62 protein-coding genes (2 of these 62 only partly in view) are annotated in these 57671 nt (G+C 30.1%); 23 read left to right on the forward strand and 39 right to left on the reverse strand.

Going from position 1 to position 57671, the window contains the following annotated elements; genetic code table 11:
* The 3 genes in view from CLCOS_RS08390 to CLCOS_RS08400 are tightly spaced (at most 16 nt apart) and all read right to left on the reverse strand, a layout consistent with a single transcriptional unit that may run on beyond the window.
* Positions 1 to 21, reverse strand: partial view of an ABC transporter ATP-binding protein gene (locus CLCOS_RS08390; protein ID WP_063601050.1) — the 5' portion only. The gene continues 1041 nt to the left of window position 1, outside the view; only the first 21 of its 1062 coding nucleotides appear in the window; the start codon lies at positions 19 to 21; its stop codon lies off the left edge, out of view.
* A gap of 16 nt (positions 22 to 37) precedes the next feature.
* Entirely contained in the window at positions 38 to 820 is a 783-nt protein-coding gene (locus CLCOS_RS08395; RefSeq protein ID WP_063601049.1) for an ABC transporter permease, read from the reverse strand.
* A gap of 1 nt (position 821) precedes the next feature.
* Positions 822 to 1649 (reverse strand): ABC transporter permease, encoded by an 828-nt coding sequence (locus CLCOS_RS08400; protein WP_063601048.1) that lies wholly within the window; start codon positions 1647 to 1649, stop codon positions 822 to 824.
* A gap of 290 nt (positions 1650 to 1939) precedes the next feature.
* Here CLCOS_RS08400 and CLCOS_RS08405 point away from each other — a divergent pair, with 290 nt between their 5' ends.
* A complete protein-coding gene (locus CLCOS_RS08405) occupies positions 1940 to 2974 on the forward strand; it encodes a threonine aldolase family protein (RefSeq protein ID WP_063601047.1) in 1035 nt (344 codons plus the stop codon).
* Positions 2975 to 3060: 86 nt separating this feature from the next.
* On the opposite strand, the gene CLCOS_RS08410 is transcribed toward CLCOS_RS08405, so the two are convergent.
* Both CLCOS_RS08410 and CLCOS_RS08415 read right to left on the reverse strand, forming a co-directional pair.
* Entirely contained in the window at positions 3061 to 3588 is a 528-nt protein-coding gene (locus CLCOS_RS08410) for a cysteine hydrolase family protein (protein WP_063601046.1), read from the reverse strand.
* Positions 3589 to 3689: 101 nt separating this feature from the next.
* Positions 3690 to 4445: an MBL fold metallo-hydrolase gene (locus CLCOS_RS08415; RefSeq protein WP_063601045.1), complete on the reverse strand. Its 756-nt coding sequence runs from the start codon at positions 4443 to 4445 to the stop codon at positions 3690 to 3692.
* Between the two features lie 106 nt (positions 4446 to 4551).
* Here CLCOS_RS08415 and CLCOS_RS08420 point away from each other — a divergent pair, with 106 nt between their 5' ends.
* Positions 4552 to 4965, forward strand: a complete 414-nt coding sequence (locus CLCOS_RS08420) for an Lrp/AsnC family transcriptional regulator (RefSeq protein ID WP_063601044.1) — start codon at positions 4552 to 4554, stop codon at positions 4963 to 4965.
* Here CLCOS_RS08420 and CLCOS_RS08425 read toward each other — a convergent pair.
* The gene (locus tag CLCOS_RS08425) at positions 4949 to 5797 is read right to left on the reverse strand and encodes a MerR family transcriptional regulator (RefSeq protein WP_063601043.1); all 849 of its coding nucleotides are present in this window, start codon (positions 5795 to 5797) and stop codon (positions 4949 to 4951) included. The two genes, CLCOS_RS08420 and CLCOS_RS08425, sit on opposite strands and share 17 nt — an antisense overlap.
* Positions 5798 to 5939: 142 nt before the next feature.
* On the opposite strand from CLCOS_RS08425, the gene CLCOS_RS08430 reads away from it, so the two are divergent.
* Both CLCOS_RS08430 and CLCOS_RS08435 read left to right on the forward strand, forming a co-directional pair.
* A complete protein-coding gene (locus CLCOS_RS08430; RefSeq protein ID WP_343217896.1) occupies positions 5940 to 7673 on the forward strand; it encodes an ABC transporter ATP-binding protein in 1734 nt (577 codons plus the stop codon).
* Complete coding sequence (locus CLCOS_RS08435; RefSeq protein ID WP_063601041.1) at positions 7667 to 9502, forward strand: ABC transporter ATP-binding protein; 1836 nt, start codon at positions 7667 to 7669, stop codon at positions 9500 to 9502. Before CLCOS_RS08430 ends, CLCOS_RS08435 begins: the two co-directional genes overlap by 7 nt.
* Positions 9503 to 9634: 132 nt before the next feature.
* Here the strand turns inward: CLCOS_RS08435 and CLCOS_RS08440 are convergent, their stop codons facing one another.
* Positions 9635 to 10636, reverse strand: a complete 1002-nt coding sequence (locus tag CLCOS_RS08440) for a DUF4003 domain-containing protein (RefSeq protein ID WP_063601040.1) — start codon at positions 10634 to 10636, stop codon at positions 9635 to 9637.
* 208 nt (positions 10637 to 10844) lie between these two features.
* Here CLCOS_RS08440 and CLCOS_RS22360 point away from each other — a divergent pair, with 208 nt between their 5' ends.
* The 3 genes from CLCOS_RS22360 to CLCOS_RS22370 all read left to right on the forward strand — a co-directional run bounded on the left by CLCOS_RS22360 (position 10845) and on the right by CLCOS_RS22370 (position 11364).
* On the forward strand, positions 10845 to 10982 hold the full coding sequence (locus CLCOS_RS22360; RefSeq protein ID WP_087943159.1) for a CPC_1213 family protein: 138 nt from the start codon (positions 10845 to 10847) through the stop codon (positions 10980 to 10982).
* Positions 10983 to 11043: 61 nt separating this feature from the next.
* The gene (locus tag CLCOS_RS22365) at positions 11044 to 11202 is read left to right on the forward strand and encodes a hypothetical protein (protein WP_023161945.1); all 159 of its coding nucleotides are present in this window, start codon (positions 11044 to 11046) and stop codon (positions 11200 to 11202) included.
* 15 nt (positions 11203 to 11217) lie between these two features.
* Positions 11218 to 11364, forward strand: coding sequence for a hypothetical protein (locus tag CLCOS_RS22370; protein WP_023161946.1), 147 nt, complete (start codon positions 11218 to 11220; stop codon positions 11362 to 11364).
* Positions 11365 to 11488: 124 nt separating this feature from the next.
* Here the strand turns inward: CLCOS_RS22370 and CLCOS_RS08445 are convergent, their stop codons facing one another.
* From CLCOS_RS08445 to CLCOS_RS08480, 8 genes are all read right to left on the reverse strand, one after another.
* Positions 11489 to 12259 carry a DeoR/GlpR family DNA-binding transcription regulator gene (locus CLCOS_RS08445; RefSeq protein ID WP_063601039.1) on the reverse strand — a complete coding sequence of 257 codons (771 nt, stop codon included), beginning with the start codon at positions 12257 to 12259 and terminating at the stop codon, positions 11489 to 11491.
* 18 nt (positions 12260 to 12277) lie between these two features.
* On the reverse strand, positions 12278 to 13276 hold the full coding sequence (locus CLCOS_RS08450) for an ABC transporter ATP-binding protein (RefSeq protein WP_063601038.1): 999 nt from the start codon (positions 13274 to 13276) through the stop codon (positions 12278 to 12280).
* Positions 13276 to 14073, reverse strand: a complete 798-nt coding sequence (locus tag CLCOS_RS08455) for an ABC transporter permease (RefSeq protein WP_065080049.1) — start codon at positions 14071 to 14073, stop codon at positions 13276 to 13278. The genes CLCOS_RS08450 and CLCOS_RS08455 overlap by 1 nt, the downstream gene beginning before the upstream one ends.
* A gap of 17 nt (positions 14074 to 14090) precedes the next feature.
* Positions 14091 to 14957: an ABC transporter permease gene (locus tag CLCOS_RS08460; RefSeq protein WP_063601036.1), complete on the reverse strand. Its 867-nt coding sequence runs from the start codon at positions 14955 to 14957 to the stop codon at positions 14091 to 14093.
* Positions 14930 to 16036: an extracellular solute-binding protein gene (locus CLCOS_RS08465; protein ID WP_063601035.1), complete on the reverse strand. Its 1107-nt coding sequence runs from the start codon at positions 16034 to 16036 to the stop codon at positions 14930 to 14932. Before CLCOS_RS08465 ends, CLCOS_RS08460 begins: the two co-directional genes overlap by 28 nt.
* A 28-nt stretch (positions 16037 to 16064) precedes the next feature.
* Positions 16065 to 16862, reverse strand: coding sequence for an alkaline phosphatase family protein (locus tag CLCOS_RS08470; protein WP_063601034.1), 798 nt, complete (start codon positions 16860 to 16862; stop codon positions 16065 to 16067).
* 205 nt (positions 16863 to 17067) lie between these two features.
* On the reverse strand, positions 17068 to 17781 hold the full coding sequence (locus tag CLCOS_RS08475; protein WP_063601033.1) for a histidine phosphatase family protein: 714 nt from the start codon (positions 17779 to 17781) through the stop codon (positions 17068 to 17070).
* A gap of 67 nt (positions 17782 to 17848) precedes the next feature.
* On the reverse strand, positions 17849 to 18790 hold the full coding sequence (locus CLCOS_RS08480) for a 4Fe-4S double cluster binding domain-containing protein (RefSeq protein ID WP_063601032.1): 942 nt from the start codon (positions 18788 to 18790) through the stop codon (positions 17849 to 17851).
* Between the two features lie 129 nt (positions 18791 to 18919).
* On the opposite strand from CLCOS_RS08480, the gene CLCOS_RS08485 reads away from it, so the two are divergent.
* The gene (locus tag CLCOS_RS08485) at positions 18920 to 19462 is read left to right on the forward strand and encodes a CGNR zinc finger domain-containing protein (protein ID WP_013239282.1); all 543 of its coding nucleotides are present in this window, start codon (positions 18920 to 18922) and stop codon (positions 19460 to 19462) included.
* A gap of 37 nt (positions 19463 to 19499) precedes the next feature.
* Here CLCOS_RS08485 and CLCOS_RS08490 read toward each other — a convergent pair whose 3' ends face one another.
* Positions 19500 to 20297, reverse strand: coding sequence for a nitroreductase family protein (locus tag CLCOS_RS08490; protein WP_063601031.1), 798 nt, complete (start codon positions 20295 to 20297; stop codon positions 19500 to 19502).
* A gap of 13 nt (positions 20298 to 20310) precedes the next feature.
* Positions 20311 to 20958, reverse strand: coding sequence for a flavodoxin family protein (locus CLCOS_RS08495; RefSeq protein WP_063601030.1), 648 nt, complete (start codon positions 20956 to 20958; stop codon positions 20311 to 20313).
* Between the two features lie 274 nt (positions 20959 to 21232).
* Between CLCOS_RS08495 and CLCOS_RS08500 the strand changes: the two genes are divergently transcribed.
* Positions 21233 to 21568 (forward strand): winged helix-turn-helix transcriptional regulator, encoded by a 336-nt coding sequence (locus tag CLCOS_RS08500; RefSeq protein ID WP_013239284.1) that lies wholly within the window; start codon positions 21233 to 21235, stop codon positions 21566 to 21568.
* A 63-nt stretch (positions 21569 to 21631) separates the two neighbouring features.
* Here the strand turns inward: CLCOS_RS08500 and CLCOS_RS08505 are convergent, their stop codons facing one another.
* Complete coding sequence (locus CLCOS_RS08505; protein ID WP_275507167.1) at positions 21632 to 21865, reverse strand: acyl-CoA thioester hydrolase/BAAT C-terminal domain-containing protein; 234 nt, start codon at positions 21863 to 21865, stop codon at positions 21632 to 21634.
* A 116-nt stretch (positions 21866 to 21981) separates the two neighbouring features.
* Positions 21982 to 22446 carry a GreA/GreB family elongation factor gene (locus CLCOS_RS08510; protein WP_013239287.1) on the reverse strand — a complete coding sequence of 155 codons (465 nt, stop codon included), beginning with the start codon at positions 22444 to 22446 and terminating at the stop codon, positions 21982 to 21984.
* A gap of 133 nt (positions 22447 to 22579) precedes the next feature.
* On the opposite strand from CLCOS_RS08510, the gene CLCOS_RS08515 reads away from it, so the two are divergent.
* The gene (locus CLCOS_RS08515; protein WP_063601028.1) at positions 22580 to 23215 is read left to right on the forward strand and encodes a phosphoribosyltransferase; all 636 of its coding nucleotides are present in this window, start codon (positions 22580 to 22582) and stop codon (positions 23213 to 23215) included.
* Between the two features lie 36 nt (positions 23216 to 23251).
* Here the strand turns inward: CLCOS_RS08515 and CLCOS_RS08520 are convergent, their stop codons facing one another.
* A complete protein-coding gene (locus tag CLCOS_RS08520) occupies positions 23252 to 23818 on the reverse strand; it encodes a hypothetical protein (RefSeq protein ID WP_063601027.1) in 567 nt (188 codons plus the stop codon).
* Positions 23819 to 24064: 246 nt separating this feature from the next.
* On the opposite strand from CLCOS_RS08520, the gene CLCOS_RS08525 reads away from it, so the two are divergent.
* From CLCOS_RS08525 to CLCOS_RS08535, 3 genes are read left to right on the forward strand one after another with little or no spacing between them, the layout of a single operon-like run.
* Positions 24065 to 24700, forward strand: a complete 636-nt coding sequence (locus tag CLCOS_RS08525; protein ID WP_013239290.1) for a sulfite exporter TauE/SafE family protein — start codon at positions 24065 to 24067, stop codon at positions 24698 to 24700.
* Positions 24697 to 25872: a 4Fe-4S binding protein gene (locus CLCOS_RS08530; protein ID WP_063601026.1), complete on the forward strand. Its 1176-nt coding sequence runs from the start codon at positions 24697 to 24699 to the stop codon at positions 25870 to 25872. The genes CLCOS_RS08525 and CLCOS_RS08530 overlap by 4 nt, the downstream gene beginning before the upstream one ends.
* 35 nt (positions 25873 to 25907) lie before the next feature.
* Positions 25908 to 26357 (forward strand): hypothetical protein, encoded by a 450-nt coding sequence (locus CLCOS_RS08535; protein ID WP_063601025.1) that lies wholly within the window; start codon positions 25908 to 25910, stop codon positions 26355 to 26357.
* A 75-nt stretch (positions 26358 to 26432) separates the two neighbouring features.
* On the opposite strand, the gene CLCOS_RS08540 is transcribed toward CLCOS_RS08535, so the two are convergent.
* Genes CLCOS_RS08540 through CLCOS_RS08550 form a run of 3 tightly spaced genes read right to left on the reverse strand, consistent with a single transcriptional unit; the run spans position 26433 to position 28576 of the window.
* The gene (locus tag CLCOS_RS08540; protein ID WP_063601024.1) at positions 26433 to 26867 is read right to left on the reverse strand and encodes a hypothetical protein; all 435 of its coding nucleotides are present in this window, start codon (positions 26865 to 26867) and stop codon (positions 26433 to 26435) included.
* Positions 26868 to 26898: 31 nt separating this feature from the next.
* Positions 26899 to 27447, reverse strand: coding sequence for a LytTR family DNA-binding domain-containing protein (locus CLCOS_RS08545; RefSeq protein WP_063601023.1), 549 nt, complete (start codon positions 27445 to 27447; stop codon positions 26899 to 26901).
* 16 nt (positions 27448 to 27463) lie between these two features.
* A complete protein-coding gene (locus CLCOS_RS08550) occupies positions 27464 to 28576 on the reverse strand; it encodes an SLC13 family permease (protein ID WP_242866914.1) in 1113 nt (370 codons plus the stop codon).
* A 528-nt stretch (positions 28577 to 29104) separates the two neighbouring features.
* On the opposite strand from CLCOS_RS08550, the gene CLCOS_RS08555 reads away from it, so the two are divergent.
* From CLCOS_RS08555 to CLCOS_RS08565, 3 genes are all read left to right on the forward strand, one after another.
* On the forward strand, positions 29105 to 30016 hold the full coding sequence (locus tag CLCOS_RS08555) for an AEC family transporter (protein ID WP_063601021.1): 912 nt from the start codon (positions 29105 to 29107) through the stop codon (positions 30014 to 30016).
* Between the two features lie 758 nt (positions 30017 to 30774).
* Positions 30775 to 31362 (forward strand): RNA polymerase sigma factor, encoded by a 588-nt coding sequence (locus CLCOS_RS08560; RefSeq protein WP_063601020.1) that lies wholly within the window; start codon positions 30775 to 30777, stop codon positions 31360 to 31362.
* Positions 31349 to 32206, forward strand: a complete 858-nt coding sequence (locus tag CLCOS_RS08565; RefSeq protein ID WP_082853535.1) for a hypothetical protein — start codon at positions 31349 to 31351, stop codon at positions 32204 to 32206. The genes CLCOS_RS08560 and CLCOS_RS08565 overlap by 14 nt, the downstream gene beginning before the upstream one ends.
* 65 nt (positions 32207 to 32271) lie before the next feature.
* Here CLCOS_RS08565 and CLCOS_RS08570 read toward each other — a convergent pair whose 3' ends face one another.
* From CLCOS_RS08570 to CLCOS_RS08580, 3 genes are all read right to left on the reverse strand, one after another.
* Entirely contained in the window at positions 32272 to 32886 is a 615-nt protein-coding gene (locus CLCOS_RS08570; RefSeq protein WP_063601019.1) for an ABC transporter ATP-binding protein, read from the reverse strand.
* A gap of 61 nt (positions 32887 to 32947) precedes the next feature.
* Positions 32948 to 33700: an ABC transporter permease gene (locus CLCOS_RS08575; RefSeq protein ID WP_063601018.1), complete on the reverse strand. Its 753-nt coding sequence runs from the start codon at positions 33698 to 33700 to the stop codon at positions 32948 to 32950.
* Complete coding sequence (locus tag CLCOS_RS08580) at positions 33663 to 34655, reverse strand: ABC transporter substrate-binding protein (protein WP_063601017.1); 993 nt, start codon at positions 34653 to 34655, stop codon at positions 33663 to 33665. Before CLCOS_RS08580 ends, CLCOS_RS08575 begins: the two co-directional genes overlap by 38 nt.
* A gap of 561 nt (positions 34656 to 35216) precedes the next feature.
* Between CLCOS_RS08580 and CLCOS_RS08585 the strand changes: the two genes are divergently transcribed.
* From CLCOS_RS08585 to CLCOS_RS08595, 3 genes are read left to right on the forward strand one after another with little or no spacing between them, the layout of a single operon-like run.
* Entirely contained in the window at positions 35217 to 36278 is a 1062-nt protein-coding gene (locus CLCOS_RS08585; protein ID WP_063601016.1) for a sugar phosphate nucleotidyltransferase, read from the forward strand.
* A gap of 20 nt (positions 36279 to 36298) precedes the next feature.
* Positions 36299 to 37459, forward strand: a complete 1161-nt coding sequence (locus CLCOS_RS08590) for a glycosyltransferase family 4 protein (RefSeq protein WP_063601015.1) — start codon at positions 36299 to 36301, stop codon at positions 37457 to 37459.
* Positions 37460 to 37462: 3 nt separating this feature from the next.
* On the forward strand, positions 37463 to 38530 hold the full coding sequence (locus CLCOS_RS08595; RefSeq protein ID WP_063601014.1) for a hypothetical protein: 1068 nt from the start codon (positions 37463 to 37465) through the stop codon (positions 38528 to 38530).
* 49 nt (positions 38531 to 38579) lie between these two features.
* On the opposite strand, the gene CLCOS_RS08600 is transcribed toward CLCOS_RS08595, so the two are convergent.
* From CLCOS_RS08600 to CLCOS_RS08640, 9 genes are all read right to left on the reverse strand, one after another.
* A complete protein-coding gene (locus CLCOS_RS08600; protein ID WP_063601013.1) occupies positions 38580 to 39671 on the reverse strand; it encodes a glycerol dehydrogenase in 1092 nt (363 codons plus the stop codon).
* 119 nt (positions 39672 to 39790) lie between these two features.
* On the reverse strand, positions 39791 to 40486 hold the full coding sequence (locus tag CLCOS_RS08605) for an SDR family oxidoreductase (protein WP_063601012.1): 696 nt from the start codon (positions 40484 to 40486) through the stop codon (positions 39791 to 39793).
* Between the two features lie 32 nt (positions 40487 to 40518).
* Positions 40519 to 41532, reverse strand: coding sequence for an SPL family radical SAM protein (locus CLCOS_RS08610; RefSeq protein ID WP_063601011.1), 1014 nt, complete (start codon positions 41530 to 41532; stop codon positions 40519 to 40521).
* On the reverse strand, positions 41498 to 42331 hold the full coding sequence (locus tag CLCOS_RS08615) for a hypothetical protein (protein WP_063601010.1): 834 nt from the start codon (positions 42329 to 42331) through the stop codon (positions 41498 to 41500). The genes CLCOS_RS08610 and CLCOS_RS08615 overlap by 35 nt, the downstream gene beginning before the upstream one ends.
* A gap of 74 nt (positions 42332 to 42405) precedes the next feature.
* Positions 42406 to 42996: a hypothetical protein gene (locus tag CLCOS_RS08620; protein ID WP_063601009.1), complete on the reverse strand. Its 591-nt coding sequence runs from the start codon at positions 42994 to 42996 to the stop codon at positions 42406 to 42408.
* Positions 42997 to 43097: 101 nt separating this feature from the next.
* Complete coding sequence (locus tag CLCOS_RS08625) at positions 43098 to 44546, reverse strand: MDR family MFS transporter (protein WP_063601008.1); 1449 nt, start codon at positions 44544 to 44546, stop codon at positions 43098 to 43100.
* Between the two features lie 150 nt (positions 44547 to 44696).
* Positions 44697 to 45866, reverse strand: a complete 1170-nt coding sequence (locus tag CLCOS_RS08630; protein WP_013239311.1) for a PDDEXK nuclease domain-containing protein — start codon at positions 45864 to 45866, stop codon at positions 44697 to 44699.
* A 98-nt stretch (positions 45867 to 45964) separates the two neighbouring features.
* Entirely contained in the window at positions 45965 to 46876 is a 912-nt protein-coding gene (locus tag CLCOS_RS08635) for a ribonuclease Z (RefSeq protein WP_063601007.1), read from the reverse strand.
* A 261-nt stretch (positions 46877 to 47137) separates the two neighbouring features.
* Positions 47138 to 47359, reverse strand: a complete 222-nt coding sequence (locus tag CLCOS_RS08640; protein ID WP_013239313.1) for a helix-turn-helix domain-containing protein — start codon at positions 47357 to 47359, stop codon at positions 47138 to 47140.
* A gap of 161 nt (positions 47360 to 47520) precedes the next feature.
* Between CLCOS_RS08640 and CLCOS_RS08645 the strand changes: the two genes are divergently transcribed.
* Positions 47521 to 48510 (forward strand): biotin--[acetyl-CoA-carboxylase] ligase, encoded by a 990-nt coding sequence (locus CLCOS_RS08645; protein WP_013239314.1) that lies wholly within the window; start codon positions 47521 to 47523, stop codon positions 48508 to 48510.
* Between the two features lie 71 nt (positions 48511 to 48581).
* The gene (iadA, locus tag CLCOS_RS08650; protein ID WP_063601006.1) at positions 48582 to 49748 is read left to right on the forward strand and encodes a beta-aspartyl-peptidase; all 1167 of its coding nucleotides are present in this window, start codon (positions 48582 to 48584) and stop codon (positions 49746 to 49748) included.
* 98 nt (positions 49749 to 49846) lie between these two features.
* Here the strand turns inward: iadA and CLCOS_RS08655 are convergent, their stop codons facing one another.
* Positions 49847 to 50551, reverse strand: coding sequence for an ATP-binding protein (locus tag CLCOS_RS08655; RefSeq protein WP_063601005.1), 705 nt, complete (start codon positions 50549 to 50551; stop codon positions 49847 to 49849).
* A gap of 710 nt (positions 50552 to 51261) precedes the next feature.
* Here CLCOS_RS08655 and CLCOS_RS08660 point away from each other — a divergent pair.
* The gene (locus CLCOS_RS08660) at positions 51262 to 52089 is read left to right on the forward strand and encodes a methyl-accepting chemotaxis protein (protein WP_013239317.1); all 828 of its coding nucleotides are present in this window, start codon (positions 51262 to 51264) and stop codon (positions 52087 to 52089) included.
* Between the two features lie 40 nt (positions 52090 to 52129).
* Here CLCOS_RS08660 and CLCOS_RS08665 read toward each other — a convergent pair whose 3' ends face one another.
* Positions 52130 to 53509 (reverse strand): ATP-binding protein, encoded by a 1380-nt coding sequence (locus tag CLCOS_RS08665; protein WP_063601004.1) that lies wholly within the window; start codon positions 53507 to 53509, stop codon positions 52130 to 52132.
* Positions 53510 to 53644: 135 nt separating this feature from the next.
* Between CLCOS_RS08665 and larE the strand changes: the two genes are divergently transcribed.
* Positions 53645 to 54463, forward strand: coding sequence for an ATP-dependent sacrificial sulfur transferase LarE (larE, locus tag CLCOS_RS08670; protein ID WP_063601003.1), 819 nt, complete (start codon positions 53645 to 53647; stop codon positions 54461 to 54463).
* A 410-nt stretch (positions 54464 to 54873) separates the two neighbouring features.
* On the opposite strand, the gene asnB is transcribed toward larE, so the two are convergent.
* Positions 54874 to 56715 (reverse strand): asparagine synthase (glutamine-hydrolyzing), encoded by a 1842-nt coding sequence (gene asnB, locus CLCOS_RS08675; protein WP_063601002.1) that lies wholly within the window; start codon positions 56713 to 56715, stop codon positions 54874 to 54876.
* A gap of 115 nt (positions 56716 to 56830) precedes the next feature.
* On the reverse strand, positions 56831 to 57671 hold the 3' portion of the coding sequence (locus CLCOS_RS08680) for a polysaccharide deacetylase family protein (RefSeq protein WP_063601001.1). It continues 17 nt past the right edge of the window; 841 of the gene's 858 nt are visible here — the last part of the coding sequence; its start codon lies beyond the right edge, outside the window; it ends in the stop codon at positions 56831 to 56833.

Here is a 57671-nt window from a genome sequence, read left to right on the forward strand (position 1 = left end):
TTTTAAATTTATTAAAGCCATGTAGCACCTCCATATTTTATTTTGTAAAATAATTTAATCCCAAAGTTTTCTCAACAATAAACATTATTATAATAGTCATAAACATCAATATGACTGAAAGAGCTGAAACACTAGGGTCATAATTGTATTCAACATAACTCATCATACTTATTGGCAGCGTACTGACTCCCGGTCCTGTTAAAAATATAGATACAGGTACATTATTGAAGGAATTTATAAATGCCAGCATAAAGGCTGCAATTATACCAGATGTTATATTTGGCATGACAACTAGGAAAAATGTTTTTATTCTAGAAGCTCCAAGACTTATAGCTGCTTCTTCAATAGAATAATCCAATCCTCCAAGACTTGAGCCAATGACCCTTATTATATATGGAATTACTATAACAACATGTCCAATTAATAAGCTAGTTAAAATATTCATTTTAAGAGTGATTGTTATAAATCTAAAAAGTGCAAATCCAAGTACTATTCCTGGTATTGTAACTGGTGATAGAAATATATTGTTAATAAACTTTTTTCCTCTAAAATCATTTCTACTAATCACATAACATGCAGGTATTCCAACAATAAGTGCAATTAAAGTGGCAGCTATGGATACTTCCAAACTTATACCTAACGTAGTCATAAAAGTTGGTGACTGAAAAACATGTATAAACCATCTTATCCCTATATGCTTAGGTGGAAATGCTATGAAATTATCTGTTCCAAAAGCTGTTACAGTAACTATCAAAAGCGGTCCAAATAAAAATATGTATACAAGAAATACGAATAATGTAAGCAACTTATTTTTTTTCATTCTATACACCCCTTTCATATAATCTTGATGCAAATTTATTAATTCCAAACATAACAATCAATGTAGCTATAATCATAACAGCAGAAACTACAGAAGCGCCTGTCCAATCACTTAGCGTCATAGCCTTTTGATATATGAGCGTTGCAAGCACTGTATTTTTATTTCCTCCAAGAAGTTGGGGTGTTGTATATGCTGTTAATGCACCAGTAAAAACAAGAATACTTCCCACTATCATTCCTGGAACACTTAGTGGAAAGATGACCTTAAAAAAAGCTGCTATTCTACTAGCACCAAGACTTTGAGCAGCTTCTACGAAATCACTATTAATATTTTCCATTACTCCAACCAAAGAAACAATCATAAGAGGCAAAAATAAGTATACACTTCCTATAATTATTGCAAACTCCGTATAAAGAATTTCTCGTGGTTCACTTATAATATGACAATTTATAAGTAGTGTGTTTATAGCTCCATTTTTACCAAGTATAGTCATCCATGCAAATGCACGAACAATAGAGTTGGTTAAGAGTGGAAATACCGTAAGTGCAAGAAGTAATCCTCTTATTTTTTTATCACTTCTTGATAAATAATAAGAAACTGGTACTCCAAGTATTATACAAGCAATAGTCGTTATAATTGCTATTCTAAGAGTACGAAAAAATATGTTCATTAAATAATTATCTTTAAAGAAAGATAAATACAACTTAGGTGTAATACCTTTATCACTCACGACTGTAGGAATTAATATATTTATAAGTGGTGCCATTAAAAAGAACAAAATTATTAAAATTCCAGGTACTAACATTAAATAAAGTACTTTTTTTCTCATTATAAGTAGCCCTCCTTTATATTTTTAATTTTATCCGATCTGAATTTAAGAATCTCTTCATATTAAACAAAATATTAAATATATGTTTGTGTTATACGAATGTTATTACATTTTTTCTATACAATATTCATAATATTATCACTTCACCTTGGAAACGTCAAGCGATTTTGGTCGAAATAAGGGTTTTAGTAAAGAAGCTCCAATAGTATTGACTTTTATAACATAAGGTATAACATTTTTAGTAATAAGGAAAATAGATTTAATTAAAATGTAAGAGGGGGTTTTTGACAATGTATAGTTTTAAAAATGATTATAGTGAAGGAGCTCACCCAAGAATATTAAATGCTTTAGTTGAATCAAATATGGAGCAAACTTCAGGTTACGGTGAAGATATATATACAGAAAAAGCTGTTGAGCTTTTGAAACAAAGAATTAAGCAAAACGATGTTCACATTCACCTGTTTGTTGGAGGCACACAGGCAAATCTCACTGCAATTTCAGCTTTTTTAAGACCTCATGAAGCAGCTATTGCTGCTAATACAGGACATATACTAGTTCACGAGACAGGAGCTATAGAAGCTACAGGGCATAAGATTATCTCTATAAAAGTAAGCAATGGCAAACTAAGTCCCGAAGACATCAAACCTGCCTTAGATGAACATACCGATGAGCATATGGTAAAGCCTAAACTAGTGTACATCTCAAACTCTACAGAAATTGGTTCTATATATAAAAAAAGCGAACTAGAAAAACTAAGCAAATTTTGCAAAGAAAATAAACTGCTTTTATACATAGATGGCGCAAGGTTAGGTTCGGCCCTATGTTCAGAAGAAAATGATGTGGAACTTTCTGATTTAGCTAGATTAGCAGATGCGTTCTATATAGGTGGGACCAAAAATGGTGCGCTAATGGGTGAGGCTATGGTCATATGTAACAACTCACTTAAAGAAGACTTTCGATTTTATATTAAACAAAAGGGAGCATTGCTTGCAAAAGGTAGACTTCTTGGAATACAATTCTTAGAACTTTTCAAAGATGACTTATATTTTGATTTGGCAAAGCATGCAAATGTCATGGCAGATTTACTTAGGAAGGAAATCAGTAAGGCTGGATATTCATTTTTGACCCACTCGCCTTCAAATCAGATATTCCCAATCTTACCAAACAAGTTGATTAAAAAGCTTGGGAATAAATATTCTTTTACAATTTGGAAAAAATCAGATGAATATAACTCTGTTATTCGCCTTGTAACTTCTTGGGCAACAAAAGAGTCTATGGTTTCAGGCTTTATTGAGGATCTAAAAAAATTTAATGAAATTAAGTAAAGGCTTTCGTATTTAAAAAATTAAACAATATGACAACACTTATAAAAAACTGTCATATTGTTTACTGTTAATTTTGCTGTACCTATCTAAAATTCAACTTCATCTGTAGGCTTTAACTGTACAAACCTTCCTCCTAATACACTATTATGATGTTTAATAATTTGATCTGCACTAAGTATTTCTCCATCAAAAGTACTATGGGCATCCCTTACTAAAATATTATCATACCCCATACTAAATGCTCTTCTGCAAGTAGTATCTAAACAAAATTCTGTTTGCATACCTGCAATAATTAACTTTTCAATACCCTGCCTCTTCAATTCTTCCTCAAGCCCTGTATTATAGAATGAATCCCAGCTAGTTTTTTCAATAACTTTTTCATTTTCCTGGGGATGTAATCTAGGATGCAGCTGCCAGGTATCCTTTCCTTTTTCAAACTCACCATCTTTGTCAGTATGCTGAATGAATATTACTGCTATTTTTGATGAACGGGCCCTTTTAAGTAAAGTACAAATATTATTAAGTACCCTATCTGCATTGTATAAATTCCCTTCTTCACCTGCAAACATAGCTACTTGAACATCTATTATTAATAAAGCTGCTTTTTTACTCATAAACTTATCCTCTCTCAAATACATTATTATTTATCCAATGGCTACCAGCCGTAATACCCCCATCGCACACAGTGAAAGCGACCAAGAACTCTGTTTATCACTCAATATTCCATATACTCTCCATCCTTTGGAATAGAAACCTGTCCTAAAAGTGAATTATCCTTTAAAAAACTTCTTAGTTCCTTTCTCATAAGACTGCAGTGATTCCAAGCCTCCATGTGAACAACAATCACTTTGGATTTTGGCACTTTTTTGCAAATATGAAATATATCCTCTTTATTCATGGTAATAGGAATACCTCCCTCTGTCAACTGCGCAGCACCTGCAAAAATAACAACTAATTCAGGATTATAAATTTCTAATGCTTTCTCTACTTCCAAACACCATACTGTATCCCCTGTTATATATAATGAGGGTTCATTTTTAGTTTTAATAACATATCCTGAAACTATCCCCATTTGTTTTGCAACTTCACCCTTACCATGTTGACCCCCTACACGTTTAAAAATAATATCATTCCAACAACAATCTTTTTCAATTGGATTAACAGAGTAAAATCCCTTTTGTCTCACTTTTACTTCATCCTCACTCTGACAGAATATAGGTATATTTTTAGGTAATAATCTTGCTGCAGTTTCATCAAAATGATCGCTATGCATATGGGTTAAAAGAACTGCATCAGTTCTTACAATATCATTAACATCAATGGGCAATTCCACCAATGGATTTTTATTTTTATTTGACACATTAGGAATATAAGGCATTGTTCCTTTTTTACTAAGCACTGGATCAACTAGAATTGTCTTATTATTTATAATTAACCTTAATGTTGCATGGCGTATAAGCTGAATTCTCATAGTTTTTCCTCCTTGTATATGATATATTAATTATAAATCATACTGCTTTTACTTGGAGAAAGTAATTGCCTATTTTCAGTTTCATCATGAAAGGAAATTTATAATTATGCTTGATCAAACAGATGTAAAGATTTTAACCTTATTAAAAGAAAATTCCAGGCTTCAATGGCGTGAAATTGGAGAGTTAGTTCATTTAACAGGACAAGCAGTAGCAAATAGAATCAAGAAAATGGAAAAGGAAGGAATCATTGAAAAGTATACCATAAATTTAAATAACACAAAACTTGATAAAAGCTTAATTGCCTATATAACTGTTTTTATGAAAACCTCCAATCATCCTGCTTTTATACAATTTGTTAAAAACAATAAATTCATAATTGAGTGCCACAGGATAAGCGGAGATGGCTGCTATTTATTAAAGGTAAATGTAACTGATGAAGAAAATCTTATGTGCTTGTTAAATAAAATTTTAGACTTTGGAAATTATCGTCTAAATATATCTATTAGTAGGATAAAGTAACTCTATCGTCCAATTTTTTTACCTTCACAGAAATTTTTGAGTAATATTTATTCGGGTTTTTAGTTATTATTTCATCTGACATATTTTCTATGTAAACATTTCCACAAATGTTAAGATGATTATTCTCTATAAACTCGTTTAATTTATCAAAATTTTTCATGTCTTCAGCTAAATAGCTATTATCATAAGTTATAACATAAAGTCCTGCTGGCTTTATGATTTTTTCTACATTTACATTTTGAGAAACCTTATAAAAATATCTATAAGTTTTGATGCTATCCTCAATTGCCCCATCATAATCAAGATAGACACCTAACGGATAACCATAAACTAATTTCTTACTTTTCGAATAATCTATAAAACTAATAAAATCCTCTTCAAAATTGTCAATGTCAAATTTCATCTCCGGTCCTAAGAACAACAATTCTTGCTTACAATTTTCCAAAAAAATCTTGTCGCAACTAATATTAGATATCACAGGAATATTACTAGTTCGCTGTTCTATAATATAATTCATTTGATTTAACCTATTGAGTTCCTCTAGTATTTTTTGCTTCTGGTCAGTAATTAAGTTAATAAGATTATGCGGAGATACATTTTCCATATAGTTCTTTATTTTCTTTAATGGTATATCTAAATCTTTTAGAGCAAGGATAATGCTTACTTCGTCTAATTGGCTATAGGAATAATACCTATAGCCATTTTTCTTTACAAATACCGGTTTCAATATTCCTACATTATCATAATATATTAAATTTTTTCTGTTTATGCCAGACAGCTTAGAAAAATCCCCTATAGTTAAATATTTTTTTGAACTTATAAAATCATTCATGACCTATACCTTTTATAATTATTATAATGTTTAATAATAACTTTCTTTTTGAAAATATTCTATCTTGAAAAGTGTTGACTGTCAAGTTACTGTACAGTTTATAATATTGCTTATACATAAAAATTACATATGAAAGGATACTATGATGCTAAAGCTATTTAAACACTTTAAAGTTAATAAAATACTTTTAGGTTCACTATTTGTAATAATTTTGCTTAAAACTGTAGGTACCTTATATATCCCCACATTAACTGCAGATATAATAAATAATGGTGTAATAAAAGGTAACATACATTATGTATTAAGAACTGGTGGAATAATGATAGTAACTGCTGTATTTACAGGCATACTTGCCATAATTTCTACATATTTTTCTTCAAATTTATCATCTACACTTTCCAGAGATATTAGAAGCAAAATATTTTCTCACGCACAAGAACTGTCAATAAATGATTTTAAACATTTTTCCACCTCATCTTTAATTACAAGATGTACAAGTGATGTAAATCAAATTGAAAATACATTAACCATGTTTTTCGAAATGATTATTCCAGTTCCATTTATAACTCTGGTAGGAATGTTTTTAGCTTTTTCCAAAGATAAATATATGGCTCTTATAATCTCTATAGCAGGAACAATTTTTATAATATTTATTATGCTTATAAGTAAAAAAGTAATAAATTTATCCAATAAAATCCAAGTTGGGTTAGATAAAATAAATTCTAGAGTAATGCAATATATTTCAGGAATAAGAATTATACGTGCTTTTAACCAAGAAAAACATGAAAAAGAATTAATGGATAATGCATTTACAAATTATGCAGATATTAATGTAAAACTTAATAAGACATTTGCTGTAGTTATGCCAGCTATAATGGCTATAATGAATGTTTGTGCCGTTGCTGTTTTATGTTTTGGAACAATAAGAATAAGTAGAGGAACTATGCAGGTAGGAGATATTATGGCCGTTATTGAATATGCAATAATAATATTGGTCTACCTGGTAATGGCTGTTATTGTATTAATTAATATACCACGTGCTAGTACCTGTTCAATGCGTATATTAGAAGTATTACAATACAAACCTGAAATAGTAGATAAAAAAGTAACTGAGGCCATTTCAAATAATAGAAAGGCCTTAGAATTTAGAAATGTCACATTTTCCTATAAAGATGCCGAAAAACCTGTTTTAAAAAATGTTAGCTTTGTATGTGAAAGCGGTAAAACTACTGCAATCATAGGAGCCACTGGTTCAGGGAAAAGTACTATTGGAAAATTAATACCAGGATTACATGAAATACAAGATGGTAAAATCTTGATTAATGGTGTCAATACAAAATATTTTTCTCAAAAAAATTTAAGAGATATGATAAGTTTTTCGTCTCAAAAAGCATTCCTATTTAGTGGAACCATAGTTGACAATATACGGCACGGGAAAAAGGATGCAACTATAAATGAGATAAAAAGTGCTGCAAAAATGGCTCAGGCGGATAAATTTATTTCTGAGCTAAATCTAGGCTATGAATCCTTTGTATCACAAGGTGGCAGTAATTTTTCAGGTGGACAGAGGCAGAGATTATGCATAGCAAGAACCTTAATTAAGGACAGTGATATATACATTTTTGATGACAGCTTTTCTGCCCTGGATTATAAAACAGATGCAAAATTAAGAGAAGCCATAAAACCAAGATTAAAAAATTCAATTGTCATAACCATTGCCCAAAGAATAAGCACAATTATGGATGCAGATCAAATTGTAGTCCTGGAAGAAGGAAAAATAGCCGGAATAGGTACCCACACAGAACTTCTTAAAAGTTGTCCCATATATTTAAAAATAGCTGAATCACAATTAAGTGAGGAGGAACTGGTATGCTAAATGAAGAAAATTCAACAGATGCAATTTCTTTTGATACTGAAATGTCCGTAGAGAAAGCTAAAGACACAAAGAAAACTGTTATAAGATTAATAAAATTACTTCTAAAGCAAAAGTGGAAAATAATTATTGTTATATTTTTTACTATTATAAGCTTAGCCTTTACAATGACTGCTCCATTAATTTTTAGCAAAGCTATAAATACCATTTATGAAGGAATAAAGAATGTATCACATACTGGTTACTTCAATATAAATTTTAATATCATAAAAAAGCTTTCATTGATACTGCTTATTATATATTTACTATCCTCATTTGCTAATTATATTGAGCAGAATATAATGGCTTCTGTATCTCAAACCTTGGTATTATCTATAAGGAAAAAAATAAGTACAAAACTTTCAAAAGTTCCTTTAAAATATTATGATACACACAAAAAAGGGGAAATTCTAAGCAAAATATCAAATGACCTGGAAAAAGTATCTGAGACATTGCAGTCAGGTATGATGCAATTTATTACGGCAGTACTCACAATTATAGGAGCTGTATCCCTCATGCTCTCAATAAATTGGATACTAACTTTAATCGCCATTTTCACTATTATCATGGGAGGTATCGCCACCTCTATAATTGGGAAAAAGAGTATAAATTATTTTTCAAACAGACAGGAATCCTTAGGTAAATTTAATGGACAAATAGAAGAATATTTTACCGGTCAGATGGTTGTAAAGACCTTTAATATGGAAGAGGAAATAATTAATCGCGTTGAAATAACTAATAATAAGTTGTATTCTGATGAAAAAAAAGCACAATTTATTACCTATGCTATAGATCCTTTAATCCGTCTGATGAATCAAATAGGATATGTGCTAATAGCATCTCTTGGTGCTGTATTTGTTATTCAAGGAAGGCTTTCAATAGGCCTAATACAGGCCTTCTTTCAATATGTAGATCAAGCATCAGAGCCGTTAACTGAAGCAGCTTATATTTTAAATTCAATGCAGGCAGCTATTGCCTCACTTGAGCGTGTATTTGAAATTTTAGATGAGGATGAGTCAGAAACAGACCCTATAAACTATAAAACAATACTAAATCCAAAGGGCAAGGTAACCTTTGAAAATGTACAGTTTGGATATGGAGAAGAGCTTATAATTAAAGGAATAAACCTAGAGGTAAAAGCAGGACAAAAAGTTGCTATAGTTGGACCAACAGGTGCAGGAAAAACTACTTTAATAAACCTGCTTATGAGATTTTATGAATTAAATGATGGGAAAATTAAAATTGATGGTATCGATATAACTGAACTTAAAAGAAGTGATTTGCGATCTTTATTTGGAATGGTTCTGCAGGATTCATGGCTATTTGATGGAAGTGTTAAAGATAATATTGCATACAGCAGAGAAAGAGCTACAATTTCAGAAATCAAAGAAGCCGCAGAACTTGCCAGAGCTGATTATTTCATAAGAACACTTCCTCATGGCTATGATACAGTTTTAAATGATGAAAACTCTTCAATATCACAAGGACAAAAGCAACTTTTATGTATTGCCCGTGCTATTTTAGCAAATCCGTATATTTTAATACTTGATGAAGCAACCTCAAGTGTAGATACATGTACAGAATTAGAAATACAAAATGCCATGGATAATCTGATGAAAAGAAGAACAAGCTTTATAATAGCACACAGATTATCTACAATAAAAAATGCAGATAAGATACTGGTCATGGACAAAGGAAATATTGTTGAACAAGGAAACCATAGCGAATTATTAGCTAAATGCGGTTTGTATAATGATATATATAACAGCCAATTTATACACCAAAATAAGTGAAGCTATTGAGAGTAAGTTAAAAACTTACCTAAAATTCACAACAATAACATTGGCTTATGGTAAAGCTAGTCAAGCAGGATTTGCTATTTCCAAAACAATCCTGCTTAACAAAAAATCCCTGTTTGAATTTATCTATGATGAACTCGATGAAGAAGCTGACGCAGCAGCAGCTGCTGCAGCACATCCTGCAATTGCTGCCTGTTCTTGAGCAATAATAATAGCATTAATACTATTTGCTAAAGCTACTTTAATTACTCCCTTTTTCATACCATCTACATAGAAGTCACAAACTAAATTAGCTGAAAGAATTGTTTTAGTATATTTATCTAAACTCCATATGCCATATCCAGGCTTCTTATGAATAAAATCATTTACTTCCTTTATTTCTCTAACTATTTGATCTTCATCATCTGCAATAAGAGTTAACACTCCTAGTGTTGCCAGGCCATTGTATCTAAGACTGCATTTTTCATTTTTAAGCTTATTATAAAGTCTATTTGCCTTCTTGCATTTTTCATAAACAGACTCTTCTCCAAGTGCCAAAATATGAGATAATGTCTGAAGATCATTTCCTTTCCAAAATCCTTCCTTATTTAATTCTTTATAGCACTCTTCTACCTTTTCCATAGTTTGTCTTACATCCAAATCTGTAGCAGCAAGCACTGCTGCAAAAACATAATCATCAGTAGAAGTTAGCCAAAAATGATTTTCTTTCATATTTTTATAGAATTCTTTCATTCTCTCGATCTTAGAATTCCAATACTCTCTAGGAACATCTTCTGCAAAAGTATAAGTAGCCAGCGGCAGATATGTGCTTTTTCTAAAACCTTCCTGTTTCATTTTTTCATGAACTTCAATCATTTCTTGAAAAAAACCCTTATAATCCTCTTCAAAACATAAAAGAGTAGCTATAATTAGTTCATTATTTCCTCTATAATCAGATGTCCATTTTGTTTCCTGCTTTATATACTTTTTTATTTCTTCAATTTTATCTATATTTACCTTTTCACCTCTTGCTGCATGCATCATTGCGCAAAAGTGTTTTAACAAGCTTGTATCCCATTTAAAATTACTTTTAAGTTCACTATAGTTTTCTACCATTAGTTCCACCTTTTTTTTCAATCTTATATCCACTATAATTTCCTCCCTATTTAACTTAATATCATTATTACTTAAAATATTTATTTTGTATATACATATTAAAATAAAATATTCAAAAAATAGTAAAGTAAATCTTAAGATTTACTAAATATATTAAGAAAATAAACTCATGCTATTTAAAATCAAGCATAAAAACTAGTTTTGAGGAAAACCTACATTGTATTAGAAAGGAGAGACAATTGTGCAAAACAAAATACGAAAGACTACTAATAATAAAAAAGAAGACAATAGATTTAAAAAGAAAAATATAAACCATGACCCACAAGATGAAAGCTCAAGAATAAAGTTTGGTTCTCCACCAGAAAAACATTTAGATTAATTTTTGAAAATTAACATTTTATATAAAAGTTATTAATAAAACAAATTAGGAGGCTTAAGCGATGAAATCACATCAAAATAAAGGTCATCATGAAAAAGCCATGGAAAAAGCTAAAGATTTACTTCATAAAGGTACAGGTATGGGAGAGATAAAAGAAGTTACAGGTCTCAATGAACATGATGTAACTAAAGCTAGAATGAAAATGGAAGGCAAAATGTAGAAAGGGGTTCTATGCATGAGTGATAATAGCTTAGATGAAAAAAAGAAAAAAGCTAGAGAAATGCTTATTTCTGGTAAAACCGATAAAGAAATCAAAGACGAAACCGGATTAAGACCTAAAGAAATAAGCAGAATACAACAGGAAATTACAAAGCATTTTTAATATTTAAGGAGTCTGCTGCTAGTCATTAGTACGCCAACATTGTCAAGTCTCAATTTTTAATCAGGGCTATTGCAGCAGCCCCTCTCATCACACAAAACACTTTTTACAAATTGAGACTGAGTTTTTAGTTTAAATTACAAATCATCAAATTTACACCACTTTTAATTATCTCTTCCTTCCACTTTTCATCTATATTGTTATCTGTGACTATAACTGATAAATTTTTTAATGGTACTACTTGTGAAAGGGCTTTTACACCAAATTTAGAAGAATCAGAAACTACTATGGCTTCATCCACACAATTTACTACCTTCTTTTTTACACTTACATCATTTAAATCATAATCACTAAGACCAATTTCATCATCAATTCCACCTGCTGAAAGTATTGCCTTGTCAAAATGAAGATGTTCTAAAACAAGTTCAGTAAGAGGACCATTTAAACATTTTTCTTTTTTTCTAACTTCTCCACCTAAAATTATACATTTTGCATCTAATTGCTCAGTTACAAACCCTGCCACGTAAAGGGAAGTAGTAAAAATAGTCAAATTTAGCTTGTCTCTTAAATTCTTTACAACCTCCAGGGGAGTTGTACCTAAATCCATAAAAATTATATCATTATCATTTATTAACTTAGCACATTCTATTCCAATTGCCTTTTTTTCTTCTTTATTTATTAATGCTCTCTCATTATATGAAGGTTCCCAGCTTAATTTTTTAGTTAAAATTGCACCACCATATACTTTCTTTAGACAACCTTGTTGTTCAAGATAATCTAAGTCTCTCCTTATAGTTTCGTTGGAAACATTAAAAATTTCCATAAGTTCAGATGTTTTTATATTTTTTTGCTCTCTTATAAGCCTAAATATTTGTTCCTGTCGTTCTCCAGCAAGCATTTATTTTCCTCCAGATTTCTAACTTTTTATTTTTAAACATTTATCACTTGGAACATAGACATTTATTTTTTCACCTTCATAATAAACATTATCGCCTCTATTTAACGTATCAATTAGCAGCATCGTACCATTTACAATTACATTTAGTCTAACAATATTGCCTAAAAAATATACATTTCTAATAACTCCACTGAAGGTGTTTTTACCAATTACCGTATCTTCCAAAATAATGCTAATATGTTCAGGTCGTATAAAAATATTACTACAATCCTCAGGTTGATTTAAAAATTTAGGTGTTAAAAGATTATAAGTTCCAACAAAATTTGCAACAAATTTTGTCTCCGGATTTTTATAAATTTCTTCCGGGGTACCATACTGAACAATTTCTCCTTTATTCATAATAAATATTCTATCTGAAATAGATAAAGCCTCTTCTTGATCATGTGTAACAAAAAGTGTTGTTATTTTAAATTTATTATGAATTTCCTTTATTAACTTTCTCAAGGTAATTCGTATTTGAGCATCTAAAGCACTTAGTGGTTCATCAAGTAAGAGTACATCAGGACTTACTACTAAAGCCCTTGCAAGTGCTACTCTTTGTTGTTGTCCTCCAGAAAGTTGGCTTGGATAATGATTTTCACGTCCATTGAGACCAACTAAATTTATAATTTCTTCAACTTTAATTTTTATTTCTTCTTGTGGTACTTTTTTTAATTTAAGTCCAAAAGCTATATTCTCTCTAGCAGTCATATTGGGAAATAAAGAATAACTTTGGAATACCATCCCCATATTTCTTTTATTAACTGGAATGTTTACTAAATCATTATTATTTACAGAAATTTCTCCACTACTTGGATCTTCTAGTCCAGCTATTATTCTAAGCAAAGTACTCTTTCCACAGCCGGATGGTCCAAGTAATGATACAAATTCACCCTTTTTTATGCTAATATTTATATTGGATAAAGCTTTTACTTTATTAAAATTCTTATTTAGCTCCTTTATTAAAATATAGTCCATTATTCTTTAACCCTCCATTTTTTTCCTGGCGTTGTTAATACTGTTGTAATATATGAAATAACAAATATAACAATTGTATAAATTGTTACAACTGCACTAGCTGCATGTCCATTTTGGCTTAAAATATTATAAAGATACATCTGAACAGTCTGGTATGAGCTGCCAACCAATAGGTTAACTAAGGCAAAGTCACCAAATAATATTGCTACACATAAAAGTACTGCAGATATCAATTCTCTCATTATATTTGGCACTATAACCTTAATAAATGCTTGAAATTCAGTGCAGCCTAAAATCATTGCAGCTTCCTTAAGATTAGGTGCATTTATTCCCCTAAAACTATTTCTTATAGAGTGATACATAAATGGTAAACATATAATAAAATATGCTCCTAATAATATCCACATGGTTCCAGATATATTTATAGGGTCTTTAGAATAGATCTGGATAAGCCCTATAACAAGTACCACACCTGGCATAATAAAAGGGAGTAATGACAATACATCAAAAATCTTTTCCAACTTTTTAAAATGTAAACTAGCAAGGTATATGCTTGGAACCATAATGATAATACTTACTAAACAAGTCAAAATGCTTATAACTGTACTTCTTAATAATGCTAATTTAAATTGAGAATTTCCTAATATCAAACTATAGTATTTAAAAGTATAGCTTGTAGGCAAAATAGTTGTATCCCAACTGCCTGCCACAGAAAACAGAATTATAGCCAGCATTGGTACAAATAAATATATAAATAATAGTACTAAAAAAATCTTTTTTCCTATACTCTTTTTCATTTCTTTTCCTCCAAAATTTAATCTATGTTTTTAATAAGTTTAATTTTTACAAAAACAAATATCATTAAAATTCCACCTAAAACCATAGATAATGCACTAGCTAGTGAGGGATCAGAAGCTATATCATTAGATACAAGATTTGCAATAGTTATTGCAACTAGATTTTTATTAGAACCAACTAGAGCATAAGCAGTTGCATAGGCACCTAGTGAATTTGCCAAAAGGATACACAAACTTCCAGCTAATGAAGGTAGTAATGTAGGTATTTCTATTTTAGTCCAAATAGTAAATTTACTTGCACCAAGCGTTGAAGCTGCTTCTATGATATCGTCATTTATTGCATAAACAGCAGGATACATAAGCATTATTGCCAAAGGAATTTGAAAGTATATATACACAAGAATTATTCCCATCCAAGAATATAAGTCAAATCCACTGCTGTATAAATTAATGCCTAGTTTGCTTTTAAAAAATATGGTAATCAAACCATTAGCTCCAAGTAATACAATAAAAGCAAAGGCAAGAGGTACTCCGGAAAAGTTAGAAGTCATGTTCACAATAGAAACTAATCTTTCTGCAATATCCTTCTTTAACGATTTTAAGCATATTGCAGCACAAGTACCTATAATCAAACCAACTAGCGATGAACAAATAGATACAGTTAACCCATTCGTTAAAGACATTAAATAAAATTTACTTGTAAACACTTTTATATAGTTAGAAAGTCCTATTCCACTATTTGTAATAAAGCTATTTATTAATACATAAATTCCAGGTATTATTTCAAATGATAAAACTAAAATTATTAAAAATATGAAAGGAAGCCATAAAAGGCTTCTCCTTCTTATTTCATTTTTTATTGTGCTAATATATTTTGTTTCCATAAGTCCGGTATCTCCTTACATGTTTTATTCCACACAGCATAATCCTTTATAGTTTTTGCAGATTTATAATCACTATCTGGCATCATTTGTTTTTTTACATCTTCAGGAATATTAACTTTTCTAATAGGCCTTGCAAATCCCTTAGCTAAATTTATTTGGCCTTGATCGCTAAATAAATAATCCTGGAAAGCTTTAGCTGCATTTGGATGAGGAGCATATTTGTTTATTATCGATACATAAGCACTCATAACTGTTGCATCAGTAGGAATTACGACTTCATAATCACCTGCTTGATCAATTTGCTTTTTATAATTTAAAGCATTAAAATCCCACACAATACCAATTGGAATTTCTCCTTTTTGAAAATTGCTTACTTTTTCATCAACATTGTTTAAATTGCCCATAGCATTTAACTTCTTAAAAAAATCAATACCCGGCTGAATATTTTTTTCATCTCCACCATTTGCATATGCTGCCGCAAGTACAGCATTTTGTGATTCTGCAGCCTTCATTACATCTCCTACAGATATACATTTTTTATATTCAGGATTTAAAAGCTCTTTAAAACTGTGAGGTGCGTCTTTTACAAGCTTCTTGTTTACAAAAAAGGCTATAGTTCCTGTATAAGCACCTGTCCAATATCCATCTTTATCTTTAGCCCAGTCAGGGACATCATTCCAGTATTTGTTTTTATAAGGTTGTACTATATTTTGAGATTTAGCAATATCACCAAAAGTTATTCCCACATCACCTATGTCACCTACTGGTTTATCTTTTTCAGCTTTGAATTTTGAAAGTTCTTCTACACTTGTCATGTCTGTATCTTGATGAATTATTCCATATTGATTTTCAACATTTTTAAAAATTTCGCTATAGTTTGCCCAAGTATCAGGCATACCATAAGAAATAAGTTTTCCTTCTTTTTTTACAGCTTCTTTTGTAGGCCTTACTTGAAGCTGTGCATCATTATTATTTGTTTTTACAGCATCTCTTTTGGTTCCACATCCTGCAAGTGTAGATGTAAATATTGATGTAACAATTAAACTTAATATTATGGCTCTTTTGGAATTTTTTAACATATCTTCGCTCCTTTAAACTTTTGTATTATTACTTAAATTTAAATTTCATATAGGGTGACGGATCTATTTTAAGTATTTCACATATTAGTGGTGCGACTATAAGCTGTGAGTATTCTTCTTTTTCAAAATCTACACTGTTGTCAAATATGAATAAGGGTAAGTTTCTAAGCAAATCAACATTGCCACCATGATTCCCTAATTCACTCATTCCATGATCAGAAGTTACTATTATTGAATATTCATCTTTTAACCACAGTGGTATTAAATTGGCTAGAATGCTGTCCATTTCAACCAACTTTGATTCATATTCTCTAGAGCTAGAACCATACTTATGTCCAACAAAATCCAATCCCATAGGATGAATCAACAACAAGTCTGGGCAATATGTATTTCTTAAATATTCTCCGTCTAGAAATAAATGAGTATCAGGATAACTGTCATCAAAATAATAAATACCATGTTGAATATTCAAATCATCATCATGAAGTTGCCTATGACGCATATTATTAAAGGGACTTATATTATACAATTCACTTATCCAGCTATAAGCTGCAGCTCCTGTAGTTAAATTACTTTTTCTAGCTAAAGAAAAAATATTCTCCATATTTGAATTGCGTGTAATATTATTAGATGTTATACCATGTTCACACACAGGTGTACCAGTAAATATGGTTTCATAACAAGGCCTGGAAAGACTGGGAAGTTCACCTCTTATATTTACATATTTAGCTTTTTTGTATTCAACCATATGCCATAAATATCCCATATGATCTTTTGCACCTTTTCTCGTAAGTCCATCTAGTAGTATAAATATTAACTTTTTCATACACTAATCTCCTTTCAAGTTGTCTACAACTAGAATTATGCACTTAGCTTGTTAAGACAACTTTACAAATAAGTTAATTCCATGTAAATCAATCCAATTCCGCACAATTCAACATAATTTATTTTTATAAGCGAAAATTTATTCAGATAATGAAAAATGACATAATCAAATAAAACTTTACTTGATTATGCCACTTTCAATTTTATTATTCCAAGACACATTTCATAGCTTTACCTTTTTCACTATAACTAGTGTCATTTACAGATTCTACTTTAAAATTTCCATTTTCATATGTAATCTTAGATATACTTGAATTATCCATATCTCGCACATTAAAATTCTTGTCCAAATAATCAATAATCAATCTAATTATTCCACCGTGAGCTACTACAAGTATATTTCCACTCTCACCATCAGAATTTTCCATGCATATTCCTGTTAGTGTTTTCATAACTCTTTTTATTACTGTATCATAACACTCCGCTTCCTTTGTATCATCTAGGGTTGCACATGAATTGCAGTATTCTCTTTGGAAATCATACTTTTCTTCTGCTTCCTTAAAAGAACTTACATTAAGATAGCTAAGTATATCGTTAAACATTATACTCTCAAGCTCTCCTTCGTATTTTCCAAAATACATTTCTCTTAGTCCTTCAAGTTCTTTTAACTGTAAATTTTCACTTGCCTTATTTTCCTTTATAACAATTTTTGCAGTTTTCACTGCCCTACCCAAATCACTGCTGTAGGCTGCTTTAAATTTAACATTGCTAAGTCCAAGCCCTGTATTTACAGCTACCTCAATTCCTGCCTTGGTAAGAACTCCATCGCACCATCCCTGAGTTCTATTAGCTTTGTTTAAAATGGTTTGTCCATGTCTCATTAAATATAAAGTAATTTTACTTTTATTATTACTGCTCATCTTCTCCTCCATAATTATATCTGCACAATATATGCCATATTATGATTATTATAACTTATCTTTTAAATCATTTCATTATTAAAACTTTCAAATTGCGTTGAAGTAATTTATAGTCTTCTATAAAACTAATTGATTCTAGCTTTTTGTAGGTTGTTTCTGGCAATTCCTCTAATGGAGTTTTTGCAAGTATTTTTCTTGTCTCCCAATCATTAAATTCGGTAATATCCTTTATGCTAGTTATACATTTTTTATTTGCAGGACAGATAATTTGACATCTCATACAACCTATTAAGCAATTGTGCCACTCTGGTCTTAAGCTTTTTTTGAGATCTCCGCTATCTTCATTTTGAAGTGTAATACATTTATTAGCATGTACTATAAATCTATCTTCTGCTATTGCCCCTGTAGGACAATTTTTTAAACACAGATCACAATTTTTACATGCTTCCATAACGGTATACTCTCCCCAGGAGTCATTTTCCCAGGGCATATCTGATACATATACTCCAAGCCAATAAAAGCTGCTTTCACCATTTATATAACAAATATTATTTTTTCCATATGCACCTAGTCCACTTTTTACTGCTAAAGGCTTACATGGAATATTAACCTTAATTGCCTTAAAATTTTCATAGGAAAGTATCTTCTCAACAATTTCAGTTATCTCAGATATTTTCTTATGTTTTTTCTCAAATTCACTGCTTGAATTTAATAAATACATTGGCGGCATAATTACAGCATACTTTTTTAAGCCTAAAGTAAAATATACTCTTGCTACTGGCTGTGGAACCGCTATAATAATAATTGATTTTGGTTTTAAAAAATCATCTGATACTTTATAATCAAACTTATTTAAATACTTCCCAATATTAACATTTATATCTTCATAAGTTTGTTTCATATTTTCTATGTCTAATTTTATTTCTTCCATATGTTTAAAGGAGATAACTTGTGCCTTAAAACCATATTCTTCAACCTTCTTTATGAAATTATTTGCATAGTTTTTCATTTACCTGCACCCCTCTTCTTAATATGTATAGTGTAACTATCAATTTTACATAATACAGTTACATTGGTATAATTGAATAATAACATCAATCTAAGTAACGGTCAATATAATTAATGGAGGTTACATAAAATGGAGTTCTTATGTATGGATTTTATCAATAGTCAATGGTACAAAACTCATAAAATTTTTAAGGATCCCCTAAAGGATAAAAATTGGTTGAAAGATTTTTGTGCAAAATGGAATTTAGCAGATACTCATATACCTGATAAAGCAATGATTAATAAATTATTAGAACTTAGGGATTTTTTAAGTTATGTTACAAATAAACTATGTACAAAAAAAACATTAGATTTAAAAGACATAAATAAAATAAATGATTATCTTAAAGCTTCTTTATTTTATAAGATATTAGAGAAAAGTGAAGATAGATTTTGCATAAAAACTGTTCCAGTTAAATCCTGTTCAGATTTTATCATATTTGAAATCATTTCTTCTTTTGCTCAAATGATTTCAAAATACGATATAGACAGAATTAAACTTTGTGAAAATCCTGAATGTAGATGGGTTTTTTATGACGAAAGTAAAAGTCATACACGAAAATGGTGTGACAATACCTGCGCAACTCTTATAAAAGTTCGCAGATTTAGAGAAAATAGAAAACAGAAAAAATGACATGATCAAAACTCAATTTGATCATGCCATTTTTTGTTTATATAAATGCAACATCCAATTTATCACGATCTACTAACCTTTTATACTTGTATTTAGGATATCCAACCATAAGTGCACCTGTTATTACTTTGTCTTTAGGAACATTGAATAAATCTAATAATGAAGCATAATTTGAAAATGCACAAAATTCAAATAATCCAGCCCAGCAAGATCCTAGTCCTAATGTAGGTGCAAATAATTCAACATAGGATAATGCGGAAATGCTATTTTCTCTTCCATTTTTAAAATCCTTTGGAGCAGTTGCTAATATAATATTAGGAGCATCACGTAAAATTGAATCTATGCCATTTTTTCTATAATTATTTATATGTCTTGAAAAGCTCCAATGAAGCTCAATATTATCTTCCATCCACTTAACTATTATTTCAGTAGATTTTTCTAATATTTTTTTATCTTTTACGATAATATAGGATATACCTTGTGAATTACTAGCAGTAGGAGCAAAACGTGCAATATTAATTAATTTTAGCAACTCTTCATCAGGCACAGATACATTTTTGTAACATCTTATTGACCTGCGGGATCTAATAAAATATTCAGCAGTTTTTGAATCCAATTCTTTAAAATCTTTTATATCTACTTGATTACATAGTGGAGTTTTAACATTATCAAGTGCACCATAAGGACATACAGCAGAACATTGTCCACAAGCAATACAAAAATTTTTATTAGCTTCAGGCCCATCTTCTTTCATATATAAAGCTGTAGTAGGACAAACTTTTGTACACGCCCCACATTTTATACATAATGATTTATCTATTTTAATTAAATCCATTAATATTCACCTCTTAAATCTTGTGTTTCACAAATTCAATTCCTATATCAAATGCTTTAGTACAATCTTCAGGAAATACTTCTTTATGCCTTTTTAACTTTTTTTCATAATCAAACATATCTGAAACCACCTTTGAATAATCATTAAATTGGTAAGTATCAGTACAATACAATGTTTTACATTTTCCAAAGAATTTTTTAAATAGCATTTCGTTAGATTCAAGATATTTATCTAAACATATATTTTTCATTTTCTCTTCAGATATGTTCATTGTATATATTAATGCTGCAGGAATATTTCTAGGTAGAAGTGTAGGATGATTAGTATACTCTATCAACGGAAAAAATAGCCTTTCTATAAATGATCTTGTTTCACCCGTAACATTACCCAAATATATAGGTGAACCTAAAACCACTGCATCTGCTGTATCCAGCCTTTTTAGTACAGGAGAAAGATCATCTACCCTGGCACATTTACCGTAACTTTTACCTTCTTTTAATTTACATGCAAAACAGCTAGCACAACCTTTAAAGTTTAAATCATACAGATGGATAATTTCTGTTTCAGCCCCTTGAGAAGCAGCTCCTTCAAGAACCTTATTTAATAAAGTTGCTGTATTATGATTTTTTCTAGGACCTCCATTAATAGCTATTACTCTCATATCACAATCCTCCTTGTGTAATAAGTTTACATAGTTTTTAATTCAATAAAATTTCATATTTCTGTTGTAATTTCAAATTAATGTTGTAAATTACTTTACAAGAGATATTATATACTGTACTATCATTTTAGGGAAGTAGGTACTTTTTAGTAGTATAGTACCCATTTGTATACTTATAATAACTAATTATTATAAAATGAAGAGAGGTGAACATTAGCGATGACAATATAATAAAGTTCTGTTAAATTATATGTGTCATCACTAAATATAATAAATGTTGAAATTCAAAGGCAATGAATACAGCTGCTCCATGGAATTAACTTTAGATATCATAGGTGGCAAATGGAAACCTCTTATTATATGGCACTTAGGTGAAAATACTCTGAGATTCAGTGAGTTAAAAAGGGCCTTGCCAAATATTACTCAAAAAATGCTTACTCAGCAGCTTAGAGCATTGGAGGAAGATCAATTAGTGAATAGATTTGTCTATGCTGAAGTTCCTCCTAAAGTAGAATATTCTCTTACAGAAAAGGGTAAAACCCTTTTACCTGTTTTATCAACTTTATGTAATTGGGCAATTGAATATTATAATTCAATGACATCAATTTAAGAAAATGAAGTGACTGTAAACAAAGTGGAATGTTTCAATTCAATAAAATTTCATATTTAATATTTATTTACTTGCCCACTTCTCTAAAAATTTAATTGTCTCATTCCACGAGTCCATATTTGCCTTTGCCCAACTTTCTACATCGTATGGATATTTCTCTGATGGATATATTGACTGAAAAGGCACTGTCAACATATGACCTGACTTTGAAAAGGTAATGTGCTTATATTCATGTTTAAAATGTGATTTTTGAAATATACTGCAAGCTGTTTCTGAATGCATTTTTGAAGGCCATATTTCATCTGCTGCTGGATGATATCATTAAATAAAAATAGTATGCATGGATTTGATAAAAACTAAACCTATGCATACTATTTTATAAATACTGTATGTATCATTTAAAATAAAACTTTCTATAGCATTTCTAATATTTCTACCGTATATTTTTCACTTGGAGCATCAACTTCAACTGTATCTCCAACTTTTTTTCCTACTAATGCTTTTCCTAAATCCGACTCTATGCTTATAAGCATATTTTCTGGGTCAGCATCTATAGTAGTTACTAATGATACAATTTCTTCATCTTCATCCTCTACAAATTTAATTTTAAATTTACTATTAACACCTATTACCGATTTATCTGCACTTTTAACATCTATTACAGTTGCAGTTGAAATCATACTTAATAGATACTGGATTCTATTGTCATTTTCTCTGTAGTTTGCACAGGCTTCTTTATACTCTGCATTTTCAGACCTATCACCATGTGCAGCAGCTACTAATTTTTCCTTTGCTATTTCGGCCCTTTTTACAGTCATTCTATAGTCTAATTCTTCTCTTAACTTGTCAATATTTTCTTGTGTCAGTATATTCTTCATATAAGGACAAACCTCCCTGCCATATATTATGTTACTATTATATAATATATAGAGAAAAATTTAAAATTTCTTGCATAATTCTATAGTTTCAACTTAAACTAATCTATATAAAATTTAAGGAAGAGTTGATACTATGTTTGTAGATAGAAAAGATGCTGGGAAAAAACTTGCTGTAGAGCTTAAAAAATTTAAAGATGAAAGCCCTATTGTTCTTGCTATTCCAAGAGGAGGAATAGTAACAGCTTATGAAACTATAAAAAAATTTGGATTCGAATGGGATTTAATCATTCCAAGGAAAATAGGTTCACCTCGTAATAAAGAAGTTGCCATTGGTGCTGTATCTTCAGATGGAACCTATCTTTTGAATGAAGGTTCTATAAATGTGCTAAATATATCTGAAGATTATATAGGAAAGGAAATATCTAAGCAAATAAAAGAAATTAAAAGTAGATTAAATAAATATAAAGGAAATGAAAATTTTCCTGATGTAAAAAATAGAACAGTAATAATTATTGATGATGGAATTGCAACGGGTTTTACAATACAGGCCGCTATAAAGTCAATCAAAAAACACGCTGCAAAAAAAATCATTCTAGCTGTACCAGTAGCTCCACGAGATACAATTTCTTTATTGAAGAAATTTGTAGATGAAGTTATATGCCTATTTATACCCGATGAATTTTATGCTGTAGGCTTACATTATAAAAACTTTGAACAAACTACTGATGAGGAAGTCTTTACTATAATGCGTGAATTAGAAAAGAGATAATTTAATTTGCTTTTTTACATTACAAAATACTAAATTTTATTTCTTTGATATAGAACTTCGAATACCTTCCAATCCATTGACAATTCTATCTACATATTGACTATTTGTATAACAATTTATGCACTCCTGCAAGTTTCTTGCTTGCCCACGTTTTAAATATCCTATAAATGCATTTAACGCATTTTCATTACAATAGTCACTATGTACAACCCCATTTTGTTCAATACGTGTGCGTAGTTTCTGAATGTCAATAACAATTTGGTCAATTATATTACTATTTATTTGTTTAGAAACTAACCTATATATAATTGTTAAAATAAATATACCTGCTAAAATTGCAGTAAATCGTGATGCATAATACTTAAAAATATTTGTATTCACATCTTTTCCAATAAAAAAACTACTCAGAGAAGCTACGCTGTTATAAGATTCCTTTGAAATTATTCCAAATGAAAGGAAAAGAACAAATAAACTCCCTGAAATTTGAACTGTTTTCTTTCCTTTTTTCTCATATTTAACTCTTTCTTGATCTAACCCATTAATTCTAATTATTATTTTTCTTATTGTTTCTAACTGGCCTATTAAGATTTGCCTATTCTCCATGTAATTTCCCCTACCTCGTAAATTCATAACTTATCCTTATAGTTATATGTATATTAAATTTCTAGAAATTAATTCTCAAATATACTAATATGCTTTTTCTATATACATAACTTAAAATTTTCTTAATTTGAGTTGCAATGTTTAAAAATGCATCTTATATACTCTATATTGCATGTTAAAAGAAATCTATAGTTTACATTTATAAAACTCAATATAATAAATTTGTAATGAAAAGGAGGTTAATTTATGTTCAAAGGATTTATCTTAGGACTTTCAAGCGGAGGCTACTGCCTTGCTTCTTGTATTCCTGTATTTGTTCCCTATATTTTAAGTGAAGATAAAAAGACAAAATGGAATTTTATTTGTTTATCTAAATTCATGTTAGGAAGACTTCTTGGTTATATACTATTTGCTATTTTAGCGTGGATTACAGGAAACTTTATAATAAAACAATCTCACTTTAAAGGAATTATATTTGCACTATCTTATATATTTTTATCATTTACACTTATAGTTTACACATTTTCAAAGTCGCATAGATTTTGCAATATTAAATACTTTAGTAAGTTTTCTAACTACTCAAATAAAGAAAAAGGCTTTACTACTGTAGTGCTTTTAGGCTTTTTAACAGGTATAAATGTATGTCCTCCATTCATTTTAGCTTTTTCAGATGCTGCTTTCTTTACTAATATCCTCAGCAGTATTTTATACTTTGCTGCCTTTTTCGTAGGCACTGCTGTTTATTTTATACCCATTCCATTTATAGGTGTTTTAAAAGGTAAGCAAATTAAATTAATAGGTCAAATGTGCTCTTTAATAATTGGAGTGTTTTACATGTATTCAGGAATAATGATGCTTTTTAAGGAGATGATGTTAAATTGAATAATTTAGAAACTAAAAAAATAGCAGAAACAAGTACAGGCAAAAAGTTTGCAAAATCAGTAGCTGCTTGTATACCAATATTACTGTTAAGTATTGTTTTATTAAGCGGCGGCAGTTCCCTTCCAAAGGAACCTTTAATGAGAATTTCTTTTTCCATAGGCTATGTTTTTATAAATATAATATTTTTTCTTATGGTGTACACAAAGAAAACTTATAAATATAGGAGGATATTTTTTGTAATATATGCCTTACTTTTTGCAGTCAGTTTTATGACTAATTTAATAGAAGTTAGAGGAAGTATTTTCTATAATGAATCCACTTTTATTAATGGAGAAACTCCATTTTGCCATATGGTAATTCCAATGATTATAATACCTGCTGCTTTAACCAAAACCATAATTTTCCCCGGCTCACTTTTAACTGGATTTGCTAGCATTGCAAGTATGATAGTAATTTGGCTTGGCGCTAGTATAGCCTTTGGACGAGGCTTTTGCAGTTGGGCTTGTTTTTATGGAGGATTTGATGAAGGATGTTCTTTATTATGTAAAAAGCCAAAATTGAAAATAAATAGGAAGTGGACTTATTTATCCTTTGCTATTTTAATATCTATTGTTTTATTGTCTGCTGCTACTCTTGCTCCTGTTTACTGTGATTGGCTTTGTCCCTTTAAAGCAGTTACGGAAGCAGAACAAATAACTTCCACAATAGTGTTAATTAAAACTATTGTTTTTTACTCCTTATTCTTAATTTTAGTTATAATACTGCCTATACTTACTGGAAAAAGAACTCAATGCGGACTATTTTGTCCCTTCGGAGCCTTCCAGTCCTTTTCTAATAAAATAAATATATTTGAAATAAGAATAGATAAAAATAAATGCTTAAATTGCAAAAAGTGTGTAAGAGAATGTCCAACTTACTCAATAAATGAGAACAGTCTTGCAAATGGAAAAGCTTTAATGACCTGTACCAAATGCGGAAAATGTATAGATACATGCCCTGCTTCTGCTGTATCCTATCACATAAAAGGCACAAAAATAGGTGTAAAAACTAATTTATCCAGGTATTTATTTCTCTATCCTGCATATATTTTTGCACTTACAATTGGTGGTGGAGCTATGATTAAGGGAGTATATAGACTTTTAAAACTCATAACTACAGGCAGCTTTTTTTAGAAGTAATTAATAATAACGAGAAAGGCGGATTAAAAATGATCAAATTGAAAGCTTTTTTAGGGTATACTGCTGCTATTTTATCCTTATTTGTAGTACTAGCCACTTTTGTAGCTAATGACTTCTGGGCTAAAAAATTTGTTAATATAACTTCAGTAAAAGTTTCTCCTATATATACCGGCGGTGAAGTAAATAGGGCTATTTCTTTCAAGGATTATACCATAAAAATACACAAACCTGTATTTCAGGGTCTTTTTTCTGATAGACATAAGGGCTTTGTTGAAGTTGATTATGTAGGTAAAAATATACCCACAGTAATTTCTCAAAATATAGATTTTGACAGCGATGGTAAATATGACTTTTATATTAAATACGACACTAAAAATGATAAATCTCAATTTAAATCTTTAAATAAAAATGTAGTTTCTCTGCAGGGAGTATATAAAATAACGACTGGCTATGCTGTCAGAGTAAATTTAAAAAAGTAGGTAGCCATCAGATAAAAAGTAAGGTTCACATAGAAGTTTGAACCTTACTTTTTATTTAGTTATTTTTTAACACATTTAACGATTTCCTCTTAATTGTTTCTTCTTATTTATAAGTTTTAAATTAAAATTCAAATATTTTTTATAAGAGAAGTAACAAAAACTCATTCCAAGAAGTTCTGCCGATGCTAAAATTGACACCAACGTCATTGTTACAATTTTTTCATTATAAACCAAATGATAATATAAGGATGGAATGCAAGAAATAGCTCCAATTATAGTAAATACCGCTATAAATGCTACCTTTACATCCTTTTGTTTTATACCAAATATATATATAAACATAAGCCTAGAAATTGTTCCGATAACACCACCAAGTATACAAGATATAATTAATATAGATGCAACTACACCATTCATATTTATAACCGTTACCTGGCACATACCAACAAATAATCCAATAAATACAGATATTATTAAGTTAAATAAAAAGTCCTTTACGCTTTCCTTCATATTCAAATCACCTCAAAATTTATAAACCTCTCTATACTCCGAGGAATTTCTTAAAATCGTTCAAATATTTTCGTGTAACATAAACTTCTTCATCTATATTCATAATTTTTAATATAAGCTTACTATTAAACCAAGAAATTATACGATCTACCTTTTCTATATTTACAACAAAACATTTACTCACTCTTATGAAGCCTTTACTTTCTAGTTTTTCTTCTAACTCATAAAGCTTTTCCTTTACTTTATATTTTTTGTCCCTTGTTCTACCGAAAACGTCATTACCCATAGCTTCAAAATAGTAAATTTCATCATAAGTTAATACCTTAAGCTCATCTTTTTCGCATCTTCCTGTAATTATATTTTTAAACTCCTCTTTACTTGTTGAAATTTCATCTAAATAATCCATTAAAACATTTATGGTCGTCATATCAAAATATATGCCTATTTTTCCCTTTTTTAAAGGAAATCCTTTTTCAATTACACACACATTGGCATCCTTACTAATTTCTATTTTCCGAGTATTAAGTATTTCTTCTAATACTCTGGTCATATTTTCAGAACAAATTAAATTCATTTCCATAATAAAACCCCATTTTTCACATTCTACTATAAAAAAAAGTTCCTAAAACAACTAAGAAAAAAAAGTTTAAAATAGTAAATTTAATTAAATATTCCTTCTTCTCCTGTGGATATTCATTGACAAATATCTTATATGAAATAAGGCTAGCTAAAGAGGCAATTGGAGTTCCAAGTCCCCCAATATTTGCACCGCAAAATAAAGCATAGCTATACTTGGTAAAAGGAGCCAACAAAATTGTGCTCGGTACATTGCTGATTACTTGACTTAAAATAATCGAGACAATATAACTTGCTCCCATAGTTTGAGTAATATTTGATAAATTACTTTTCAAAATAGATATATTTGATATATTGCCAACTGCAATAAAAAAGCATATAAAAGTAATTAGCAATTTATAATCAACCTTTTTAAAGGTACTTTTGTTAAAAACGGAAGTAATTAGTACTACTACAAATAATGAAGCTAAATAATGCACCATACCAAAAACACTTAGAATTATAAGAACAAATAATATTGAAAATATACCAATTTTCTTTTTTTCAACTACTTTAATGCAACCCATATCACAATTAATTTGCCTTGGCTTAATAATAAAGCTTATTAATATAATTAAAATTAAACTAATGATACAAATAGGTAATGAAAAATTAAAAAAACTTTTTGCATTTAGTTTAAAAAATGAAAAAATATAAAGATTTTGTGGATTCCCCATGGGTGTTGCACTGCTTCCCAAATTTGCAGAAATTGTTACCATAACTGAAGGTATAATAATATTAAAATCACTTTTCTGTGAGATTAACACCATAATGGGCAGCACCGTCAATAATGACACATCATTTGTTAAAAGCATTGAAAATACAAATGAAATTAAACACAATACTTGAGTTAATATTCTTTGATTTTTACAACTATTTAAAATAGCTACCGAAATATAACTAAGTAAAGAGTATTCTTCAAAAACCTTTATTATAATCATTAATTCAAATAAGCAAGCTATCACTTTGAAATCTATGTAATCTATACGAGGAATATTAAAAAAAGAAGTAATTATTACTGCTAATAAAGAAGCCGAGAAAAAAATATCTTCACACAATTTTAATTTTATTTTATTTAACACATTTATAGCCATATTTCCCCCTAGAGAAAACATCAAAAAATTACCCGTACTTCAAAATCAGCACAAGGCTTGTCTACGTTCCCGCAATGTAAAACTTATTGCCGCTAAACTTTTCTATCCAATCCATAATTCTAACGAATTGTATAGAAAGAACCAGTTTATCAAACATTAGTGTAAATCTTATTTACTAATAAGTCAATATTTATTTTAATTTCTTATTTATCCCCTTTTATACGCTATTTGAGTCAGATATAAAAGCTTTTCAATTGTTAACTTAATGTTTGACAACTTACATCATATCTGTATATGATAAATTTGTTTATATAATTTTTTATCAATGAATCTTACTTAGTGGGATTTTGTTTGTCCCACTAAGTTTAGATGAATTATCTAGGGGCGTAGCTACTGTTATCTCCCGCTTTGATAGAAAAGCAGATATTCCAAATCTTTGATTTGGTATAGTCGCTTTCGCTGTGTGCGTGGGAGTGTTACAGTAAGTAGCCATCAGATAAGAATAATAAATAATAGGAAGGTTAATATATGGGAACAAATACAGTAATAACTCAAATAATATCGTTGTTTTTAGTTGCATTAGTAGGTTTTTATGGTGGAAAGAAAAATATTATAGATGAAAATTTATCAAATGGATTGTCCAAGCTATTAGTAGAAATAACCACTCCTTTTTTAGTTATTTCTTCATTTAGTATTTCTTATGGTTCAAATGTTGCAAATAATATTATAAGGACTTTTATCTACAGCTTCATAATATTTATATTAACTCCATTATTCGTAAAGCCTTTACTTATAGGCGTTGATAAAAACAAGAAGAACGTTCTTGAATTTGCAATGGTGTTTTCAAACTGCGGCTTTATGGGATTTCCTGTAGCTCAAAGTATTTTTGGAAACGAAGGAGTCGTTTATGCTGCTATATTTAACATGGTTTTCAATATTTTTGTATGGACTTATGGAGTAATGTTATTTAATAATACAAGCAGCTTTAAAGAAGTAATAAAATCTCTTAAAAATCCAGGAATAGTTTCTGCAGTAATTGGACTTTTAATTATGATATTTTCAATAAAAATTCCCCCTATTTTTATGAGCACAATGAAGATGGTGGGAGGCCTCACAACTCCTATATCTATGCTTATAATAGGAAGTTTATTGTCAAGAAGTGAGCTTAGTAAAATCATTAAAGACAAGAGTATGTACTATGGTTCACTCATAAAACTTATACTTATACCAGCAGCATTATACGTGGTTTCACTTTTATTTAAAGAACATTCTATGGTATTAAAGACATTAATCTTAATGCAAGCTATGCCTGCCGGCGCATTCACAACAATTTTTGCAGAAAACTTTAACAAGAATAAAGAGTATTCTGCTTTTATAGTATCCTTTTCATCACTGCTTTCAATAGTTACTATACCAATTGTAATTAAACTTTTTATATAGAGTTTCTAACCAGAAAATCAACTTATACTCCGGATATTTTTTACAAACTTCAGCTCGTTAAATATTTTGATAAGGCTAAGTAAAAAATTTTGAAAAATACTGAGAACTTTTGAAAACTCGTACCTCAAACAATTCAAAAGTTCTAGATTTTTCAAAAATTTTTTTCTAAGCCTTATATGCAAAATATTTAAAAGAGCTTCATTATTGTAAAAATATGCCTATGTATAAGTTGATTTTTAAGTTAGAATACCTATGTAGATTGTAAAGTTTAAAACTAAATCTATAAGTACCCGAAATTGCTAATTATAAACAGAGTTCTTGGCATCAGGTTAAATTTATAACTTTACTATTTAAATCAAACTGGTAATTTAGATAAGTTTAACGACAGCGTTAATTATCTATATATGAGTGATTCTAATTGAAATTTTAACTTATACATAAAATATACTAACAAAATTGAAATTACACTTAAAAACTTTTTTTATAAGTCTTAGTGAGGTATTTTAGAAAATCTTAGAAGCTTATATATGTCTGAGGTACGAGTTTATATAAGCTTCTTTAGGTTTTCAAAATACCGAGCTTTAGACTTATAAAAAGTTTTTAGTGTTATGAAATTTGTTAGTATATGGCTGGTATAAGTAAACTTTCTATTTAGAAACTCTATAAGCAATTATAATTAAATTATAATAAATTTTTGAACCTTTTTGAGCTAAGGTGTCTCTTATATAATAGGTGCACCTAAAAAAGGAGGTAATTAAGTGAATAACATCGACATAATACAGTGCTGTAAAGAAGGTGATCTAGATGCCTTTAATATATTATTTAAAGAATACAGTGTAAAAGCTGTACGTACTGTATATCTTATAACCGGTCAAAAAGATATTGCAGAAGATATAGCTCAAGAAGCATTTATAAAATGTTTCAATCAAATAAAAAAATTAAAAAAAGCAGAGGCATTTGAATCATGGTTCTATCGCCTTCTTACAAGAATATGCTGGAGGTACTGTTCAAAACAAAAAAACAACCTGTGTATTGATGATATCAATGATAAAAATACAGTTTCAAACAACTCACTATCTGACATAACAGAAAAAAATGAAATAAAACATCTTGTGGATAAGGCCCTTGATAAATTGAGTATGCCTTTAAAAACAACCGTTATCTTATACTATTATAATGAGTTGTCCATAAAAGAAATATCACATGTATTAGGATGTTTTGAAGGTACGATAAAATCTCGACTGCATAACGCTAGAAAATTACTTAAGAAAGAATTTTTAACTGAAAATTTTGAAGGTTACTATTTCAATGATAATAAGGATGTGAGGTGTAATGAAAATGCTTAATCAAGAACAATTTGATAAAAATATAAAAAAAGCTTTATTAAACAAATCTCAGGATATAGTACCATCTGATAACATGTTTGAAAATATAAAATCTGAAATTACATCAAATAGGAGTGATAAATATATGTCTAAAGAAAAATTCTTACCTTTTAGTTTAAATATTAAAAAAACTGTCATTGCTGCTTCCTGCGGATTTCTTATACTAGCAGGTTCAGTTGTTGCATCACCGAATTTAAGGGCTTCAGCTCTTCAGAGTATAGGTAAATATGTTGATGGTTATACAGATATGAAGGATTACAATAAAGCTCCATCTAAAGCAGATTTACAAAAGGATTTAGGTTATATTGTAAAAATACCTGACTCTCTTTCTGGAGGATATAAACTGGTTGATGCTAGTATAGATGGACATATAGACGGTGCAACCCCGGACAAACAATATGACAATAGAGGAGCAAATGCAACCTATTCCATAAATAATGATAGAAAAACAACCTTAACTCTTGGAGCTACAAAAAGATCTGTAGAAGCAGATGCCCCAATATTTAAAAATGCCGTACCTGTAAAAATGGGCAGCATTACAGGATATTTTACACAATATAAAGTACATGATGCACCTGAAGGCACTAAATTTTCAGCTAAAGAAAAGCAGGATATCAAAGATGGCAAGGAAGTTCTAATTGGTATTGGAAGCAAAAATAAAAATGTTAAGCTCAAAGAAAAGTTTAGCCAAGAAAGTTCATTAAAGTGGAAAGATAACGGTATAAACTATCAACTTACTTCTATGGGCAATTTAAGTGAAAGTCAAATGTCTGAATTGGCTCAATATGTAATAAGCTCTAAATAGTTGTTATGGCTGGTATAAGTATAAAATTCACTTATACCAGCCATATATTAGTAAATTCTTAATTTTTAATCCAGTGAGTATATAACATCACCTAATTGTTCAGCTTCTGCTTTATCATGAGTAACCAGTATAATGGTCCTTCTATTTTCGCTGTAAATCATTAAAAATTTCTCTATTATATCACTTTTTAATCTATCATCCAGTCCCTTAAAGGGCTCATCCATCAAAAGCAGATCACTTTTATAGGCAAATGCTCTAGCAAGTGCAACTCTTCTTTTCATTCCTCCACTTAATTTATAAGGAAGCTTGTCTTTATAATCCCACAATTCTACCATATTTAAAAATTTTCTTACAGCTAAATCTACTCTACCTTTGTCCATAGTAGATTTTAATACAAAAGCCACATTATCATATACACTAAGATATGGAATCAATCTATCCTCTTGAAACACATAGGATATAGTGCCACTCTTTAAATCAACTTTTCCATCATAATCTTTTTCAATTCCACTTATGATATTTAACAAAGTAGTCTTACCGCATCCTGAAGGTCCAAGAATAGCTGTAATCCTATTTTTCAAAAATTTCATATTTAAATTATAAAAAACAGGTACTCCCTCATAGTATTTACTCAATCTATTTATTGTAACTTCATATTGATCTTCATTTTGTTCTTCCATAAAATCACCCTCTTTATCAATGCACAATTTGCAGCTCACAATTTACAATTTTAGTAAACAACTACTTTTTTGCTCTACTCAAATAATACTTAAATATTTTTTCGAAAATAAAACTTAAAATTACGATTACAATAGTCCACGCAAAAAGTTCTGATGTTTCCAGAGTTGTTTTAGCATTTAAAAGATTTAGTCCTATAGAATAATTAGGAGTACTTAATACTTCAGATGCCACTGAAACTTTCCATCCGATTCCAAGACACATAAATATTCCTGATATAATATAATTTTTTATACTCGGTAGATATATATCTTTTATCACATACTTTTGCTTTACATTATATACACTCGCCATCTGTATTAAATATTTATCTACAGACTTTATACCTTCAATTACATTTGTATATATTATTGGAAAGCATATAAGTATAGCTGTAAAAATCACCACATTAGATGAATTAAACCACACTAAAGCTATGATAATTATAGATATAACGGGAGTAGATTTTACAGTAACTACAAGGGGTTCTAATAATTCTTCTATAGATCTATTCATTCCTGCAATTACACCAGTTATAATTCCAATAGCTATGGATAATAAAATTCCAATAATCACTCTCAATATACTATTAAAAACACTTTTCCAAAAATAATTTTTCCCCATTAAAATTATTAGGGTTTTTAGTACTTCAAATGGTGAAGGTAAAAGAAGAGAATTATTCATAAAAAGGGAGCAAAGCTCCCAAATCAGCATCCAAAATATCAGTATAGACAGTTTTTTAATTATTTTTGTTTCCACTGTAATAGAAATTTTCATCCGGCACTTTTCCTCCAATGGATTTTGGGTTATTATCATTTAAAACTTCATAAAATTTCTCCAAGGCCTGCTTTCCATCTTTAGCACTTATAAATACTATATTACTCTTTGGAATAGCCATTTCTGCTACTTTAGCCTTTGGAATTATACCTTCCTTTGCTATAAGTTTTCCTGATTCTTGTTTATTTTTATTTACAAAATCTACTGATTCTTTATATTTGATCAAGAAAGTATCTAAATCTTTTCCTCTCTTATCTATAAATGATTTTCTAAAAACTAAAGTTCCCATTACAAGCTTGCTCTGTCCTTGAGAAGCCTTGTCCCATTCCTTTGTCAAATCTATAGGTATTCTCAAACTACTGTCCTTCATTTTAGTTGTAGTTACAAAAGGTTCTGGTAAAACAGCCAGATTCACTTTTTTAGATGCTATTGCTTCAGCTAGATCACCATGATCCATTTTATAATCAATAGTCACATCTTTCCCTGGCTCCAATCCATTTTTCTTCAATATGTAATTTAGTACATACTCAGGAGTAGATCCCTTACCACTTGAATAAATAGTCTTTCCCTTTAGGTCAGCTATACTGTTTACTGTATTTCCATTTTCCACAATGTATAAAACACCTAATGTATTTATTCCAACTAACTCAACTTGACCTTTGGTTTTATTATATAAAATTGGTGCAAGGTTAGATGGAACTGCTGCACCATCCAATTCTCCGTTTACAATTTTAGACACTATTTGATCTGCAGAATTATACACAGTAATATCATAATCATTCTTATTTTCCATAAGTTTTGCCATGCCCATTCCAGTAGGTCCCTTTAAAGCAGCTATTTTAATTTTATCTTTTTTAGCTGAAGTTGCAGTTGAATCATTAGAACAACCTGCTGCAAACAGAGTTGAAATTATAATTATAAATGACATTATAAATATACCTATCTTTTTTTTCATAAAATTCCTCCTATAGCTAATTAACTTAAAACATAGACACAATTCTATTTTATTATAACATTATCCTCAGGCTTTAATTAATTTTATATTTAGAATTTTTAAAAATATAGGTTGACATAATAAATCTTTTGGATTAAAATAAAAGTATTAACAATATATCCCATAAATTGCTATCAATTTAGTATATTAAAAATATCTTAAATTTCACAGTTATCAATCCATATCTTAACCTGATCTCTTACTTTAAGTTTAAGATCAGTAATAGTTATCTAAAAGCATTACCTTTAAAAAGATAATTGTTAATAACTGAAAAATATTTATTAATAAAGGCATTTGAAAGAAAATAACGAGTCAAAGATGCGACGAATATTTTTTATCAGACTAGGAGGCAGGTTCCGCAGATAGTGAATCCTATCTAAGGGTTCTGGCGACGAAGTATGGTAAAAAATAGGCTAGCATACTGACTGGTTATTTCTTTGAAAATGCCTAAGCATCTTTGTAGCTATATATTAAGATGTTTATTAAATTTGAAAAATTTGTTCAGCATAAGGAGGAATCAATATGAAAGCATTACTTTTAGCTGGAGGCAAAGGCACTAGACTAAGGCCTTTGACAGACAAACTTCCAAAACCAATGGTCCCAATTATGGGTAAACCGCTTATAGAAAGAACTATACTAAAGTTAAAAGAATCTGGTGTTAGTGAAATTGTCATAAGCACCTGTTATAAATCTGATTATATTGAAAATTATTTAGGTGATGGTAAAAAATATGGATTAAAAATACATTATATCTCCGAAGACTTGCCTTTAGGTACAGGAGGCGCCATAAAAAATGCTGAAAGTTTCTTTGATGACACTTTTATAATCATGAATTCAGATATAGTACATAATCTATATTACTCTGATTTCATAAAATTTCATAGAGAAAAGAAAGCTTATGTTTCCATAGCTATGACTGAAGTAAAAGATCCATCTCAGTATGGGGTTATAGAATTTGATGAAGACAACTATATAAAAGCTTTTAAAGAAAAACCTAAAGAAGGAGAAACTACTTCAAAATGGATAAATGCAGGAGTGTATATATTTGAGCCAGAAGTACTAAAAGAAATACCTGAAAAGGAAATTGTATCTATAGAAAAAGACACTTATCCCCTGCTTTTAAATAAAAGCTATAAAATGGCTGCTTACAAATACACCGACTACTGGATAGATATAGGCACAATAAAAAAATATATAAAAGCACATGTAGATATATTGTACAGCAACTGCAATAAACTTATGAAAACAAAAAATCTTACAAATAAGAGCAATATAATTTTTAAAAATAAAAGTGTTAAAATTCATCCCAGTGTTAAAATAATAGGACCTGTATTTATAGGTCAGGACTGTATCATTGAAGCAAACTCTCAGATAGGTCCTTATGTAGTTTTAGGTAACAACTGCCATATTGGTGGTTCCTGCAATGTAAGCAAGAGTGTACTGTGGGATAGAATAAATGTACATGAAAATGTTAATCTGACAAATTCTGTAGTAGCTTCAGATTGCACTATAGAAAAATATTGCAATATAACTAATTCAGCTTATGTTTCAAACAATTATAATAATAATTTACTTGCAATATAAAAACTTAAGAGGTGATATCGTTGAAAAAAAATATAGTATTTTTGAGTACCTATCCGCCACGTGCCTGTGGGATAGCTACTTTTACTGCCGATCTTGTAAAAAATTTGAAAAATAAGTTTTCTTCCAATTCCTATAAAATAGCTGCTGTCAATGATGAAAATTATAAATATCCAAAGGAAGTATCCTTCACCTTAAATCAATTTGACAAAAAATCCTATATTCATCTTGCCAATATGCTAAATAATTCAGATACTAATTTAGTTATATTAGAACATGAATATGGAATATATGGTGGAGACTGCGGAGAATATATATTAAATTTTGTAAATAATTTAAATATTCCATTTATAACTACGTTTCATACCATACTTTCAATACCTTCTGAGAAACAAAAACTTATACTTAAAACTTTAGGTAATAAGAGCCAGAAAGTAATTACTATGGGAAAAAGTTCTATAAAAATTTTGATGAACACATATAATATTCCTGAAAACAAAATCATACTTATTCCTCATGGAGTTCCGGATATTGTTGTAGAAGATAGAAATTGTTTAAAAGAAAAACTAGGATATAAAGATAGAAGCATAGTAAGTACTTTTGGACTTCTAAGTCCTGGAAAAGGTATTGAATATGCTATAGAATCTATCTCTAAAGTAGCCAAAAAGCATCCTGAAGTTCTTTATCTGGTGCTAGGGCAAACTCATCCTTGTGTAAAAAAGGAACAAGGTGAAAGTTATAGAAATAAACTTAAGAATTTAGTATCACAATTTGATATTCAAAACAATGTAAAGTTTATAAACAAATATCTTACAAAAAAAGAAATAGTGCAATACCTAACTTTATCTGATATATACATGACTCCTTATTTAGGTAAAGAACAGGCTGTAAGTGGTACTTTAGCCTATGCAGCAGGCTATGGTAGAGTTATTGTTTCCACTCCTTATAGGTATGCGCAAGAAATGTTAAGCAAAAATAGAGGACTTCTTGCAAAGTTTAAAGATGCAGATTCCCTGGCAGAGGCTGTGAATTTCTTATTGGATAACCCACTTAAGCGGCGTAACATGGAAAAGGCTACCATGAAGTTAGGCATGAAAATGAGATGGCCTTCTGTTGCAGCACAATATGAAAATCTATTTGCTTCTGTTATAAAAAGCAGTGAAATTGCAACTCAGGTGGTGTAATATATGCTTACCTTTGAAGAAAAAGATTCTGTACCCCTTTTTATCATGACTGACGATACTGGAATGATACAGCACAGTGTATTTTCAGTTCCGGATCCAAATTCAGGATACACTACAGATGACAATGCAAGGGCTCTCATTGTAGCTGTAATGCTGTATGAAAAATTCAAAAGTGAAAAGTATATAAAATTAATTTTTACATACACTTCATTTTTGCTCTATGCTCAAAATAAAAGAGGAACTTTTAAAAATTTTATGGCCTACAATAGAAATTTCATTGAAGAGGAAGGCTCTGAAGATTGTTTTGGAAGATGCCTGTGGTCACTAGGGTATACGCTCCAATCAAAAATTATTCCATCCTCTATAAAACATGCAGTTGAAAATATGATATTAAAAGCCTTACCCAATGTAAAGTCACTGTCTTACACTCACAGTAAAGCTTACTGCCTTTTGGGACTAAATTTGATTTACGATGAACTTTTAGAAACCAGTTCTACATTTAAAATTTCAAAGTATACTGTAAAAGAAGATATAACTACGCTCTCAGATTCTCTTGTAGAGAATTTTAAATGTTACAGCAGTGATTCCTGGAAGTGGTTTGAAAATAGTCTCACTTATGGTAATGGCATATTTCCCTGGTGCCTTTTAAAAAGTAGCAATGCATTAAACAATAGGGAGTATCTAGATATTGCCCTAGAAGCTTTAAATTTTTTGGAGCAGCAGTGTTTTAAACAGGATTATTTTAAACCTATAGGAAATAATGGTTGGTTTAAAAGAAATGATTCTCATCCATGCGAATTTGATGAACAGCCTTTAGAGGCCTGCGGAACAGCTCTTATGTATATGGAAGCTTACAAATTACTAAAAGACACAAAATACTTGGATAAAGCAAAATTATGTTATGAATGGTTTTTAGGTAAAAATTCCGCAAAAAAATCACTTGTAGATAACTTTACAAGGGGAGGCATGGATGGAATAATGGAAAATAAAATGAATTTAAATCAAGGAGCTGAAAGTATCATAGCAAAAATACTAACAGAGCTCCTTCTCTCGAAATATATAGACTTCTAAGTAAAAAATCAACTTATACTGCGTATAAGTTGATTTTTCACTTAGAAGCCTATTTATATTGCTTTCCTAATTCATCTGCAGCAAGTATAGCAGAATATACGTCCTCCTTTGTAACTTCAAATGGCATATTATGCATAGTGTCATTTTCAGCACAGGAAATTTCAGCTACTTTCATTATATCTTCATTATTTACCTTCTTAATACCCAAATCATTTAATGTAATTGGAAGACCAACTTGCAAACAAAAGTCTATGACCTCTTCTATTTCTTCCATAGGGCTGTTTTCAAGAACCAATTGAACTAAAGCTCCAAAAGCAACTTTTTCTCCATGATATAATCCATGACATTCCTCAAGTGCTGTAAATCCATTATGAATAGCATGGGCAGCTGCAAGTCCACTGCTTTCAAATCCAACTCCACTTAAATAAGTATTTGCCTCAATTATATTTTCTACAGCTTTAGTTGGGACTTTATTTATAACCGCCATTTTAGCTTTGAGACCATCTTCTAAAAGCGTATCATAGCATAACTTTGAAAGTGCAAAAGCAGCTTTTGTAGCCTTTCCGCCTGACATAGTAACAGCCCCTGATCTGACACAAGCTCTTGCCTCAAAATAAGTAGCTAATGCATCTCCCATACCTGAAACTAAAAGCCTTACAGGTGCTTTTGCAACTATAGATGAATCTACAAGTACAAGATCTGGATTTTTAGGAAGTGCCAGATATTCACTAAATACACCTTCATCTGTATATATTACAGAAAGTGCACTACATGGAGCATCTGTTGCTGCTATAGTTGGAACTATTACAACTGGGACTTTGGCATAATATGCTACAGCTTTTGCTGTATCAAATATCTTTCCTCCTCCTATACCAATTACAACATTATTTTTATTTTCTTTTAATTTTTTACACAATCTATCTATTTCATTTTTGGAACATTCTCCATTAAAGGCTTCAAATGCTAACGAAGAATCCTTTCCTTTAAAACTTTCTTCTATTGTACCCCTTGTTCTCTTAATTCCATTTTCACTAGCTATGATAAAAAAACTATCTCCAAGATTTTCAACGTAGTTAGATATATTTTTAAGCTCACCGTTTCCCTGTACATATTTTCCCGTAGAAATAATAATTCTTGACATCTTTAACCACTCCTAATCTTAGTTATTTTTTTAACAAAATATATCTGTATTATAACATTAAACCTTCTGTTATAAAAGTTAAAAATATCCACAAATATAATATATTTGTGGATATTTTACTATTTTCTCTTTATTCTATGCTTTTGAGGTTTTAAAGTAAGTTCTGTTACTACCAAGTTAGAAGGTTCCCTAAGTACCCATTCCACCACATCTGCTACGTCTTTACAATTTATATAAAAGTCTTCACTGCTATCATCTTCACTGAAATTTGCATTTCTATAGAAATTTGATTTCGTCATATCTGGATGTATTGTTATTATTTTTACACCTGTTTTTCTCACTTCACTAAAAAGGCTTTCAGAAAAATGAGTTAACCCTGCTTTTGTAGCAGAATAAGCACAGCCATAAGTACTTATTTCCTTTGCTGTAACTGATGATATATTTATTATAATTCCCTTATTTTTCTTAAGCTGCCTCATCAGTATACTACTGAGCACCATAGGTACTTCCAAATTCACTGTTATCATTTCGTGTATTTTTCTAGGATTTAATTCTTCATGGGGGCCAAAGTATCCAACTCCACCATTATTCACAAGTAAAAATATTTCATCTTTGGCCTTTATTTCATCTATTCTCTGGAAGAATTTATTTGTATTTGTTATATCACAAATTTCTCTTATAAAATTGGGATTATCAAATTCTACCCTGGAAAAATCTCTGCCAAATCCGTAAACCTTGTAACCCATATTCAATAGTTTCTGAGCTATTTCAAATCCTATACCTGAAGAAGCTCCCGTTACAATTGCAGTTTTCACCCTTACACCTTCTCTATAATTTTGTATTATTTTTATTGTACAAACACTTTAGATTTTTTAACATATTTGCAAACCAGATCATATACAAAATTCACCAAAAGCTTATGGTGCTCTTCTGAATAACTGCAGGTTCCATCTTCAGTTTTAAATGGATAAGCCAATAATAGCGATTGTGGATTCATTTTCTCCATGTTTTTTAAATAATCCTTACCAATTCTAAATACACCAATACTCACATCCTGTATATTTTCTTCCGGAATAACCCTGAATGTATCTTCTACACAATTTTTATAATATTTTTCCCAATTATGTACATATAACAGCGGATCAAAACAAACTCTCACCTTCCAGCCCCTATCTACAGCACTTTTAATACTATTCAACCTGGGCCTAAAACTTGGAGCATTGATTTCATATTTCCTGCAAATTTCTTCTGGTGAAAGAGTCCATGCAAGTATTACATTATCCTGCGGCACCACATCTTCTATACTTTTAAAATTGGAACTTTTAGTTCTTACCTCTATTTTTAAATTATTATGTTTTTCTGCAAACTGTATCCATTTTCTAATAAAACCTGTTATATTTTCAAAGGCCATAAGATCCGTATCATAAGATATACATAAATAAACGGAGTGCTTTTTTAGAATACACTCCACCTGTTTGAAAACATCTTCCAAATTCACAAATAGAACTATATTTGCCGAAGAATAAACTCCCTGCAGATAACAATACTCGCAATTATACAAGCAATTCATAATAGATGAAGTATAATAAAAATGTTCATTTCCAAAATCATCACATACCCTTGCACCTTCATAAATTAAGTTTCCATCATTACGTGCAAGTATTAGTTTATGAGACTTTTTTTGCACCAGAAAATCTTGATTGTGTCTGCAAAATACATCTTTATAATGATTTATTTTTATAACATTGGATTTTTTAAACTTAAGCAGTATCCTCTTTGTATTTTCATTTTCAATAACCCCTTTTTCCACATAAATATGAGAAAAACTACATAAGTTCAAGCTGTTGTACAAGTTTTTCAAAATACATCTTCCTCTCATATTTAGTCTTACAGTAAATCTGGGTAAAGGGCTCAAGAGCTAGGATTAAGTTATCATTTCTAACCTTATATCCTTTAGCTAACTTCTTTAACTGGTGCTGCATGGAAACAGATAAATTAAAATTGCATACTATTTCATTTATATAGTTCATGTCCTTTTCATCCAATATATCCTTAGGTTTTGCACATTCGTGTTCGATATCCTGTATCCAACTACATATTTCATCTAACTGTTCACAAATTAATTCAGTAACTTTTTCCCCAGTTACATTTGTTCCATCCAAATAGTCAGATACTATCTTCAAAGAATAAATTCTATGGGGCGGCATAAATATAGATACCGCTTGAAAAAAAGCAGCTCCTTCCATGTCTACAATGTCTCCTCTTATTTTTTCTAGATCATTTTCATCCACTATTTTTGCAAAACTCTCCAAACATGCTTCTTTAAAAGGATGTTTAAATATCATGTCAGGATAAAAATCCTTATCCGTAATGTTATCAATTATTTTATTACAAAGTACTGACGTTCCAATTTGAAAAGTTCTATCTTTACTTCCACAAACGCCTATATTTATAAAGGTATCGTATTGGTCAGCTTCAAATTTAGCTATAATATATGCACAAGCAGAAGCCATATTTATTGCTCCAGTTTTACTTACTATAAGTACAATTTCTTCATTTTTAAAAACTTGAAATTTATTTACGGAATTATCCCTTTTTAAATCAAACCTTTCTATAAATGGCTTTGCCTCACAATGTAATGCTGTTACTATAAAAACCATATTTGCCTCCCTGTTGCCACTGTATTTATAAATAATTATACTTTAAATATACACTGAAGTGTATTAAATATCTATTACTTTATCCCCCTGCATAAATACCTTTTTATTTTATAGTTCCAATCTTCATAAACTTCACCATAGTCTTCTTTTACAAATTCTAAAAATTCATCTAATACTCCCAATTTATCTAATCCTTTCATTAAATGTCTTGGATAATCGCAGCATTTGGAATAATTATTTTTAGGATCTATTACTTTTATGGAAGAATCTTTACATAAATATAAGTCCTTACACCTTATATCCAGTTTAGTAAACTTGAGTTTCTGAAACTCTTTAATAAGATTAATAATGTTCTTTGCAACTTTTTCATTTAACCCATTTTGTTTAATGTAGTAATCAAGTCTCTCCCCTTTTGCATAACTTCTCACAATATAATAAAGCCCATGAGAATATATTTTAGGAAAATACTTGCTCTTACTAGTTTTTTGTAATATGTTATATTCACTTCTGCAAACATATTTGCTTTTAAATATTTTAATCACTTTATTATTATCTTCTAATAAATAAACAATTCCATTATGCCCACATCCTAAAAAATTTGCCCTCCTAAGCATGTTTTCAGCTGCGCTATCTAATTGAATATAATATCCATCCCTTTTCTTCATAAATATACCTTTCTATATTATTCTTAGTATATTGTATGAAATTATATTTTGTAACATGAGTACTTAAAATCAAGTATCTCATGGTAATATAGAAAATTTTTTTACTTTATTTTGAATTTCTTTGGGAAAAGCATCCCAAAGAAGAAAGAAATTAAATTTATTCCAATAACGCATATAAATAAAAGATGTAAACCTGAAATCAAAGATTCCTTTATCAATTGAAGTGAAACACCACTATTTAAAATAGATGAAGAATAAAGATTACTTGGATTTATGTCTTTTATTCCTATGTTCTGGAAATACTTTATTATACTTAAATTAAATATAGTACCGAATATGCTCACACCTATGGTTTGTCCTAAATTTCGAAGAAGAATATTTGATGCCGTAGCTGCTCCTCTCATATCATAGTTTACAGAATCCTGCACCACTATAGTGACAATTGTAAAAGTACCTCCAAAACCAAAACCCATTATAGAGACACACAATATAATCCAAGGTAATGCTGAACTTACACTAAAAGTCAATAAAATGAAACTAGAAAGCAACAATATAATGGAACATATTAAAATTATACTTTTTTCCTTGTATATAGTCAGCCATTTTGAAAGAACTATAGAAGATATAAGCCAGGTAAATGACATAGGGGCAATACAAATGCCTGAAATAGTTGCTCCAAATCCAAGCACATTTTGAATATAAATTGGCATATATACATCAATTGCAATTAGTGAAGCTGATACTAAAAAGCCTATTATACTGACAACTATGTTGACTCTTGTAAATATTTCAAAAGGCATAATAGGCTCCTCTGACTTTTTTTCCACAAAATAAAATACAAACATAAGTGCTAAAGCTGCACCTATGCATATAACTGGAAGAACCATGTCAGGCGAACTTTTTTTCCCGACACTTAAAAATCCATACAAAATAAGTACTATGGAAGTAGTTAAAACCAGCGTTCCCATATAATCTATTCTTACTTTCCTCTTCTTAAAATTCTCATTTAAATTATTTTTAAGAAGCACTATAGAAATTATTCCAAAAGGTATATTTATAAAAAATATCCAGTGCCAGGAGAGTGTATCTATTAGAAATCCTCCTAAGAAAGGGCCAAGTAGACTAGCAACTCCCCACACTGTACCTACCCATCCTTGAATCTTTGCCCTCTCAGAAGCAGCAAATAAATCTCCAACTATAGTATATGTTACTGTAAATATTGAGCCTGCACCTATTCCTTGAAGAGCACGAAAAGCTATAAGTGAATACATATTCATAGATATTCCACATAAAAAGCTTCCTAATAAAAATATTGATATTCCTACAATTAAGGTATTTTTTCTTCCATATAAATCTGATAATTTACCATATATAGGCGTAGTTATAGTAGAAGTAAGTAAGTACATAGAAAATATCCAGCTCATTAATTCAAACCCATTTAAGCTTTTCACAATAGTTGGAATAGCCGTAGTTACAACAGTTCCTTCTACAGCACCAAGAAATGTAGCTAGCATTATTGCAATTATTATATTTCTGTTTTTTGACTCCATATTAAATCACATCCTTTAGTAAGTACCGAAATTTGTCCTTAAAAAAACCTCAGGTTTATATGGCATTTTCAAAGGAATAACTTGTCAGTATGCTATCCTATTTTCTTTCAAATGCTTTATAGTCCTGAAGTTTCATTCAATATCCTTTTTTCAATCTTTTAATTTTATCTTAATTCCACGTCCTATTTCCTTTATAGTAGGTAATATTCCTTCAAATTGCTCTGGTATATTTTCACTTAACATATATTCTGCATTTTTAGGATCATCTACATCCTTAAAGGCATACTGTACAATTAGCTTTTCTCCATCCTTACATAAAACTATACCTATAGATGAGTTGTCCCCTTCATCTCTTACTGAGTCATCCATGGCAGAAAGATGGAAAGTTAAAATTCCAAGATATTCTGGTTTAAATTTCCCTATTTTTAGTTCAACAGCTATATAACATTTTAATTTCAAATTGTAAAAAAGTAAATCCTCATAATAATCTCCACCTGAAAGTTCCATATGATGTTTTTTTCCTACTAAGGCAAATCCAGAATTCAATTCCAGGAAAAATTCTACTACACTCTTTATAAAATGCTGTTGAAAAGCCTTTTCTTTAATTTCATCTGAAATGTCCATAAAATCCATGAGATACTCATCTTTTAGTATAGGAGAAAATTTTTTAATATCACCTTCAGATAGATCTTCTCCCTGTTCTTTTGAAATAGCATCCTTTATGAAACAAAAACTGTCTTCAGATTTTGTTTTTGTTTTTTCTTCATTCTTTTCTTCTTCAGAGTCTTTTTCCTCAGAAGTAATAATGCTTTTACTTTCAATATTTTCTTTTTCAGGGGATTCTGCATTAAAAAGTTCTGCATAGTCTAATTCCTCAATTCCACACTCTTTATCTATCTCCCCTATTAAATCTTCAACGGACCAATCTTTTTCCCACATCTTATCTATGTATTCTTTTCTTTTATCAACATTTCTTATCTTATTCATGAGAATTAAGTTACACGACCAGCTTATTTTAGATGACAATTGACTTACATAATCCTGAGAATTATATTCTTCAGCAAATCTAGCCATATTTTCTAAATTCTTTTCTGTAAAGCATAGATTACCTGGGAACTTACCTTTAAGATATTCTACTGTTTCACTTATAAATTCCGACTCGCAGCCTTCTTTTTCTCTCATTAAAATTAAATTTCCTATCTTCCAGTAGAGCATAAACATATACTCATTTATATTTACAAGTGCTTTATTTTTAAAAAGAATTATATCTTCCTCTAAGTTCTTAAAAAATGTATCCATATCATTATGATGTTCTATCATTTAAAAAATCACCTCACAATAAAATTTTTCCCATAATTTTATTATAGGGTAAAACATATAATATTACTACCCAGGTTATAGTCATTTATTTGTAATTTCTAATCTTTAAAATTTATACTTTTTACATATCTATCTTTTCCAAGCACTGTTTTTTCAAATATACTTTTGGCATTTTGCAGATACAATTCTGGTTTAGGCATAGAAGGACTAAAATGAGTAAGCCACAATTCTCCCACTTCCGCCCTTTTGGCAAGAGCAGCTGCTTCTGAAAATAACATATGTTTATACTGAATGGCCTTTGAAATATTTTCATCTTCTCCATACATTCCCTCACATATAAATACATCAGATTTTTCTACAAATTGAGCTAATTCATGGGTTGGTCTTGAATCGGTACAATAAGACACTTTTAATCCACTTCTTTTATCTCCAAGTACCATTTCAGGAGTATATGTTTTTTCTCCATATTCTATCTTTTCTCCCTTTTGAAGTCTGTTCCAGAGGATTAACGGCACTTGATTTTTTAAAGCTTTGTCTCTATCAAATTTTCTATTTCTATCTACACCTATGGAATATGCAAAACATGGCATTCCGTGGTCTACAGGTAATACATCTATATTAAAATCTCCTATTTTTTCAAAGTAACTTTCTTTACCACAAAGTTCAAGTAAGTTTATGCTATAGGGGAGCACAGGTGCTATTACCATAAGTCCCTCTATTACTTTTCTTAATCCTATAGGTCCAATTATCGTGATAGGCATATTTCTGCCAGAATTAGCTATGGTAAGAAGCAATCCTGGCAAACCTGCTATGTGGTCTGCATGAAAGTGTGTAAATAAAATTACATCTATATTTTTTATCTTACATCCAAGTATTTTTAAGCTAACTTGAGTTCCCTCACCACAATCTATAAGTAGTTTTTTTCCATTATAAGATGCTATCATAGATGTAAGGTACCTATCTGGCACAGGCATACTTCCCCCACATCCTAATAAGCATAAATCCAACATAATTTCCACCTTCTCTTCTAATTAGTATACGCCTAATGTCTATTTTTAAGCTAGAACTTAATTTAATTTTTTTATCTGATGACTACCTACTCTAATACTTCATCTTATGCCAAGAACTCTGTTTATCACTTGAGAGATTAAAATAAAAAAATAGGATTTATCCTGAGATCATCTTCACCTTCAGTGATAAATCCTTAATTATATAAGTGTTTTAAAATAATTCATCTATTATAACTTTTATTTAAGAAGTTTTTACGGCAATCATGCACTTAATATTAAATCATCAATTTTACAGCCAAGTATCTTTGCAATCACTGCAACTTTTTCAAGGCTTGGATTTTTCTTATCTCCTCTCTCCAATTCTTCCAAATAAGATTTTGAAATTGAAGTTTGAAATCTGGTATCTTTAGCAAGATTTTGAATATCCAAAGTAGTATATCCCAAACTTACTCTTATATCACGAATTTTTTTTCCGTTTAACATAAGAAAACCCCCTATTTAATATTAACTTCTTTAAATTGATTATATTACTTTTAAGCAGGAATTTACAGATAAATTTTATTTTTTTAATATAAACCTAACAAATATTTAATAGTACAACTGTGTTATAATACCATTAAGTATTATAATAAGGTGGTTTTTACATGAAACATTATGAAGTTCTTTACTTACTAAAAGAAAATAGAAATGACTTTGTTTCCGGTCAACTTATAAGTGAGAAATTAGGTGTAAGTCGTACTGCTATATGGAAATATATAAAAGCATTAAAGGAAGAAGGTTATACTATAGACTCTTCCTCTAAAAAAGGATATAAACTTATAAGTTCCCCTGATATACTTACTTCTGAAGAAATTAAAGGCTATTTGAATACAAAATATATAGGCAAAAAAATTATTCATTATGAAAGCATAGGATCTACAAATACCACAGCAAAAAAATTAGCTGAACAGGAAGAAGAAAATGGAACTATAATTATAGCCGAAGAACAAACTGCAGGACGCGGCAGGATCGGCAGAACATGGTCATCTCCTAAATATAAAAGTATATATTTTTCTATAATATTGAGGCCGAATGTAAATCCTATGGAAGTTCCAAAGATAACACAGATAATTGCTGCTGCCATAATAGAAGGATTAAAGGAATTAAAAATAGAGGCTAAAGTAAAATGGCCAAATGATATAGTAATAGATGGTAAAAAGGTTTGCGGTATTTTGACAGAAATGAGCGGTGAGTTAAATAAAGTAAATTATGTAATTCCTGGAATAGGCATAAATGTAAACTTAAACAAAGAAGATTTCCAAGAAGATATTTTAAATAAAGCTACTTCTCTTAAAATAGAAACAGGATCAACTATGGATAGAAAAGTTATCTTAGGTACTATATTAAATAAATTTGAACCTCTATATGAAGAATTCGTTCAAAAAGGGACTATTGAATCCTCTATAGAAGTATGCAAAAATAATTCTGCTGCTATAGGTAAAAATATACGTATAATTCAAAATAAAAGTGAAAGACAGGCAAAAGCAGTAGATCTAGCTGAGGATGGTAGATTAATCGTACAATATGAAAATGGTTCTTTTGAAAAATTAATATCTGGGGAAATTTCTATAAGGGGTTTAGATAAATATATTTAAAATGGTTAAAACTTTTATATTTAAATCATAATAAAAATATCGGCAAAATATATTTAAGGATGTGCTAAAAAATGATTTTAATAAAAAATGTAGAATTATTTAATCCTAAATCTATGGGTAAAAAAAGTATATTAACCTGTTTTGATAAAATATCTTACATATCTAAAAAGATAGACTTTCCATCTAATAATTTTCCTACAGTTGAAATAATAGATGGCGATGATTTAATTGCAATTCCCGGTTTGATTGATCTCCACATACATATAAATGGAGCCGGAGGTGAAGGAGGCTTTAATAACAGAACTCCTGAACTAAACCTTACAAATCTTACTTTGAACGGTATCACTACCTGTGTAGGGCTTTTGGGAACAGATGGAATTACAAGAAATATGGGTGGACTTATAGCTAAAGCCCGGGCTCTTGAAAAGGAAGGCATAACAACATACTGCTGGACAGGGTGTTACTCCGTTCCCACGAGGACTCTTACAGACAGTGTGAGAGGAGATATTGTACTTGTAGATAAAATAATAGGGGCTGGTGAAATAGCTGTATCCGATCACAGGGACAGTCATCCTTCTGAAGAAGATTTAATACATTTAGCTTGTGAAACAAGAATAGGTGGAATCATTTCAGGCAAATGTGGTGTACTTCACATGCATCTAGGAGATGGTAAAAAAGGTATGACTCCTCTATTTGATTTAATAGATAAATCAGACATACCTTTTGAAAACTTGCTGCCTACACATTTAAATAGAAACAGTTTAGTATCCAAGCAAGCCTTAGAATATTTAAAAATAGGTGGATTTATAGATATAACTACTGGAATTAAAAATGAAGGGGATACTGCTCAAAGTGCCCCTGAACTCTACAGTAAAATTCTAAAGGAAAATATATCTCCTTATCACGTAACTATGAGCTCTGATGCAGGAGGAAGCATGCCTATATTTGATGATAAAGGCAATCTAACAAAATTAACTGTAGGACTTCCATCTACAGATATGGAATCAATAAGAGAGTGTATAAAAATGGGGCTATCTATGGAAGAATCCATCATTCCTTTCACTTCATCCCCTGCAAAATTTCTAAAATTTGAACATAAGGGCTCTCTCCTTGAAGGTTATGATGCTGATCTAATTTTATTGGATAAAAAACTAAACATACATACTCTCATAAGTAAAGGTAGAATTATGGTTCAAAATTACAAACCAGTAGTATATGGAACCTTTGAAAACAGTTGACAGTTAACAATTTACAATTAATAAAATTTTGCCTGAAGTCAAAATAAATTTAAAGGATTTTCAACTTTCGCTGAAAATCCTCATTAATTGTGAATTGTCTAAATTGATATTATAACTTCTTCATAAGGAATTATTGTCTTTGCCCTAAGCATTGCATTTTTCACTGCATTTACAATGCCTGAGCAGCATGGTACTTCCATTCTCACTACAGTTATACTTTTCAAATCATTTTTCTCTATAATTTCAGTTAATTTATCTTCATAATATTTAATGTCGTCTAACTTAGGACACCCTATTGCTGTAATGTGATCCTTTATAAATTTTTTATGAAAATCTCCACAGGCATATGCAGTACAATCAGCCGCTACAAGTAACTTTGCATTTCTAAGATAAGGTGCATTGGTATTTATAAGCCTTAATTGAACAGGCCACTGTGTTAACTCAGAAGCAACACTAAAATCTTCTGAATTCTTTTTATCTATATGCACATTTTTATCTGAAGCTCTCTCTATCTTTCTAGCTGCTGTACCTGGACATCCACAGGGCATAACTTCTTTCTTTTCCTTTTCTTTAGCCTTTTTAGCAACTAGTTTCTCGTCATAATCCTTACTTTCTCTTTCAATTATGCTTATAGCTCCTGTAGGACATTCAGGAAGACAGTCACCAAGTCCGTCACAGTACTCATCACTTATAAGTTCAGCTTTTCCCTTTACAAGTTCAATAGCACCTTCATGACATGCATTTACGCAAAGTCCACATCCATTGCATTTCTCTTTATTTATATTAACAATTTTTCTTATCATAGTATTTTCTCCTCCTTACTTTACTGTCTATATTATAATAAAATGCAGTCACAAAATCTGTAACATATGTTACTAAGTCTAAAGAGTAAATAACATATAATAATAACTTTTCTTTTAAATGAAGAAAAGGAAACGAAAATTTCGTTTCCTTCCCTACTACTTATTGTACAATTATCTTCTGCATCCACATCCGCAACATAACAATAACAGTATTATTATTATTACTACTTCTCTTCCTCTACCATCGTGTCTACATGACATAAAGAACCCTCCTTATCTTCCTAAAATAATTCTAAGCTATCTAATTTCTCATCATTTGCTCTACACTTTATTATATTAATTAAGTTTATAAAGGTTACTGCTAAGTTAAGAAATTTGCTTTTTTAGTATTAGTAACTAGCAACGTCCACAACCACAACCGCAGCATAGTAATAATATTATTATAATTATTACTACCTCTTTTCCGTAACCCCCACATCTACATGACATAAAGTTTCCCTCCTTGTCTTCTTTTAATATTTTTATAAATATTTATTGATTCTCACTTTTCATCATCTGTTCTATACTTCTATAATATTAATCAAATTAATAAATGTTACTTTTAATTTTTGTTAGCGACAATTAGAAATTTGTCTTATTTAAAATATATGATATAGTTATATGTGAAAATGTTTAACTATACCATAAAAATTTGGAGGTACATAATACTTATGGACGAATTAGAAATTAATAATAAGTTGCAACAAGCTTTTGATACCTTAATCCCTTATATGCATTACTTTTTTGATGATGAAATAGCCTTTACCATGTCAACTACAACTCATTTTTTAAGAGTAGTAAATAGCAAAAACATTAATATGAATGCAAAACCAGGTGATCCTTTAAGACCTACTGGCGCAGCTTATGAATGTATAAAAGCAAGAAAACCTATTTCTACTATAGTTCCTAAAGAAACTTTTGGTGTAGAAATAAAAGCTATAGGACTACCTGTAAAGGAAGGTAATGAAATCATAGGAAGCATAGTACTCGTAAAAAGTTTGGAAAGACACAATAAATTTGTTGAGATGTCTAAAGTACTGTCAAGTGCAATAGAAACTCTTTCAGAAACCTCAAGTGTACTGTCTTCTGACATAGATGAAATGACAAAACATAACGAGGTTTTATTATCAGAAGTAAACGATGCCTCTGATAAAACTAAAAATACAGATGAAGTTTTAAATTTTATAAGAAATATAGCATCTGAAACTAATCTACTGGGATTAAATGCATCTATTGAAGCAGCAAGAGCTGGAGATCGGGGAAAAGGATTTACAGTAGTAGCAAACCAGATAAGAAAGTTATCTAATTCCAGCAGTAAGTCTATAAACGAAATAAATTCTACATTAACTGAAATAGAAAAATCTGTAGCCAAAATATCTGAAGGCCTTGCATCAACAAAAGATACTTTCAATAACCAATTCTCCAAAATTCACGAAATAGATTCTTCCATAAATAACTTATCCGAATTGGTAGACAAGCTTAGAGATTTATCTGAATAAATAAATAAAACTCAGGAATTTGATTTCCTGAGTTTTTCTTTTAATTAATATTATTTTTCTCTATAATGTTATGCCCTTCTATCCAATCTACAAATTGTCTTGCAGTTCTTGCAGAACGTCCATTATACCAAAGTTCCCACTTAAGAGCCTCTCTATGTAAAGTATCTTTGTCTATATTTAATTTTCTTCTTTCAGCTATTCCATCTACAATCTGCAAATACTTATTTTTATCTGGAGATACAAATACTACATTTATTCCAAATCTATCTGCCAGTGAAAGTTTTTCTTGCACACTATCTCCTTCATGTACTTCCCCTTCTGATCCGGAATAGGAAGACATCATTCTCTCATTAAAATATTCTTTTACAAGATGTCTCCTATTTGATGTAGCATATATTATAATATTAGAGGATTTATTTTCAAGTCCTCCTTCAAGTATAGACTTAAGTGCAGTATAACTTTCTTCATCATCCCCAAATACAAGGTCATCTATAAATATAATAAATTTTTCAGGCCTGTTTTTTAATTTTCTTATTATATTGGGAAAATCAACAAGATAAGATTTTGGAAGTTCAATCATACGAAGTCCTTGAGTATAATATTTATTGAGTATGGCTTTTACCGTGGATGATTTACCTGTACCCCTATCTCCATGAAGAAGTACATTGTTTGCAAAAAATCCATTTAAAAACTGCAGTGTATTTTCTATTACTATTTGGTGCTCTCTCTCATATCCAATAAGATCTGAAAGATCAATAGGATCTGGATTTTCAATTCCCTTAAAGCAGCCTTTGCCCTCAATATGTTCCCATATAAAAGCCCTGTAGCGAGCAAAAATTCCACAACCATAGTGATTATGAAAATCTTGAATATCATCTACACATTCATCCCAGCTACCGCTATTATAAATTTTTTGTTTTATGTCTCTTACATACCCTGGACTATTTATTCCTTGAAAATCAAGTTCTGTTTTCCACTCCGGTAATCTCTCTACTACATGTTTTAATTTACTGTCAGAAATATACTTTAACACACTTTCCTTTACATCTGTGGAAGTTAATTTAGCAATACAACAAAGATTTCTTAAATCGTTTTTAGCAGCTTCCTTAATTACATCATTTTTCTTTTTTAATTCTTTGTTTTCAGCTTTCATGGAAAATGGATTTTCATTGAAAATCACTTTATCCATGATATATTCCTGTAGAGAACAATATCCACTGTTTACTAATTTAAAAAAGAAATCATTGTACATGTTTGCAGTGTAACCTATATTGATTTTCTCCATATCAATATAGCTTATAAGATTTCTCAAATTTTTTATTACTTCATCTTCAAGTAAATTTCTATAAATAGATACTGAATCAAAAGCTAGTTTTACATATCTTATTTCAAAAATATTTTTTGAATTTGTGCTTTTCATAAAAAGCACCCCCCTATGTGTCTTTTTTAGTATATATTTCATTTTAACACACAAGGATATGATTTTAAATCATATTGTAAATTCTATGTTATACTATACATGAACTTAAAACTATAGCATATTAGGGGGATAATTATGGATATAACAAATTTAAAACTAGAAGACTTAAAAGAAAATTTGAGAAATATTAAAAGTGGAGTAATTGCTTTTTCGGGTGGAGTAGACAGTACTTTTTTGCTAAAAATTGCCCATGATATCCTTGAAGATAAAGTAATAGCAGTTACCGCTGCTTCATCTACTTATCCTAAAAGGGAATTAGACGAAACTAAAAAATATGCTAAATCAATAGGGGTAAGACACCTGATTATAGAATCAGAAGAACTCGACATCAAAGGCTATAAAGAAAATCCTGTAGACAGATGTTATTATTGCAAAAAAGAATTATTTTCAAAACTAAAAGAAATTGCAAAAGAAAATAATGTAGCTTATGTTTTAGATGGAGCAAATTTAGATGATACTGGAGATTTTAGACCTGGCATGAAAGCAGCTAAAGAACTAGGCATATTAAGTCCTTTAAAAGAAGCTGAGCTTACCAAAGAAGATATTAGAAATCTTTCAAAAAGAATAGGACTTCCAACCTGGAACAAGCCTTCTTTTGCATGCCTAGCTTCCAGATTTCCTTACGGAAATGAGATCAACAGTCAAAAACTAAAAATGGTAGAAGATGCAGAGCAATTTCTTATGGATTTAGGTTTTAAACAAGTTAGGGTAAGACATCACAACGAAATTGCCCGAATTGAAGTTGATCCAGAAGAAAGATCTAAGTTTTTTAATGTAGATATAATGGATAAGGTTGGACAAAAATTAAAAGAAATAGGTTTTACATATGTAACCTTAGATCTATTAGGCTATAAAACTGGCAGCATGAATGCTGTACTAAAGGATGCTAAATAAGATTTTCTAATCAAAAAAATCAATTTATACTCCGGATATTTTTTACAACATTTAGCTCAGTTAAATATTGTGATAAGCCTAAGTAAAAAATTCTAAAAAATCTAAGAACTTTTGAAAACTCGTACCTCAAACAATTCAAAAGTTCTAAGTTTTTACGAATTTTTTACTAAGCCTTATTTACAAAATATTTAAATGAGCTTCATTATTGTAAAAATATACCTGCGTATAAGTTGATTTTTAAGTTAGAAAACATACAATAAAGTATCTCTGTTATACGTTTATTTTTAAGAATACCACTGTATGAGATTTTCAAAATACCGAACTTTAGACTTGTCAAAAGTTTTTATGGTGCTAAAATTTGTCATTACATTACCTGTATAAGTTAACTTTCAAGCTAGAAACTCTATTTTTTAAAATTCTATCTTGATATTATACTCTTTAAGCCATGTATTTACCTGAATAAGATATGCAAGAAGCTGTGGTCCTCTCATAAGTTGGCCAAACCAAGGTGCTTTAAAAGAAGATCCTCCTGTATCTATTAATGTCTTAACTGATTTTTTATCTATAAGCGGCAAAATAGGAGAACTCTTGTCTTTCATAATATCTGACATCCGTTTTGTAACTATTTTTGTATATTCAGGGTTATGAGTTTTTGGGTAAGGGCTCTTTTTCCTTTCAACAATTTCCTTTGGCAGTATTCCTTCTAGTGCCTTTCTCAGTAAGCCCTTTTCTCTTCCTTTATAAAATTTTATCTCTGGTGGTATATTAAAAGCATACTCTACCAATCTATAATCTGCAAAAGGTACTCTAACCTCCAAACTATTAGACATACTCATACGATCTTTTCTATTTAAAAGTGTTATCATAAACCATTTTATATTTAAATAAAATAATTCTCTCATTCTGTATTCTAATTTGGATTCACCATCTATGTGAGGCACCTGTTTTATACTACTTTTATATTGTTCATTTAGATATTCCTCCAAATCAAGTGCCTTTAATTCATCAGACAATATTTCCTTTCTTGAATTAATAGATTTTGACCATGGAAAAGTATCTGCATTAATGTCTTCAGGTCTTCTATACCACGGATATCCTCCAAAAATTTCATCTGCACATTCTCCTGACAGTGCAACTGTATTGTCTTTCCTTATTTCCTTACAAAAAAGGTACAGCGAGGAATCAATGTCTGCCATTCCAGGCAAATCACTAGCTCTTACAGAGTCATAAAGGGCATCTGCTAAATCAGAACTTGTATTTATAATCCCATGATGAACACTTTTTATATAATCCGACATTTTTAGTGCCCAAACTCTATCTGGTGTAGGTTCAAAGGAATTTGCTTTAAAATATTTGTCATTGTCTTCATAATCAATTGAGTAGGTATTTAAAGTCTTTCCTTGTTTTTTAAACTCTGCTGCAGCTACTGTAGATATAACACTAGAATCAAGTCCTCCTGAAAGCAGTGTACAAACGGGTACATCTGCTACAAGCTGTCTCTTAATGGCATCTACAAGCAGTGTTTTTACATGCTGAGCCGTTGTTTCTGTATCTTCATTGTGAATTTTACACTGTGGTTTCCAGTATTCTCGTAGCTTAATACCATATCTATCATATAGAACATAATTAGCAGGTGGTACTTCATATATACCTTTAAATACACCTCCACCCAAAGATCTAGCAGGTCCAAGGGCAAATATTTCAGTCAGGCCATCCCTATCAACTACAGGTTCAATAAAGGGATGGGCCAGTAATGTTTTTATTTCTGAACCAAATATAAGTGAATTATCTTTTACTGTATAAAATAGTGGTTTTACTCCTAATGGATCTCTTGCCATAAATATCTGATTTTTACTTTCATCCCATATTGCAAAAGCATATATTCCATTTATATGTTTCAAACAATTTATTCCCCAATGGATGTAACTGGTTAGAAGTACCTCTGTATCAGAATAGGATTTGAAAGAATAATTTTCTTTTACAAGTAACTTTCTTAAATCCTCAGTATTATAAAGTTCTCCATTGTATACAATAATATATCTCCTGCCACCTACACTTTTTGACATAGGCTGTGCACCACCAGAAGGATCCACAACTACAAGTCTTCTGTGTCCTAAGAGTGCATTTTTAGAAAAGTAATAGCCTGCATCATCAGGTCCTCTTTTCTTTAAAGTATCTGTCATATTTAAAATAACATCTCTGTTTTGGGAAATGTCCTCTTTTAAATTAATCCATCCTGCAATTCCACACATAAGAAGCCGCCTCCGAATAAATATTATTAATGTACATATAATTTAATCTATGATTTAAAAAATGTATATGTGAATGAATTTTTCTATTTATTCAAGGCAGCAGTTTTCAATTACTCTAATTTAATGTTTCAAAAGTGTATCCTTTTGACTTTAAATACTGTATTACTTCAGGAAGAGCTTGTACTGTTGTTCCCTTTGCAGCAGCATCATGCATCAAAACTACTACAGTATTATCATTACTGTATTTTCTAAGCTCATTTAATAAAACATCCACAGGAACATTATTTCTCATAGCATCTCCAATCCAATCATTCCAATCCACATAATGATATCCTGCTTTTGTAACTGCATCTTTAAAAGGATTCAAGTTTAAATGACGAGTGTTAAAAGAACCTCCTGGAAACCTCATAAGTTTTAAATTGTAGTCTTTTCCAACTATGGATTTAATTACTGTATCACATCTATTTATGTCATCTACAAATACTGATGGATCTTCTCTGTATCTAAGTTCATGGCTGTAAGTATGATTTCCAACTACATGTCCTTCTTTTACTTCTTCTTTTACCAAGTCCTTATTTCTTTCTGCATTTTGTCCGATTAAAAAGAAGGTTGCCTTTATATTATTTTGTTTCAATATTGAAAGTATTTTAAGAGTATTTGGAGAAGGGCCATCATCAAAAGTTAAATAAGCTACTTTCTTTCCATCCGTTCTCTTGGTTTTCCATGGCATATACGCTCCTGCAGGCTGTTTTGTTGTAAATCTTTGTTTTAGTTCATCCTGCTGCTTTTCTTCAGCGCTTTTCTGATGTTCTACTTTATTAGAAGTAGTTACTACTGCATGTTTTTTGTATGCAACTTTAGTTCCTATAAAGAATGCCCAACCAAAAGCACATAATAAAATTACTCCTATAATTACATTATTTCTTCTTTTAATGATTCTATTTTTTTTAATTTTG

Source organism: Clostridium coskatii (assembly GCF_001675205.1).
GTDB classification, from domain to species: Bacteria; Bacillota; Clostridia; order Clostridiales; family Clostridiaceae; genus Clostridium_B; species Clostridium_B ljungdahlii.

What these genes read in the sequence shown, in the direction of transcription:
- CLCOS_RS08450 (WP_063601038.1), bottom strand. Translation starts at nt 13,276, where the DNA reads ATGGACTATATTTTAATAAAGGAGCTAAATAAGAATTTTAATAAAGTA.
- CLCOS_RS08580 (WP_063601017.1), bottom strand. Translation starts at nt 34,655, where the DNA reads ATGAAAAAAAAGATAGGTATATTTATAATGTCATTTATAATTATAATT.
- CLCOS_RS08395 (WP_063601049.1), bottom strand. Translation starts at nt 820, where the DNA reads ATGAAAAAAAATAAGTTGCTTACATTATTCGTATTTCTTGTATACATA.
- CLCOS_RS22365 (WP_023161945.1), top strand. Translation starts at nt 11,044, where the DNA reads ATGAAATCACATCAAAATAAAGGTCATCATGAAAAAGCCATGGAAAAA.
- CLCOS_RS08565 (WP_082853535.1), top strand. Translation starts at nt 31,349, where the DNA reads ATGAAAATGCTTAATCAAGAACAATTTGATAAAAATATAAAAAAAGCT.
- CLCOS_RS08665 (WP_063601004.1), bottom strand. Translation starts at nt 53,509, where the DNA reads ATGAAAAGCACAAATTCAAAAAATATTTTTGAAATAAGATATGTAAAA.
- CLCOS_RS08510 (WP_013239287.1), bottom strand. Translation starts at nt 22,446, where the DNA reads ATGAAGAATATACTGACACAAGAAAATATTGACAAGTTAAGAGAAGAA.
- iadA (WP_063601006.1), top strand. Translation starts at nt 48,582, where the DNA reads ATGATTTTAATAAAAAATGTAGAATTATTTAATCCTAAATCTATGGGT.
- CLCOS_RS08480 (WP_063601032.1), bottom strand. Translation starts at nt 18,790, where the DNA reads ATGAAAAACTATGCAAATAATTTCATAAAGAAGGTTGAAGAATATGGT.
- CLCOS_RS08535 (WP_063601025.1), top strand. Translation starts at nt 25,908, where the DNA reads ATGATCAAATTGAAAGCTTTTTTAGGGTATACTGCTGCTATTTTATCC.
- CLCOS_RS08660 (WP_013239317.1), top strand. Translation starts at nt 51,262, where the DNA reads ATGGACGAATTAGAAATTAATAATAAGTTGCAACAAGCTTTTGATACC.
- CLCOS_RS08550 (WP_242866914.1), bottom strand. Translation starts at nt 28,576, where the DNA reads ATGGCTATAAATGTGTTAAATAAAATAAAATTAAAATTGTGTGAAGAT.
- CLCOS_RS08520 (WP_063601027.1), bottom strand. Translation starts at nt 23,818, where the DNA reads ATGGAGAATAGGCAAATCTTAATAGGCCAGTTAGAAACAATAAGAAAA.
- CLCOS_RS08420 (WP_063601044.1), top strand. Translation starts at nt 4,552, where the DNA reads ATGCTTGATCAAACAGATGTAAAGATTTTAACCTTATTAAAAGAAAAT.
- CLCOS_RS08630 (WP_013239311.1), bottom strand. Translation starts at nt 45,866, where the DNA reads ATGATAGAACATCATAATGATATGGATACATTTTTTAAGAACTTAGAG.
- larE (WP_063601003.1), top strand. Translation starts at nt 53,645, where the DNA reads ATGGATATAACAAATTTAAAACTAGAAGACTTAAAAGAAAATTTGAGA.
- CLCOS_RS08460 (WP_063601036.1), bottom strand. Translation starts at nt 14,957, where the DNA reads ATGGAAACAAAATATATTAGCACAATAAAAAATGAAATAAGAAGGAGA.
- CLCOS_RS22370 (WP_023161946.1), top strand. Translation starts at nt 11,218, where the DNA reads ATGAGTGATAATAGCTTAGATGAAAAAAAGAAAAAAGCTAGAGAAATG.
- CLCOS_RS08490 (WP_063601031.1), bottom strand. Translation starts at nt 20,297, where the DNA reads ATGGATTTAATTAAAATAGATAAATCATTATGTATAAAATGTGGGGCG.
- CLCOS_RS08655 (WP_063601005.1), bottom strand. Translation starts at nt 50,551, where the DNA reads ATGATAAGAAAAATTGTTAATATAAATAAAGAGAAATGCAATGGATGT.
- CLCOS_RS08400 (WP_063601048.1), bottom strand. Translation starts at nt 1,649, where the DNA reads ATGAGAAAAAAAGTACTTTATTTAATGTTAGTACCTGGAATTTTAATA.
- CLCOS_RS08425 (WP_063601043.1), bottom strand. Translation starts at nt 5,797, where the DNA reads ATGAATGATTTTATAAGTTCAAAAAAATATTTAACTATAGGGGATTTT.
- CLCOS_RS08640 (WP_013239313.1), bottom strand. Translation starts at nt 47,359, where the DNA reads ATGTTAAACGGAAAAAAAATTCGTGATATAAGAGTAAGTTTGGGATAT.
- CLCOS_RS08405 (WP_063601047.1), top strand. Translation starts at nt 1,940, where the DNA reads ATGTATAGTTTTAAAAATGATTATAGTGAAGGAGCTCACCCAAGAATA.
- CLCOS_RS08555 (WP_063601021.1), top strand. Translation starts at nt 29,105, where the DNA reads ATGGGAACAAATACAGTAATAACTCAAATAATATCGTTGTTTTTAGTT.
- CLCOS_RS08435 (WP_063601041.1), top strand. Translation starts at nt 7,667, where the DNA reads ATGCTAAATGAAGAAAATTCAACAGATGCAATTTCTTTTGATACTGAA.
- CLCOS_RS08595 (WP_063601014.1), top strand. Translation starts at nt 37,463, where the DNA reads ATGCTTACCTTTGAAGAAAAAGATTCTGTACCCCTTTTTATCATGACT.
- CLCOS_RS08515 (WP_063601028.1), top strand. Translation starts at nt 22,580, where the DNA reads ATGTTTGTAGATAGAAAAGATGCTGGGAAAAAACTTGCTGTAGAGCTT.
- CLCOS_RS08570 (WP_063601019.1), bottom strand. Translation starts at nt 32,886, where the DNA reads ATGGAAGAACAAAATGAAGATCAATATGAAGTTACAATAAATAGATTG.
- CLCOS_RS08575 (WP_063601018.1), bottom strand. Translation starts at nt 33,700, where the DNA reads ATGAAAATTTCTATTACAGTGGAAACAAAAATAATTAAAAAACTGTCT.
- asnB (WP_063601002.1), bottom strand. Translation starts at nt 56,715, where the DNA reads ATGTGTGGAATTGCAGGATGGATTAATTTAAAAGAGGACATTTCCCAA.
- CLCOS_RS08585 (WP_063601016.1), top strand. Translation starts at nt 35,217, where the DNA reads ATGAAAGCATTACTTTTAGCTGGAGGCAAAGGCACTAGACTAAGGCCT.
- CLCOS_RS08615 (WP_063601010.1), bottom strand. Translation starts at nt 42,331, where the DNA reads ATGGTTTTTATAGTAACAGCATTACATTGTGAGGCAAAGCCATTTATA.
- CLCOS_RS08445 (WP_063601039.1), bottom strand. Translation starts at nt 12,259, where the DNA reads ATGCTTGCTGGAGAACGACAGGAACAAATATTTAGGCTTATAAGAGAG.
- CLCOS_RS08645 (WP_013239314.1), top strand. Translation starts at nt 47,521, where the DNA reads ATGAAACATTATGAAGTTCTTTACTTACTAAAAGAAAATAGAAATGAC.
- CLCOS_RS08475 (WP_063601033.1), bottom strand. Translation starts at nt 17,781, where the DNA reads ATGAGCAGTAATAATAAAAGTAAAATTACTTTATATTTAATGAGACAT.
- CLCOS_RS08525 (WP_013239290.1), top strand. Translation starts at nt 24,065, where the DNA reads ATGTTCAAAGGATTTATCTTAGGACTTTCAAGCGGAGGCTACTGCCTT.
- CLCOS_RS08465 (WP_063601035.1), bottom strand. Translation starts at nt 16,036, where the DNA reads ATGTTAAAAAATTCCAAAAGAGCCATAATATTAAGTTTAATTGTTACA.
- CLCOS_RS08485 (WP_013239282.1), top strand. Translation starts at nt 18,920, where the DNA reads ATGGAGTTCTTATGTATGGATTTTATCAATAGTCAATGGTACAAAACT.
- CLCOS_RS08415 (WP_063601045.1), bottom strand. Translation starts at nt 4,445, where the DNA reads ATGAGAATTCAGCTTATACGCCATGCAACATTAAGGTTAATTATAAAT.
- CLCOS_RS08470 (WP_063601034.1), bottom strand. Translation starts at nt 16,862, where the DNA reads ATGAAAAAGTTAATATTTATACTACTAGATGGACTTACGAGAAAAGGT.
- CLCOS_RS08495 (WP_063601030.1), bottom strand. Translation starts at nt 20,958, where the DNA reads ATGAGAGTAATAGCTATTAATGGAGGTCCTAGAAAAAATCATAATACA.
- CLCOS_RS08455 (WP_065080049.1), bottom strand. Translation starts at nt 14,073, where the DNA reads ATGAAAAAGAGTATAGGAAAAAAGATTTTTTTAGTACTATTATTTATA.
- CLCOS_RS08410 (WP_063601046.1), bottom strand. Translation starts at nt 3,588, where the DNA reads ATGAGTAAAAAAGCAGCTTTATTAATAATAGATGTTCAAGTAGCTATG.
- CLCOS_RS08620 (WP_063601009.1), bottom strand. Translation starts at nt 42,996, where the DNA reads ATGAAGAAAAGGGATGGATATTATATTCAATTAGATAGCGCAGCTGAA.
- CLCOS_RS08600 (WP_063601013.1), bottom strand. Translation starts at nt 39,671, where the DNA reads ATGTCAAGAATTATTATTTCTACGGGAAAATATGTACAGGGAAACGGT.
- CLCOS_RS08635 (WP_063601007.1), bottom strand. Translation starts at nt 46,876, where the DNA reads ATGTTGGATTTATGCTTATTAGGATGTGGGGGAAGTATGCCTGTGCCA.
- CLCOS_RS08625 (WP_063601008.1), bottom strand. Translation starts at nt 44,546, where the DNA reads ATGGAGTCAAAAAACAGAAATATAATAATTGCAATAATGCTAGCTACA.
- CLCOS_RS08430 (WP_343217896.1), top strand. Translation starts at nt 5,940, where the DNA reads ATGATGCTAAAGCTATTTAAACACTTTAAAGTTAATAAAATACTTTTA.
- CLCOS_RS08540 (WP_063601024.1), bottom strand. Translation starts at nt 26,867, where the DNA reads ATGAAGGAAAGCGTAAAGGACTTTTTATTTAACTTAATAATATCTGTA.
- CLCOS_RS08545 (WP_063601023.1), bottom strand. Translation starts at nt 27,447, where the DNA reads ATGGAAATGAATTTAATTTGTTCTGAAAATATGACCAGAGTATTAGAA.
- CLCOS_RS08500 (WP_013239284.1), top strand. Translation starts at nt 21,233, where the DNA reads ATGTTGAAATTCAAAGGCAATGAATACAGCTGCTCCATGGAATTAACT.